Source organism: Amphritea sp. HPY, assembly GCF_050870985.1.
GTDB lineage: Bacteria > Pseudomonadota > Gammaproteobacteria > Pseudomonadales > Balneatricaceae > Amphritea.
In genome coordinates, this window is sequence record NZ_CP194015.1 from 863,727 (window position 1) to 918,609 (window position 54,883).

61 protein-coding genes (2 of these 61 only partly in view) are annotated in these 54,883 nt (G+C 50.5%); 32 read left to right on the forward strand and 29 right to left on the reverse strand.

The genetic code is table 11. The features are described from left to right. On the reverse strand, positions 1 to 278 hold the start of the coding sequence (locus ACQUQM_RS03525; protein WP_432473101.1) for a hypothetical protein. Its footprint begins 436 nt before the window's first position; the window shows 278 of its 714 coding nt (coding positions 1-278); its start codon is at positions 276 to 278; its stop codon lies off the left edge, out of view. Positions 279 to 493: 215 nt separating this feature from the next. Here ACQUQM_RS03525 and ACQUQM_RS03530 point away from each other — a divergent pair, with 215 nt between their 5' ends. Further along, positions 494 to 1,015: a MerR family transcriptional regulator gene (locus ACQUQM_RS03530; protein ID WP_432473102.1), complete on the forward strand. Its 522-nt coding sequence runs from the start codon at positions 494 to 496 to the stop codon at positions 1,013 to 1,015. A 68-nt stretch (positions 1,016 to 1,083) separates the two neighbouring features. Here the strand turns inward: ACQUQM_RS03530 and ACQUQM_RS03535 are convergent, their stop codons facing one another. Together ACQUQM_RS03535 and ACQUQM_RS03540 are read right to left on the reverse strand one after the other, a co-directional pair. Continuing rightward, positions 1,084 to 2,826 carry a DEAD/DEAH box helicase gene (locus tag ACQUQM_RS03535; protein WP_432473103.1) on the reverse strand — a complete coding sequence of 581 codons (1,743 nt, stop codon included), beginning with the start codon at positions 2,824 to 2,826 and terminating at the stop codon, positions 1,084 to 1,086. A 108-nt stretch (positions 2,827 to 2,934) separates the two neighbouring features. Next, positions 2,935 to 3,570 carry a DUF3047 domain-containing protein gene (locus ACQUQM_RS03540; protein WP_432473104.1) on the reverse strand — a complete coding sequence of 212 codons (636 nt, stop codon included), beginning with the start codon at positions 3,568 to 3,570 and terminating at the stop codon, positions 2,935 to 2,937. A 396-nt stretch (positions 3,571 to 3,966) separates the two neighbouring features. On the opposite strand from ACQUQM_RS03540, the gene ACQUQM_RS03545 reads away from it, so the two are divergent. Next, positions 3,967 to 4,275, forward strand: a complete 309-nt coding sequence (locus tag ACQUQM_RS03545; RefSeq protein WP_432473105.1) for an MGMT family protein — start codon at positions 3,967 to 3,969, stop codon at positions 4,273 to 4,275. Between the two features lie 37 nt (positions 4,276 to 4,312). Next, entirely contained in the window at positions 4,313 to 4,768 is a 456-nt protein-coding gene (locus tag ACQUQM_RS03550; RefSeq protein WP_432473106.1) for a CopD family protein, read from the forward strand. On the opposite strand, the gene ACQUQM_RS03555 is transcribed toward ACQUQM_RS03550, so the two are convergent. From ACQUQM_RS03555 to purM, 6 genes are all read right to left on the reverse strand, one after another. Further along, positions 4,765 to 5,217 carry a potassium channel family protein gene (locus ACQUQM_RS03555; RefSeq protein WP_432473107.1) on the reverse strand — a complete coding sequence of 151 codons (453 nt, stop codon included), beginning with the start codon at positions 5,215 to 5,217 and terminating at the stop codon, positions 4,765 to 4,767. The two genes, ACQUQM_RS03550 and ACQUQM_RS03555, sit on opposite strands and share 4 nt — an antisense overlap. A 58-nt stretch (positions 5,218 to 5,275) precedes the next feature. Continuing rightward, complete coding sequence (locus tag ACQUQM_RS03560) at positions 5,276 to 5,695, reverse strand: immunity 22 family protein (protein ID WP_432473108.1); 420 nt, start codon at positions 5,693 to 5,695, stop codon at positions 5,276 to 5,278. Between the two features lie 68 nt (positions 5,696 to 5,763). Continuing rightward, positions 5,764 to 6,042, reverse strand: coding sequence for a YfcL family protein (locus ACQUQM_RS03565; protein WP_432473109.1), 279 nt, complete (start codon positions 6,040 to 6,042; stop codon positions 5,764 to 5,766). Then, on the reverse strand, positions 6,042 to 6,734 hold the full coding sequence (locus ACQUQM_RS03570; RefSeq protein ID WP_432473110.1) for a DUF3108 domain-containing protein: 693 nt from the start codon (positions 6,732 to 6,734) through the stop codon (positions 6,042 to 6,044). The genes ACQUQM_RS03565 and ACQUQM_RS03570 overlap by 1 nt, the downstream gene beginning before the upstream one ends. Positions 6,735 to 6,737: 3 nt before the next feature. Next, positions 6,738 to 7,388 (reverse strand): phosphoribosylglycinamide formyltransferase, encoded by a 651-nt coding sequence (gene purN, locus ACQUQM_RS03575; protein WP_432473111.1) that lies wholly within the window; start codon positions 7,386 to 7,388, stop codon positions 6,738 to 6,740. A gap of 3 nt (positions 7,389 to 7,391) precedes the next feature. Further along, a complete protein-coding gene (gene purM / locus ACQUQM_RS03580) occupies positions 7,392 to 8,450 on the reverse strand; it encodes a phosphoribosylformylglycinamidine cyclo-ligase (RefSeq protein WP_432473112.1) in 1,059 nt (352 codons plus the stop codon). Positions 8,451 to 8,613: 163 nt separating this feature from the next. Here purM and ACQUQM_RS03585 point away from each other — a divergent pair, with 163 nt between their 5' ends. From ACQUQM_RS03585 to ACQUQM_RS03620, 8 genes are all read left to right on the forward strand, one after another. Continuing rightward, on the forward strand, positions 8,614 to 9,681 hold the full coding sequence (locus tag ACQUQM_RS03585; protein ID WP_432473113.1) for a DUF2066 domain-containing protein: 1,068 nt from the start codon (positions 8,614 to 8,616) through the stop codon (positions 9,679 to 9,681). A gap of 46 nt (positions 9,682 to 9,727) precedes the next feature. After that, complete coding sequence (locus tag ACQUQM_RS03590) at positions 9,728 to 10,807, forward strand: AI-2E family transporter (RefSeq protein ID WP_432473114.1); 1,080 nt, start codon at positions 9,728 to 9,730, stop codon at positions 10,805 to 10,807. Between the two features lie 134 nt (positions 10,808 to 10,941). Beyond that, entirely contained in the window at positions 10,942 to 11,643 is a 702-nt protein-coding gene (gene hda / locus ACQUQM_RS03595) for a DnaA regulatory inactivator Hda (protein WP_432473115.1), read from the forward strand. 48 nt (positions 11,644 to 11,691) lie between these two features. Then, positions 11,692 to 11,937 (forward strand): hypothetical protein, encoded by a 246-nt coding sequence (locus tag ACQUQM_RS03600; protein WP_432473116.1) that lies wholly within the window; start codon positions 11,692 to 11,694, stop codon positions 11,935 to 11,937. 12 nt (positions 11,938 to 11,949) lie between these two features. Continuing rightward, complete coding sequence (locus ACQUQM_RS03605; protein WP_432473117.1) at positions 11,950 to 12,645, forward strand: TIGR01621 family pseudouridine synthase; 696 nt, start codon at positions 11,950 to 11,952, stop codon at positions 12,643 to 12,645. Positions 12,646 to 12,711: 66 nt separating this feature from the next. Beyond that, positions 12,712 to 12,927: a hypothetical protein gene (locus tag ACQUQM_RS03610; protein ID WP_432473118.1), complete on the forward strand. Its 216-nt coding sequence runs from the start codon at positions 12,712 to 12,714 to the stop codon at positions 12,925 to 12,927. A gap of 71 nt (positions 12,928 to 12,998) precedes the next feature. Further along, positions 12,999 to 13,802, forward strand: a complete 804-nt coding sequence (gene tcdA, locus ACQUQM_RS03615) for a tRNA cyclic N6-threonylcarbamoyladenosine(37) synthase TcdA (protein ID WP_432473119.1) — start codon at positions 12,999 to 13,001, stop codon at positions 13,800 to 13,802. 134 nt (positions 13,803 to 13,936) lie between these two features. Next, a complete protein-coding gene (locus ACQUQM_RS03620; protein ID WP_432473120.1) occupies positions 13,937 to 15,247 on the forward strand; it encodes a sensor domain-containing diguanylate cyclase in 1,311 nt (436 codons plus the stop codon). Positions 15,248 to 15,535: 288 nt separating this feature from the next. Here the strand turns inward: ACQUQM_RS03620 and ACQUQM_RS03625 are convergent, their stop codons facing one another. The 4 genes from ACQUQM_RS03625 to arsC are packed head-to-tail and all read right to left on the reverse strand — an operon-like array spanning position 15,536 to position 18,592. Next, positions 15,536 to 17,224, reverse strand: a complete 1,689-nt coding sequence (locus tag ACQUQM_RS03625; protein ID WP_432473121.1) for a SufS family cysteine desulfurase — start codon at positions 17,222 to 17,224, stop codon at positions 15,536 to 15,538. A 20-nt stretch (positions 17,225 to 17,244) separates the two neighbouring features. Then, entirely contained in the window at positions 17,245 to 17,634 is a 390-nt protein-coding gene (locus ACQUQM_RS03630) for a DUF2069 domain-containing protein (RefSeq protein ID WP_432473122.1), read from the reverse strand. 10 nt (positions 17,635 to 17,644) lie between these two features. Continuing rightward, positions 17,645 to 18,244 (reverse strand): NAD(P)H:quinone oxidoreductase, encoded by a 600-nt coding sequence (gene wrbA / locus ACQUQM_RS03635; protein ID WP_432473123.1) that lies wholly within the window; start codon positions 18,242 to 18,244, stop codon positions 17,645 to 17,647. Further along, positions 18,245 to 18,592, reverse strand: a complete 348-nt coding sequence (gene arsC / locus ACQUQM_RS03640) for an arsenate reductase (glutaredoxin) (RefSeq protein ID WP_432473124.1) — start codon at positions 18,590 to 18,592, stop codon at positions 18,245 to 18,247. It lies immediately after the preceding gene. Positions 18,593 to 18,739: 147 nt separating this feature from the next. On the opposite strand from arsC, the gene ACQUQM_RS03645 reads away from it, so the two are divergent. The 3 genes from ACQUQM_RS03645 to ACQUQM_RS03655 all read left to right on the forward strand — a co-directional run bounded on the left by ACQUQM_RS03645 (position 18,740) and on the right by ACQUQM_RS03655 (position 21,114). Continuing rightward, complete coding sequence (locus ACQUQM_RS03645; protein ID WP_432473125.1) at positions 18,740 to 20,017, forward strand: virulence factor BrkB family protein; 1,278 nt, start codon at positions 18,740 to 18,742, stop codon at positions 20,015 to 20,017. 58 nt (positions 20,018 to 20,075) lie between these two features. Further along, a complete protein-coding gene (locus ACQUQM_RS03650) occupies positions 20,076 to 20,345 on the forward strand; it encodes an acylphosphatase (RefSeq protein WP_432473126.1) in 270 nt (89 codons plus the stop codon). 301 nt (positions 20,346 to 20,646) lie between these two features. After that, positions 20,647 to 21,114: a hypothetical protein gene (locus ACQUQM_RS03655; RefSeq protein ID WP_432473127.1), complete on the forward strand. Its 468-nt coding sequence runs from the start codon at positions 20,647 to 20,649 to the stop codon at positions 21,112 to 21,114. 5 nt (positions 21,115 to 21,119) lie between these two features. On the opposite strand, the gene ACQUQM_RS03660 is transcribed toward ACQUQM_RS03655, so the two are convergent. The 4 genes from ACQUQM_RS03660 to ACQUQM_RS03675 form a co-directional block, all read right to left on the reverse strand. After that, a complete protein-coding gene (locus ACQUQM_RS03660; protein ID WP_432473128.1) occupies positions 21,120 to 21,674 on the reverse strand; it encodes a lytic transglycosylase domain-containing protein in 555 nt (184 codons plus the stop codon). Between the two features lie 303 nt (positions 21,675 to 21,977). Next, the gene (locus tag ACQUQM_RS03665; protein ID WP_432473129.1) at positions 21,978 to 22,673 is read right to left on the reverse strand and encodes a hypothetical protein; all 696 of its coding nucleotides are present in this window, start codon (positions 22,671 to 22,673) and stop codon (positions 21,978 to 21,980) included. A 214-nt stretch (positions 22,674 to 22,887) separates the two neighbouring features. Continuing rightward, positions 22,888 to 24,618, reverse strand: coding sequence for a proline--tRNA ligase (locus ACQUQM_RS03670; RefSeq protein ID WP_432473130.1), 1,731 nt, complete (start codon positions 24,616 to 24,618; stop codon positions 22,888 to 22,890). Between the two features lie 111 nt (positions 24,619 to 24,729). Next, positions 24,730 to 26,250 (reverse strand): hypothetical protein, encoded by a 1,521-nt coding sequence (locus ACQUQM_RS03675; protein WP_432473131.1) that lies wholly within the window; start codon positions 26,248 to 26,250, stop codon positions 24,730 to 24,732. Between the two features lie 130 nt (positions 26,251 to 26,380). Between ACQUQM_RS03675 and ACQUQM_RS03680 the strand changes: the two genes are divergently transcribed. Then, complete coding sequence (locus ACQUQM_RS03680; protein WP_432473132.1) at positions 26,381 to 26,887, forward strand: DUF3087 family protein; 507 nt, start codon at positions 26,381 to 26,383, stop codon at positions 26,885 to 26,887. A gap of 78 nt (positions 26,888 to 26,965) precedes the next feature. Here the strand turns inward: ACQUQM_RS03680 and ACQUQM_RS03685 are convergent, their stop codons facing one another. Genes ACQUQM_RS03685 through ACQUQM_RS03695 form a run of 3 tightly spaced genes read right to left on the reverse strand, consistent with a single transcriptional unit; the run spans position 26,966 to position 28,842 of the window. After that, positions 26,966 to 27,385: a GFA family protein gene (locus tag ACQUQM_RS03685; RefSeq protein WP_432473133.1), complete on the reverse strand. Its 420-nt coding sequence runs from the start codon at positions 27,383 to 27,385 to the stop codon at positions 26,966 to 26,968. Between the two features lie 25 nt (positions 27,386 to 27,410). Further along, on the reverse strand, positions 27,411 to 28,277 hold the full coding sequence (locus ACQUQM_RS03690; protein WP_432473134.1) for a mechanosensitive ion channel family protein: 867 nt from the start codon (positions 28,275 to 28,277) through the stop codon (positions 27,411 to 27,413). Positions 28,278 to 28,329: 52 nt separating this feature from the next. Then, positions 28,330 to 28,842, reverse strand: a complete 513-nt coding sequence (locus tag ACQUQM_RS03695) for a DUF523 domain-containing protein (RefSeq protein ID WP_432473135.1) — start codon at positions 28,840 to 28,842, stop codon at positions 28,330 to 28,332. 267 nt (positions 28,843 to 29,109) lie between these two features. Here ACQUQM_RS03695 and ACQUQM_RS03700 point away from each other — a divergent pair, with 267 nt between their 5' ends. From ACQUQM_RS03700 to ACQUQM_RS03730, 7 genes are all read left to right on the forward strand, one after another. Next, the gene (locus ACQUQM_RS03700) at positions 29,110 to 30,267 is read left to right on the forward strand and encodes an acyl-CoA dehydrogenase family protein (protein ID WP_432473136.1); all 1,158 of its coding nucleotides are present in this window, start codon (positions 29,110 to 29,112) and stop codon (positions 30,265 to 30,267) included. Positions 30,268 to 30,271: 4 nt separating this feature from the next. Next, entirely contained in the window at positions 30,272 to 31,411 is a 1,140-nt protein-coding gene (locus ACQUQM_RS03705; protein WP_432473137.1) for a CaiB/BaiF CoA transferase family protein, read from the forward strand. Between the two features lie 95 nt (positions 31,412 to 31,506). Further along, on the forward strand, positions 31,507 to 33,162 hold the full coding sequence (locus ACQUQM_RS03710) for an AMP-binding protein (RefSeq protein ID WP_432474793.1): 1,656 nt from the start codon (positions 31,507 to 31,509) through the stop codon (positions 33,160 to 33,162). After that, entirely contained in the window at positions 33,162 to 33,632 is a 471-nt protein-coding gene (locus tag ACQUQM_RS03715) for a PaaI family thioesterase (protein ID WP_432473138.1), read from the forward strand. Before ACQUQM_RS03710 ends, ACQUQM_RS03715 begins: the two co-directional genes overlap by 1 nt. Before the next feature lie 36 nt (positions 33,633 to 33,668). After that, entirely contained in the window at positions 33,669 to 34,088 is a 420-nt protein-coding gene (locus ACQUQM_RS03720) for a PaaI family thioesterase (protein WP_432473139.1), read from the forward strand. Between the two features lie 162 nt (positions 34,089 to 34,250). Further along, positions 34,251 to 34,430, forward strand: a complete 180-nt coding sequence (locus ACQUQM_RS03725; protein ID WP_432473140.1) for a hypothetical protein — start codon at positions 34,251 to 34,253, stop codon at positions 34,428 to 34,430. Then, positions 34,418 to 34,543, forward strand: coding sequence for a hypothetical protein (locus ACQUQM_RS03730; protein ID WP_432473141.1), 126 nt, complete (start codon positions 34,418 to 34,420; stop codon positions 34,541 to 34,543). The genes ACQUQM_RS03725 and ACQUQM_RS03730 overlap by 13 nt, the downstream gene beginning before the upstream one ends. A 385-nt stretch (positions 34,544 to 34,928) precedes the next feature. Here ACQUQM_RS03730 and ACQUQM_RS03735 read toward each other — a convergent pair whose 3' ends face one another. Together ACQUQM_RS03735 and ACQUQM_RS03740 are read right to left on the reverse strand one after the other, a co-directional pair. After that, complete coding sequence (locus ACQUQM_RS03735) at positions 34,929 to 35,540, reverse strand: response regulator transcription factor (RefSeq protein ID WP_432473142.1); 612 nt, start codon at positions 35,538 to 35,540, stop codon at positions 34,929 to 34,931. A gap of 3 nt (positions 35,541 to 35,543) precedes the next feature. Beyond that, entirely contained in the window at positions 35,544 to 37,058 is a 1,515-nt protein-coding gene (locus tag ACQUQM_RS03740) for a PAS domain-containing sensor histidine kinase (RefSeq protein ID WP_432473143.1), read from the reverse strand. Positions 37,059 to 37,299: 241 nt separating this feature from the next. Between ACQUQM_RS03740 and ACQUQM_RS03745 the strand changes: the two genes are divergently transcribed. Then, positions 37,300 to 38,928 carry an acyl-CoA synthetase gene (locus ACQUQM_RS03745; protein WP_432473144.1) on the forward strand — a complete coding sequence of 543 codons (1,629 nt, stop codon included), beginning with the start codon at positions 37,300 to 37,302 and terminating at the stop codon, positions 38,926 to 38,928. Between the two features lie 182 nt (positions 38,929 to 39,110). Then, complete coding sequence (locus tag ACQUQM_RS03750) at positions 39,111 to 39,443, forward strand: PBPRA1643 family SWIM/SEC-C metal-binding motif protein (RefSeq protein ID WP_432473145.1); 333 nt, start codon at positions 39,111 to 39,113, stop codon at positions 39,441 to 39,443. A 224-nt stretch (positions 39,444 to 39,667) separates the two neighbouring features. On the opposite strand, the gene ACQUQM_RS03755 is transcribed toward ACQUQM_RS03750, so the two are convergent. After that, positions 39,668 to 41,116: a M48 family metalloprotease gene (locus tag ACQUQM_RS03755; protein WP_432473146.1), complete on the reverse strand. Its 1,449-nt coding sequence runs from the start codon at positions 41,114 to 41,116 to the stop codon at positions 39,668 to 39,670. Between the two features lie 127 nt (positions 41,117 to 41,243). On the opposite strand from ACQUQM_RS03755, the gene ACQUQM_RS03760 reads away from it, so the two are divergent. Beyond that, the gene (locus ACQUQM_RS03760; RefSeq protein WP_432473147.1) at positions 41,244 to 41,486 is read left to right on the forward strand and encodes a sulfurtransferase TusA family protein; all 243 of its coding nucleotides are present in this window, start codon (positions 41,244 to 41,246) and stop codon (positions 41,484 to 41,486) included. A gap of 12 nt (positions 41,487 to 41,498) precedes the next feature. Continuing rightward, positions 41,499 to 42,569: an AI-2E family transporter gene (locus ACQUQM_RS03765; RefSeq protein WP_432473148.1), complete on the forward strand. Its 1,071-nt coding sequence runs from the start codon at positions 41,499 to 41,501 to the stop codon at positions 42,567 to 42,569. A gap of 61 nt (positions 42,570 to 42,630) precedes the next feature. Here ACQUQM_RS03765 and ACQUQM_RS03770 read toward each other — a convergent pair whose 3' ends face one another. Further along, positions 42,631 to 43,098: a peroxiredoxin gene (locus tag ACQUQM_RS03770; protein WP_432473149.1), complete on the reverse strand. Its 468-nt coding sequence runs from the start codon at positions 43,096 to 43,098 to the stop codon at positions 42,631 to 42,633. A 234-nt stretch (positions 43,099 to 43,332) separates the two neighbouring features. On the opposite strand from ACQUQM_RS03770, the gene dapA reads away from it, so the two are divergent. The 3 genes from dapA to ACQUQM_RS03785 all read left to right on the forward strand — a co-directional run bounded on the left by dapA (position 43,333) and on the right by ACQUQM_RS03785 (position 46,712). Beyond that, positions 43,333 to 44,208: a 4-hydroxy-tetrahydrodipicolinate synthase gene (gene dapA, locus ACQUQM_RS03775; RefSeq protein ID WP_432473150.1), complete on the forward strand. Its 876-nt coding sequence runs from the start codon at positions 43,333 to 43,335 to the stop codon at positions 44,206 to 44,208. A 22-nt stretch (positions 44,209 to 44,230) separates the two neighbouring features. Continuing rightward, entirely contained in the window at positions 44,231 to 45,691 is a 1,461-nt protein-coding gene (bamC, locus tag ACQUQM_RS03780) for an outer membrane protein assembly factor BamC (RefSeq protein ID WP_432473151.1), read from the forward strand. Positions 45,692 to 45,758: 67 nt separating this feature from the next. Next, entirely contained in the window at positions 45,759 to 46,712 is a 954-nt protein-coding gene (locus ACQUQM_RS03785) for a 2-hydroxyacid dehydrogenase (protein ID WP_432473152.1), read from the forward strand. A gap of 162 nt (positions 46,713 to 46,874) precedes the next feature. On the opposite strand, the gene rlmD is transcribed toward ACQUQM_RS03785, so the two are convergent. Together rlmD and ACQUQM_RS03795 are read right to left on the reverse strand one after the other, a co-directional pair. Beyond that, positions 46,875 to 48,269, reverse strand: a complete 1,395-nt coding sequence (gene rlmD, locus ACQUQM_RS03790) for a 23S rRNA (uracil(1939)-C(5))-methyltransferase RlmD (RefSeq protein ID WP_432473153.1) — start codon at positions 48,267 to 48,269, stop codon at positions 46,875 to 46,877. 127 nt (positions 48,270 to 48,396) lie between these two features. Continuing rightward, complete coding sequence (locus ACQUQM_RS03795) at positions 48,397 to 49,158, reverse strand: adenosylcobinamide-GDP ribazoletransferase (RefSeq protein ID WP_432473154.1); 762 nt, start codon at positions 49,156 to 49,158, stop codon at positions 48,397 to 48,399. Between the two features lie 75 nt (positions 49,159 to 49,233). Here ACQUQM_RS03795 and ACQUQM_RS03800 point away from each other — a divergent pair, with 75 nt between their 5' ends. Both ACQUQM_RS03800 and ACQUQM_RS03805 read left to right on the forward strand, forming a co-directional pair. Then, a complete protein-coding gene (locus tag ACQUQM_RS03800) occupies positions 49,234 to 50,217 on the forward strand; it encodes a glycosyl transferase family protein (protein WP_432473155.1) in 984 nt (327 codons plus the stop codon). Between the two features lie 332 nt (positions 50,218 to 50,549). Beyond that, positions 50,550 to 51,380, forward strand: a complete 831-nt coding sequence (locus tag ACQUQM_RS03805; protein ID WP_432473156.1) for a hypothetical protein — start codon at positions 50,550 to 50,552, stop codon at positions 51,378 to 51,380. 64 nt (positions 51,381 to 51,444) lie between these two features. On the opposite strand, the gene ACQUQM_RS03810 is transcribed toward ACQUQM_RS03805, so the two are convergent. Beyond that, entirely contained in the window at positions 51,445 to 52,020 is a 576-nt protein-coding gene (locus ACQUQM_RS03810; RefSeq protein ID WP_432473157.1) for a hypothetical protein, read from the reverse strand. A 95-nt stretch (positions 52,021 to 52,115) separates the two neighbouring features. Further along, the gene (locus ACQUQM_RS03815) at positions 52,116 to 53,072 is read right to left on the reverse strand and encodes a LysR family transcriptional regulator (protein WP_432473158.1); all 957 of its coding nucleotides are present in this window, start codon (positions 53,070 to 53,072) and stop codon (positions 52,116 to 52,118) included. A gap of 134 nt (positions 53,073 to 53,206) precedes the next feature. Here ACQUQM_RS03815 and speB point away from each other — a divergent pair, with 134 nt between their 5' ends. Next, positions 53,207 to 54,148, forward strand: a complete 942-nt coding sequence (gene speB / locus ACQUQM_RS03820) for an agmatinase (protein ID WP_432473159.1) — start codon at positions 53,207 to 53,209, stop codon at positions 54,146 to 54,148. 125 nt (positions 54,149 to 54,273) lie between these two features. Here speB and ACQUQM_RS03825 read toward each other — a convergent pair whose 3' ends face one another. Beyond that, positions 54,274 to 54,883 carry the final stretch of a PLP-dependent aminotransferase family protein gene (locus ACQUQM_RS03825; RefSeq protein ID WP_432473160.1) on the reverse strand. Its footprint extends 860 nt past the window's final position, so 610 of the gene's 1,470 nt are visible here — the last part of the coding sequence; its start codon lies beyond the right edge, outside the window; it ends in the stop codon at positions 54,274 to 54,276.

The window sequence follows — 54,883 nt, forward strand, 5'->3', positions numbered from 1 at the left end:
GCAAAAATGGTAAAGCTGAATTTTACAAAAATCCCGAACACTCCCCAGGCAATTGCTTTGGGGAGGATGCCAAAGTTTTTCAGATTGTAGTTGCCAGAGGAGATCCGCTGTCCGATTATCTCACCCAAGGTTGCCAGTAAGGCGAATTTGATGAAGCTGGACAGTAGGGGGTGCGCAATATTGGCTTGTTTTAATAAGGCCGCAGAGTCGCCGTACAGTCCTGATAATGCCAGTGGTATCAGTAACAGCAAAATATACAGATCATCACGTTTCAGCATTCAGTTTCTTCTTACAGTTATTCATATAGTTCAATGTGAGCCAGTTCTATTAAAACCTTTAGTTGGCTTGTATAACAGTCCTGCCTGGAACAACTGTTTCCCGTAAAAGGATCTAATTGCTGTTATAGAGTTTATTGATTGTTGTTGTTGCTCCGCTTGACCTGTCTACTGGTATAGGCCTGATACTAGCCGTGAATCTTAAGTGAGGTGATGTTGTGTTTACCGTATCTAATCTTGCTGAGCGGGCGGGCTTGTCTCGTACCAGTGTTCTTTACTATGAAAGGGAGGGGTTGTTGCTTCCGGCAGCGAGAGCCGCTAATGGTTATCGTTTGTATAGTGATAAAGAGCTGGATCGATTGCAGTTGATCGTAAATTACCGCGCTCTGGGCTTGCCTGTTGCTGAGATCCGGGTGCTGCTCGACCGAGACGCAGGGGTACAGCAGAAAATCCTTCAGCGACAGTTGGTGCATCTGCAGGGGGAGATTGAGCGTCTGCAACAACAGCAGCGAACAATTGTTAGTTTTTTGGAACAGCCGGAATCTGAGGAAAAAATTATGGTAAGTAAGGAGCGTTGGACTGCGATAATGCGGGCCTCAGGAATGACTGATGAGGATATGCGTAACTGGCATGTCCAGTTTGAAAAACTAGAGCCGCAAGGGCATCAGGAGTTTCTTGAATCGTTAAAAATTGATGCCGAGGAGATTAAAACTATTCGTCAGTGGTCGAAGGAGGGGTAAGTTATAGTGCTTTCCTTTTAGCAACAAAAAACGCGCCCGGGGCGCGTTTTTTATTTGATCAGCAATGCTTAGTCGCGATTTTCGCGGCGTGGCTTGCGCGGTGCGTTACGGTCGCTGCTGCTGCGGCCACGACCTTTATTGTCCGGACGAGGCTTGCGGCGAGCTGGGCGTGCAACTTCACCTTCCATCAGGGTGATGTTGGTTTTCTTGCGGCAGATCTGCACGTCTTTCAGGTGTTTCAGCATATCCTCTGGCATGCCTTTTGGTAGCTGTACGGTGCTGTACTCGTCGTGCAGGCGGATATCACCAATATGACGGCTGTTGATGTCTGCTTCGTTGGCAATAGCGCCAACAATGTTCTTCACCTGAACGCCATCGTTACGGCCAACATCAAGACGGTAGACGTCGAGATCTGCATAGTTAATACGTTCGCGCTTGCCGCCGCCTTCGCCGTCACGATCATCTCGCTCGCGGCGTGGGCGTGGTTCTGGCTCAGGTGGCAGAATCAGAGGTTTCTCTTTCTGTGCCATGAACAGCAGGGCAGATGCCAGATCCAGGGTTTCAAGCTCGGTATCGACAGCCAGCTGGTCAACCAGTTCGCGGTATGCGCTCATATCTTCATCGTTGAAAATAGAGGAGATCTGTTCGCGGAAAGATTCCAGGCGGCGGTTCTGAACCATATCGCGGGATGGCAGGTCCATCTGTTTGATTGGCTGGCGGGTTGCGCGTTCGATCTGCTTCAGCAGGCGACGCTCGCGTGGTGCAACAAACAGGATCGCTTTGCCGTCACGGCCGGCGCGGCCAGTACGGCCGATGCGGTGTACGTATGCTTCGGTATCGTAAGGGATGTCGTAGTTTACCACCAGGCCAACACGTTCAACGTCCAAGCCTCGGGCGGCAACGTCGGTTGCTACCAGAATATCCAGCTGGGCATTTTTCAGGCGTTGAACGGTACGCTCACGCAGTTGCTGGTTCATGTCGCCGTTGAGTGCTGCGGCAGCGTAACCACGGGCTTCCAGTTTTTCGGCCAGTTCTGTGGTTGCTGTCTTGGTGCGGGCGAAAATGATAATGCCGCCGAAATCTTCAGTTTCAAGAATGCGCACCAGAGCATCGAGCTTATTGGTGCCGGATACGATCCAGCATTTTTGCTCAATGTTTTCCATGGTGGTTGTCTTGGAAGCGATTTTTACTTCCTGAGGGTCGCGCATGTAGCGTTTGGTGATGCGACGAATCTGTTCCGGCATGGTGGCTGAGAACAGGGCTGTCTGACGTTCGGACGGCGTTTTGGCCATGATGGTTTCAACGTCATCGATAAAGCCCATGCGCAGCATTTCATCGGCTTCGTCCAGTACCATCGCTTTCAGTTCGTCCAGTACCAGTGTTCCGCGGTTCAGGTGGTCCATAATCCGGCCTGGTGTGCCAACTACCACGTGTGGTCCGCGGCGCAGCTGTTTCAGCTGCAGGCTGTAGCTCTGGCCGCCGTAGATTGGCAGTACGTGAAAACCAGGAATGTGGCGGGCATAGGCCTGGAAGGCTTCTGCAACCTGAACCGCAAGTTCGCGGGTCGGTGCCAGTACAAGAACCTGAGGTTTGTTTTGCTTCAGATCAATACGGCTTACCAGTGGTAGGGCAAAAGCAGCGGTTTTACCGGTACCAGTCTGGGCCATTCCCAGTACGTCCTTTCCGTCTTGTAACAGAGGGATACACGCAGCCTGAATTGGCGATGGCGTTTCGTAACCAAGCTCTGTGATGGATTTAAGAACGGAAGAAGGAAGATCTAGATCGCTGAATGCGACTGGGGTATCTGACATGTTTGATGGCACCGGAAGGATTTTCGAAACGCAGGATTATACGCCTGTTTCTGTCTAAAAGCCCGTGTTTTATACTGTTGATTGTAGATGATTCGCTCTTTTTGGGGCTTATTTGAGGCAAATATTGCCATACCAGGCGGTTGATCGGTTTTTGCTATTATCGCTGTCGCTCATGATTGCGATCGCTTCAATCTGTTGATAGGTTTTACCAAAAGCGGTTTTCAAATCCTGTTGCAGATTGCGGCTGTGAGAAATCCAGCGGTTTAGTTGTTTATCGCCGCTGTCAACGGCCCACATAACTGCATTGCTGGTATAGGCATTCGGCCAGCGGCTTTCGGTTGGTTGGCTGCTTGCCCAGACGTACACCAGGGTGTGTGTTTGCCAGAAAAAAGGGCCGTCGGAAACGATCACGTAGATGCGCGCCGGGTAATCGTCACCGGCCTTACTTGTTTCGTCGATCGAGGGAAAGGTGTTGGCGACTTTCCAGCTCCACTCCAGGGTTGTTGTCGGGCTGATGGGCAGTTGCTGTTCATAATACAGGCCTGATGCTGAATCGTCCGATACGGCCTGTAGTACTGGCTGATTATTGTCTTTGGTTATCTGATAGTGGGTAGTGCCTGAAAATGTTTTTTCGTGCCACTGTTTGATGCCGTTTTCATCGAATAATGGAATAGTCATTGCGCCGGCGTGACTGCTGGGCAGGGCTATAATCAGTGAGGTTATTATACTTTTCCAGCTAGGCATTCTGGTTTCCCGGGATGTTGAATTCGCAGCAGATTGTTGGCTCACTGTAACACTTTTTATGATTTGCGTTTTTTTGGCTTGTTTGCTGGCAAAATTAACTATACTAAAAGGTACGTTTAAGGCTGGTGTACCAGAGCTGTTCAGCCTATCGCCTTATGGCTGGGTTCTGGATTTTCCTGTATCGGCCAATTGCTGCTGATTATATGGGCAGTTATGGCTATACCGCTGGCTTTTAACTGGTGGGCGAAAAGGGTCTGGCAGACTTTCCCCTTGCCTGGCAGGCCTGTTATCTTATCATCCTTCGTCCACCAAGGGGCTTGGGTTTCCCAAGCCCCTTTCTGTTTGCTACCTGATTAGCTATATTGCCCTGAATGATCGGTCTAAGGGCATTGAATTGTGCAAAATCCAGATTATGAACGTATTTGGCAGGTTGTTGGATTGGTACCTGCTGGCTTTGTTGTTACTTACGGTCAGGTTGCTGAGCTGGCGGGGTTGTCGGGGCGGTCGAGAATGGTTGGGCGGTGTTTAAGTCAATTGCCGGGGGATACCCGGTTGCCCTGGTTTCGGGTTGTTAATGCCAGCGGTAGAATCTCTCTGCCGAATGGTAGTGAGGGGTATCTGAAGCAGGTGGCTCTGTTGCAGGAGGATGGGGTTGCTGTAATTAATGGCAAAATTAAGTTGTCACAGTTTCGTTGGCAGGGTTAGTTTTGTATGCGGCAACAATTTTTGATAGGGGGATGTAATGGGTATACTTTTAGGGCTGCACCTGCTTGCTGCAATAGTCTGGGTGGGAGGAATGTTTTTTGCTTATATCTGTTTGCGACCAGTTGCTGCTGATGTCCTTGAGCCGCCGCAGCGGTTAGTGCTTTGGGAGGGGGTCTTCAGTCGGTTTTTTGTCTGTGTGTGGGGGGCTGTGTGTCTGTTATTAGTAAGTGGTCATGGCATGATCGCGGTGCTCGGTGGCATGGCTGCAGTGCCTGTCCATGTTCCTCTGATGATGCTGTGGGGTTACCCAATGGTGTTGTTGTTTGGTTATCTGTATTTTTGGCCTTACCTGTCGTTTAAAAGTCTGGTTGCGGAGCAGCGCTGGCCGGATGCAGCTAAGCAGCTTAATCGCATCCGACAGATTGTTGTAATTAATCTGTGTTTGGGCTTGATAGTAGTGTTACTTGGTTCGAGTGGTCGTTTTCTGTTTTAGCTTCGTTCTTCGAGCTTTTCGATCAGGATATCCAGCTTCTTTTCCAGTTCGATGTTATGCTGCAAAATAGCTTCATTCTGCTTGCGCAGTTCCCGGTTGCGTACGTTGGTATCGGCAAAGCCGATCAGTTTGCCGGCGATCTGCGCGCCGATGAAACCAACAATGCCAACGCCGATATAGAACATTGCTGCCACGACAGCTCTGCCCCCCTGGGTTACCGGGTAGAAATCACCAAAACCGATGGTGCTGGCGCTCATCTGTAGCGCCCAGAATGCATCGGCATAGTTCAGAATATTGGCATTCGGGTGGGCTTGTTCAAACCATAGCAGTGGCAGGGATAACAGGGCGATGCAGCTATACAGTAGTGTCAGGGCAATAGTGCCGAGAAACAGGGTGCTGTAGTTGCGTACATCATATTCGTCTGTCGAATAGATAAAGTGTTTTGGCATGAGGGCGATCCTTGTGCTGTCCCCGGTTTAAGATGTAACTTCTAGCCTTAATTCTGTCTTAAATCTCAACTATGCTGCCAGCATCCATCTGGTAGGGGAACGCGCCGACAAATTTTACGTATTCATCTTCAAATACTTTACTTTTTTTAGGGCGGTATTCGTAGTCGAACAAGAGAATAAGCCAGCTAATCTCGGTGTCGCCCAGCTTTTCGATTTTCTTTTTCACTGCTTCTGCGTAAGAGTGCGAATAGGAGCAGGGGGCGATTACGTCAATTATTGGAAGGGTGCCTGATTCGGAACCGTTGGTCTCCATATTTTCGGCATCATAATGGGCGATAAGGAAGTTACGTGCCCATTGATCAATGCCGTTGGCGTCCTCTTCGAAATAGCTGTCAGGAATATCTGAAAAGTTGGTGGTGGAGTACCAGGCGGAGACGACGCTCTCTTTTTCAAACTCAAAACCGGTCTGTGTTGTCATAGTTTTCTCAAAATAAAAGAGTGCTTATATAGCACTCTTATTTATTGTTTTGGGGGAGGATAATTTTACTATTGAGACCGAAGCTGCTGCCAGAGTTCTGTTATGTCCAGTTTGTCCTGTTCGGAAAGCTGGTCGATCTCCAGGGCGGTGTCCAGGCTCAGCTGCAGTAACTGGTCAAATTGCGCGGTGCTGTCTCCGTTTTCGGCGCTGATCAGGCTGATGTGTCCAAGCAGATAGCTGCACAGGAATAGCTGTTCCTGATCGGCGCTTGATTCCAGTTGGATTAAGCTGTCATAAAGTGCGTCGGCGCGGCGTTGAAAGTCGTTGCTTGTAATTGTCGTGGTCATCACTGCTCCAGCTTTTCTAGCAGTAAAGTGTACTCTTTGCCGTCTGTTTCAGTCTGATGCAGTTTGACGATCAGGTAGTCCAGCTCAGGGGCTAGCCAGATGTATGTCTGGCGCTTGCTGCCCGGGCCGCGGTCGCGCTGAATTTTGACGGCCCTGAATTCACCGAGCCGTGTCTTAACGGTTTCTTCGCCCAGCTTTCTGAAGTTATATGTTTTAAGGCGGCCGCCATCGGCGACCTGGTATTCCAGGCTTGGTTTATTCGCCAGCAGGTCAAGTCTTAGCTGCAGCTGGTAGCCGAGTTTATCCATAGTGCCCGCTGGGATGTCCATACTCCACGGTTTTTTGGCTATGTCATTTAGTACGCTGCCTTTGTTCCAGTTGAACTGAAGGATCGCATCGCGTTTCTTGCCGAGCACTTTGCGGTGGTACTCGTATCGACTCGGTTGAATGTTGTCGCCGTTATAGCTGAAGCTTGAACTTTCTTTGATGCTGGCAATCATGGCGCTGGCGCTGATCGAAAGCTGCCAGTTATCGCCCTGTTGTTTAAGCTCGCGTACGGCATCGCCACTGAATGAGATGCCGAGATCCCACTGCGAAGCATAAACGGCTCGATAAGGCTTAAGAGGAGTGGCTGCGTGTCCGGGCAGGGCAAGCAGCATCAGTAATGCAGATAATATTACGGCGATACGCATCGGTTACTCCTGAGTGAACTGATATCCTTCAGGAGGCAGAGTATTGTTATCCAGCTGAACCTGTCCTGAAGTGTGTGCCAAGCGGCCATTGCAGAACAACTCAACTGCCAATGGGTAGATTTTGTGCTCGCACTGATGGACCCGTTGTTGCAGGCTGTCGGCAGTGTCATTTGGCAAGACTGGAATGGGTGCCTGGACTGCAAGTGGGCCTCCATCAAGCTCTTCGGTTACAAAGTGTACCGTGCAGCCATGCTGGCTATCGCCGGCTTCCAGTGCGCGCTGATGGGTGTTCAGGCCTTTGTACTTTGGTAGCAGGGATGGGTGGATGTTAAACATCCGGCCCTGATAGTGGCGCACAAAACCTGGCGTCAGGATTCGCATAAACCCAGCTAATACAATCAGATCGGGCTGATGTTGATCAATTGCCTCGATCATCGCGCCATCAAAGGCTTCACGGTCGGCGAAGTCCTTATGGCTGATTACGATCTGGGGAATTCCTGCTTTAGCGGCGCGTTCAAGGCCGAAAGCATCGGCCTTGTTGCTCAGTACAGCAGAGATGCGGCCATTGATCTGGCCGCTTTCGATAGCATCGATAATCGCCTGTAGGTTTGAGCCGCTACCGGAAATCAGTACAACAATGCTTTTTTCAGCCATTAATCAGGACTCCAGGCCACTCAGATCAACCTGTTCTTCGCCTGCATCAGCTGCGGCGATCTGTCCGATAACCCAAGGCTCTTCGCCGGCAGTTTTCAGGATAGAAAGTGCTTCTTCGGCTTTATCTTGCGGTACGCAGATAACCATACCAACACCGCAGTTCAGGGTGCGGTACATTTCACGGTCTTCGACGTTACCCAGGCGCTGGATCCAGCGGAATACTTCCGGCATGTTCCAGGAGTTAATATCGATAACTGCTTTAGCATTATCTGGCAGTACCCGTGGGATGTTTTCCAGCAGGCCGCCGCCGGTGATGTGAGACAGGGCATTAACCTGGCTTTTTTTGATCAGTTCAAGCAGTGGCTTAACGTAGATGCGGGTTGGTTCCATCAGTGCGTCAGTTACTGGCTTGCCGTCGATCTGTTCGCTCAGGTCTGCACCGCGGACTTCAATAATCTTGCGAATCAGAGAGTAACCATTTGAGTGCGGGCCGGAAGATGGCAGGCCGATAATGGTGTCGCCAACAGCAACCTGAGAGCCATCAATGATGTCTGCTTTTTCTACGATGCCGACGCAGAAACCTGCCAGGTCGTAGTCTCCGCCATCGTACATGCCCGGCATTTCAGCGGTTTCACCGCCGACCAGTGCCGCGCCAGCCAGTTCACAGCCCGCGCCAATACCGGTTACAACATCGGCCGCAACGTCAATGTCCAGTTTTCCTGTGGCATAGTAATCCAGGAAGCAAAGTGGTTCTGCTCCGGCAACAACCAGATCATTTACACACATGGCTACCAGGTCGATACCGATAGTGTCATGCTTGTTCAGATCCATCGCCAGGCGCAATTTAGTACCAACACCATCGGTGCCGGTAACCAGTACCGGTTGCTTGTAGCCAGCAGGGATTTCACACAGGGCGCCAAAGCCGCCCAGGCCACCCATTACTTCAGGACGAGCGGTGCGTTTAGCAACGCCTTTGATGCGATCAACCAGTGCGTTACCCGCGTCGATATCAACGCCGGCGTCTTTGTAGCTGATAGAAGTGTTGTTGTCAGTTGCAGACATAATATGTGTGAACCCGTTTCAAGGTAATTACTGAGGAAAATTTTGTCGCGTATTCTATCAGGTTGCTGGTGAGGCGGCTATTGTGTGTTAAGGTTTATGGCCTATTTTTGGGATGATTTTTAGTAAACAGGATTACGGGTTCAGTAACAGCATGAAAATAGCCATGAAAAATTTATTTGCAGGCCTTATTTGTCTGTTTTTTGCCGGGGTGTTGCAGGCTGCTACGGTACGGAATCTATACAGTGTTGAGTTGCTTGTGCCGCAGCAGCAACCACGGCCGGCTCAAGCCCAGTTAAGTCAGGGCTTGAAGGAAGTGCTGATAAAAGTATCCGGGCGTAGCAATGTGGCAGTGATTCCCGGGCTGAGGGCTGCGCTAAGTAATCCCGCAGTCTTGTTGCAGCAGTTTAGCTACCAGGCAACCCAGACTCCGGTTTCTGCCGGGGATGGTCGGGAGGTTCTGGGGCAACGGTTAAAACTGGATTTCGATTCGGTTTTGGTCGATCAGCTGCTGCATGATAATAATCTGCAGGCAATTGGTCATGCCCGACCTGCACTGATGGTCTGGCTGGTTTCGCAAGTTGCTAATGGTGAGCGTGATTATGTGGCGCCGGAGGGGCGTGTGTATAGTCAGTTAGCTACCTTGGCTAGTCAGCGAGCACTGCCCATTGACGTGCCTCTGCTTGATCTTACGGACCAGCAAATGTTGGCTGTCAGTGATTTGTGGGGTTTTTTTCGGGCGCCAATAGAGCAGGCATCTGCGCGTTATCAGCCCGATGCCGTGCTGGTCGGACGTCTTTATCAGCATAATAATGGTGGCTGGGAAACCCGCTGGTTACTGCTTAATGGTGATAAGGCTGTTAGTTTTGAACCAGACGGAGCGTTGTCCGATCAGCTTGAACAAGTGATCAATCAAAGCGCTGACTCTGTGCTGGGTCGACTGGGGTCGGTGAGTCTGAGTTATATCGAAGAAGGCATGAAACTGGAAATTAGTAATATCGATGGTGTAGATGATTATCTGAAATTGCTTGATTATGTGCGTCAGTTGCCGCCGGTTGAAAATGCGGTTGTACATCGCATCGATACCGATCGGGTTACTTTGCGGGTTAAAGTACAGGGCGGAGAAAGTGCTCTGGCTCAGGCGGTACGTCTGAATCCACTGATGATTGCCACGCCAAGGGTTGCTGCGGCTGAAGATACCGGATCAATTCTGGTTTATCGTTGGCAGGAGTGAAGCGGATGATGTCCATATTCGGTGGCCAGATGATCGGGGAGTGTTTATGACTGATTCGCAACGTTGGTTTTTTCTTATTTGTGCAGTGATAGTCGGTGCTCTGATCTATCTTTTGCAGCCGATTCTTACGCCATTTCTGGCGGCTGCGTTGCTGGCCTATCTTGCCGACCCTGTTACTGATCGTCTCGAACGTTACGGGTTGTCGAGAACAATGTCAGTAGTCGTCGTGTTTCTGGTTATGTCTACTCTGGTCTTAATGGTATTGCTGTTCCTGCTGCCTAAGCTGGGGCATCAGATTCAGGTCATGATCAAGTTAGTACCAGCTGTCATAGGTATGATTGAAACCCGGCTGATACCTTGGTTGCAGTCAACCTTTGGTGTCAGTCTTGCCGATCTGGATTGGCAGAGTGTCAGATTGCTGTTGACCGGGCATTGGCAGCAGACAGGCAATCTGGTGAAAGATCTGTTCAGTGGTATTGGTCAGTCAGGGCTTGCGTTGGCAGGCTGGTTGGCTAATCTGGTGCTGATCCCTGTAGTGATGTTTTATCTGCTGCGGGACTGGGATCTGATGATGGTCCGGATCGGGCATCTGTTGCCGCGTAATGTTGAGCCGAGAGTAAAGCTTTGGGCGCTGGAGTGTGATGAGGTGTTAGGGGCCTTTATTAAAGGTCAGTTGCTGGTCATGTTCGCACTGGGGATAATCTATGCTGTCGGGCTCTGGTTTATTGGACTTGAACTTGCTTTGTTGGTTGGTATCCTTGCCGGCCTTGCCAGTATTGTTCCTTATATGGGCTTTATTATAGGTATTATTGCTGCTGCCGTTGCCGCCATGTTGCAGTTTAATGATATTACTGTTCTGGCCTGGGTTGGCTTGGTTTTCGCTATAGGTCAGGCGCTCGAAGGTATGGTTCTGACCCCGTTACTGGTGGGTGATAAGATCGGTTTGCATCCGGTTGCAGTTATTTTTGCCATTATGGCGGGTGGTCAACTATTTGGTTTTGTAGGAATTTTGATTGCACTTCCGGTAGCTGCCGTTATTATGGTGCTGCTTCGACACCTGCATGAAGGGTATAAAGGCAGTAAACTCTATGCAATGGAGAGTGTCGAGCAGGACGGGCCATCATGAATGTGCCTGTACTTAGTTTGAAGAGCTTAGTTTGAAGAGCTTAGTTTGAAGAGCTTAGTTTGAAGAGCTTAGTTTGAAGTGTTGCGAGCCTGAAGGCTTGTTATATCGCGTATTGCGGACTGTATTTGAAGTTGATGAGTAATCCAGAACCATTTCAGATCCCTCTGGGTATAACCCTGCGGGATGACGCACGTTTTGAGAATTTCCTCAGTCAGGGGAATGAACTGCTGTGCAACACCCTGACTTACACCGCTATCGGTGAGGGCGAGCTGTTTCTCTATCTTTGGGGTAGCGATACCGGCTGCTCACACTTGCTGCAGGCGGTGTGCCATGCCTCCGAACCGGTAGGCAGAACTGCTGTTTATCTGCCGCTGGACGAGTTGAACGGACTGGGACCGGGTGTGCTGGAAGGGATGGAACATCTTGATCTGGTCTGTCTGGATAATCTGCAGTGCGTTGCCGGAGATCCGCACTGGGAAGAAGCGCTATTTCATTTCTTTAATCGTATCAGGGCTGAAGAAAATCAGCTGCTGGTCGCGGCCAGCTGTGCTCCCAGGCAGTTGGGTATCAAACTACCTGATCTGGCATCCCGCCTGAGTTGGGGTGTTGTTTTTCAGGTGCATGGGCTTGATGATGAAGGCAAAGTCCTGGCGCTGCAGATTCGGGCTAAAGGTCGTGGTTTTGAGATCAGTGAAGAGGTTGCCCGCTTTCTGATTCATCGTGCCAGTCGTGGTCTTGCCGATCTTTTTTCTCTACTTGATCGACTGGATTCAGCCTCGTTGAGTGCGCAGCGCAAAGTGACTATCCCCTTCGTAAAACAGGTGCTAGGTTTATAGTATTGGTGCTAAATAGTATCGTTACTTAACGCTCAGTTCGGGTGGGCTATGAAAATCTATCTGGCAGGCCTGCCGCCAGCTACGTCTAAACAGGCGCTCTACGGATTATTAAGCCGCTATATGCAATTGGAAGAGTTGCAGATGGTGGACAGCGATCATCCCCGTGGAGCGAGTGCTACTATCACTATTCAGGCAAGTAACGCCGAGGCTAACTGGATTACCCGCAGACTTACCGGGATGTATTGGCAAGGCCGCATTTTGCGTGACCATGTGTCTCTTTTTTCTGATAAATGAAGTGATATTTTGATGTTTCAGGTAATTGACCAGACTTCAGATTTTCTGGTGATTGACAAGTCACCAGGCATCAGTATGCATAAGGACCAGCAGGAGCAAGGCTTGGTGATGTTGGTGCAGCAGGCGCTAGGTATTGAGCAGTTATATCCGGTGCACAGACTGGATAAGATGACCTCCGGATTGTTAGTGCTGGCTAAGCACGCTGCAGCTGCGTCAGAGTTATCGAAGCTGTTTCAGCAGCGTGAAGTGTCTAAGTTTTATCTGGCCATTTCCGATAAGAAACCGGGCAAAAAGCAAGGTCTGGTGCGTGGCGATATGGTTAAGGCGAGACGCGGTAGCTGGAAATTGAGCAAGGCTTGCGAGAATCCGGCGCTGACCCAGTTTTTCAGCCATTCTTTGGGGGGCGGCTTGCGTTTGTTTCTACTTAAGCCGCATACCGGAAAAACCCATCAGATCCGGGTTGCCATGAAAAGTGTCGGTGCTGCGATTGTCGGTGATGAGCGTTACCATGAGGTGACTGAAGAGGTTGTTGATCGGGGCTACCTGCACGCCTACAGTCTGAGTTTCAATCTTCAGGGGCGGGACTACTGTTTCCGTTGCCCGCCACGCATCGGTGAGTTGTTTCAGCTTGCAGCTGCAGTCGAGCAGATAAGCCACTGGCAGCAACCTGAGTTGTTGGCCTGGCCGGTTATTCCCGGGCAGCCATAATCGGGCTGTTCACCCGCCGGTCACAATCCGGTACTATGCCGTTTTTAATTTTCCGGAGATCTGAACGTGACACAAGAGCGCATTGAGCGGGATTTTACTGCCCGCAGTGAAGAGGAGCAGCAGGCTTTTCTGGAGCAGACCTGGTGTGATCAGTGTCAGGAAGTAAATCTGGGTATGAGTCAGCCTCAGGAATATGAATTTAAGGCTGTAGTCTATATCGAAGGTCGATGTAACCGCTGTGGTTCGGTGATTGTTACCGAGCTGACCGATGATGACTTCTAGTGAATAAGCGGTAGAGGCTATTAGTAACTACTAGCAACTACCAGGAATGACTAAGAAATACGAGAAATTACGTGACAGACTCTTTTCAACAGCGCTTTGGTGGTACCCAGCGCCTCTACGGTACGGCAGCAGTCGAACTGTTTCAAAAAGCCAATATATGTGTAATCGGTATTGGAGGGGTGGGTTCCTGGGCAGCAGAAGCCCTGGCCCGGTCTGCAATCGGTACTATTACGCTGATTGACCTTGATGATATTTGTATTACCAATACTAATCGGCAGATACATGCAATGGATGGCAGTATCGGCCGCTCGAAAGTTGAGGTGATGGCTGAGAGGATTAAGCTGATCAATCCTCAATGTCAGGTTGCTGAGATAGAAGATTTTATTACCCGGGATAACATTCCTGAGCTAATCGGTCCGCAGTTTGATTATGTGATCGATTGCATTGACAGCGTGAATGAAAAAACAGCGCTGATCGGTTTTTGTAAGCGTTTTAAAATTCCGATCATCACCGTCGGTGGAGCTGGTGGGCAGACTGATCCGACCCGGATTGAAATTATCGACCTGAGTAAAACCAGTCATGACCCGCTGGCTGCAAGTGTGCGCTCGCAGCTACGCCGTATTCATGGCTTCAGCAAGAGCGGTCGCCGTTTTCAGGTAGATTGTGTCTATTCAACCGAGCAGCTGGTATATCCTCAGCCAGACGGATCAGTGTGTCAGCAGAAGCAGGTTGAAGATGGTAATACACGCCTAGACTGTAGTGGTGGCTTCGGCGCTTCGACCTGTGTTACAGCAACTTTTGGCTTTGTTGCTGTATCCAGGGTGTTACAGAAGATGCTGGAGCGGGCGGCGCGGCAGGCTTCCACCTCCTCCTAAGTTATTTCAAAAATTTCTCTTGTATTACGAACTACCTAAATTGGTTAGTCCGTTGGAAATAAGTACTTGTCTGTACGCTTTATTCCCTATCTACTTTGTGGTTGTTGCTTAATCAATACGGATGTTATACCGCAATGCCACCGAATCAGCAGGACTCCCTGTATAAAGCGGTCTTTGATGGTTGTAGTGATGCTATCTATGTGATCGAACCGAGTACGTCTCAGGTCTTGGACGGGAATCCCCGTGCCTGGATAGATCTGGGAATGAGTCGTGATGAATTACTTAGTCATAGTGTTATCTCGTTACAGAACGACGTTGAAAGCGAAGAGCACTGGCGACTGATAGTCAATAAGGTATATCTGTCGGGCAGTTTGACCTTTATCGGCCGTCATCGCCGTAATAATGGTTCAGGTTTTCCGGTAGAAGTTTATACCAGTATTATCAGGCATCAGGATCGTGATCTGTTTGTTTCTATTGCTCGAAATCTGGCGTTGACCTCGCAACAGCGGGAAGAGTTTCGGGATCACGATGCCAAATTAACCTATGCGCTGAATGAAGCGGTTGACGGTATGTGGGACTGGCATATCGAAACCGGCGAAGTGTTTTTTTCACCGCAATTAAAGCGCATGCTGGGTTACCTTCCTCATGAGATGGAAGCTGAGGTGAGCAGTTGGATCGATTCAATTTATCCCGATGATCGGGAGCGGGTGCTGGCGTTGATGGATGAGCACCTGAATGGTCGTATACCGCAGTATGAGGCGGAGTATCGGATATATAATCGAGATAAACAGCTACTCTGGGTACGCGATCGCGGGCGTGTGTGTCAGCACGACGAACAGGGAGCGGCGGTGCGTATTGTCGGTATGGTGCATGATATTACCGCAGCCAAAGCGCTGGAGGATAAGTTACGGCAGCAGGCAAGCTATGACTACCTTACCGGCTTGCTAAACCGACGTGCAGGTTATATTCATTTCAAAAAACAACTGAGTTACGCCCAGCGTTACCAGCAGAGTTTTACGCTTTGCCTGCTCGATCTGGATCATTTTAAAGGTATCAACGATGAGTTTGGGCATCTGGCCGGTGACCGTGTATTGAAACACTTTGTTGAGCTTATGAGTTTGTCGATCAGGCAGTCGGATACCCTGATGCGCTGGGGCGGTGAAGAGTTTCTGTTGTTGTTACCGAAAACTGATACGGTGAATGCGAGGCATCTTATTGAGCAGTTGCAGGAAAAAACCACGCAATCGCCCATTCTGCTGGATGGTTGCGAAGTGCGGGTGGCTTTTAGTGCCGGGCTTGCGACATATCCTGAACATGCCCGGGATATGGACGGTTTGATAAGCAGTGCTGATGAGGCCCTGTATAGCGCTAAAAATTCAGGCCGTAATCAGGTTGTAGTGAGTCAGAATAGTACAGTGCTTAAGCAGCAGGAGTTGTTTCTCTGACTATCCACTGGGCGGTGATTATCCGCTCTGCTGCGTCGCTATTTCCCGGATTCGATCAACAAGAAATCAGGGCGTAACCAGGTCGCAGTGAGTCAAAATAGTACTCTTCTGAAGCAGCAGGGGTTGTTTCTCTGGCTATCCGTAGGGCGGTGATTATCCGCTCTGCTGCGTCGCTATTTCCCGGATTCGATCAACAAGAAATCAGGGCGTAACCAGGTCGCAGTGAGTCAAAATAGTACTCTTCTGAAGCAGCAGGGGTTGCTTCTCTGGCTATCCGTAGGGCGGTGATTATCCGCTCTGCTGCGTCGCTATTTTTCGGATTTGATCAACAATGGCGCGTAAGCCATTGCCCCTTGACGGGCTCAGGTGTCTTAGCAGTTGCAACTCCGAAAAATATTGTTCGATATCGAAGGCTAAAATCTGTTGTGGATTTTTTCCATTTAATGCTGCCAGTGTGAGTCCGATCAGGCCTCGGATGATACGCGCGTCTGAATCTACAGCGAACCAGAGCTTGTCATCATTGTCTTTTTTCCACGCCAGCCAGGCGTGGCTTTCACAGCCGGTAATCAGGTTTTCGGGCAGTTTCATGGCACTGGTCATTGCGGGTAACTGCTTGCTGAGTTGCATGATTTCACGATAGCGGTCATTCCAGCCCTTTATCGGTGACAGCTGCATTACTATTTGCTCGCTGGTTATCTCGTTGCCAAACGGGTTTTTGTTGAATATCTCATCACTGGTGACCGTAGCGCTGCTGGTAAAGCTACCGCCCTTGCTTATCTGTTCAAGGGCCTGGGCAAAGCGTTCAACTTCGTCTGTCGTGTTGTAGCAGCTGAACGATGCCCTGATCGTTCCTGGCAGGCCGAGTCTTTCCATTAACGGCATGCAGCAATGATGACCGGTGCGCACAGCGATGCCTTGTTGGTCCAGCATCAGTCCGACATCCTGTTGGTGGTGACTGCTGAGCTGAAATGACAGGATTGAGGTGTGGGCGGTCGGATTGCCAATCCGCTGAAAGCCTTTTATATCCTGACATAGTTTAAGTGCGTGGCTGGTCAGGTGGCGTTCATGGCTTGCCAGTTGCTTACGGTCTAGCTGGTTGAGGAAATCTAGTGCGGCGCCAAGGCCGATAGCGCCAGCAATATTGGGGGTGCCGGCTTCAAACTTAAAAGGCAGTTCGTTATAGCTTGTGCCGCTGAACGAAACTTTTTTGATCATCTCGCCACCGCCTTGCCAGGGCGGCATCTGCTCCAGCAACTCCTGTTTACCGTACAATGCGCCGATACCCGTAGGGCCAAATAGTTTGTGGCCCGAGAACAGATAGAAATCACAGCCCAGGCGCTGGACATCGATTTCGAGATGAGAAACTGCCTGAGCACCGTCGATAATAACCGTCGCGCCTGCCTGTTTTGCCTGGCGAATAATGCCTGCGATCGGGTTAATGCTACCCAGGGTGTTAGATATATGGGTAATACTGAGGATTCTGGTCTTGCTGTTCAGCAGGTTGTTCAGACTGGCCAGATCCAGATCGCCGTTATCGAGAATAGGAATAACGCGGATAATCGCGCCGGTTTGTTGCGCGACAATCTGCCAGGGCACTATATTGGCGTGGTGCTCCATCTCGCTGAGCAGGATCTCATCGCCTGGCTGGAGGCGGGGGCGAGCGAAGCTTTGGGCGATCAGATTGACGCCTTCAGTAGTGCCCCGGGTCCAGATAATTTCTCGGCTATGTTGTGCGTTGAGAAACCGGGCTACTTTGTTGCGTGCGCCTTCGAATGTGGTTGTGGCCCGTTCACTGAGGCTGTGAGCTGCGCGATGAACATTAGCGTTGTAGCCGCTGTAATACGCTTCTATGGCTGCGATCACACTATCCGGTTTTTGTGTGGTCGCGGCATTGTCCAGATAGATCAGTGGTTGCCCGTTAATCTTCTGTTGCAGAATTGGGAAACGTTGGCGCAGTGTGTTCAGGTCCAGAGTCACAGTATCAGGTCCGCAGGTTGTTATTTCTGATTCGCTTGTTGCAGCTTATTCAGTTTGCTACGCCAGCGGGTAAACATCATTGCGCCGGTAAATAGCAGGGCGACCAGCAATGTCTCGATCAGTGCCAGCCAGTTGCTGGTATGGTCGGACATTGCGATGACAACCGCGTGCATAAAGTAGACTGACAGGAAAAAACAGAGCCAGATATGGCCGCGCAGATCCTGTTTCAGAATAACCGGCAGGAACAGTGACAGCGGTAGCACTTGTACTGCCCAGATGACGTAGGGGTTTGCAGTTGGTGGTGGTGCGATGATCAGATACCAGGCGCTAAGGAACAGAATCAGACCGAAGTAGCTGAATAAGGTTGTTGCGCGACTGATATTGACCAGACGGGTTAGTTTTTCCTGCATGGGGTGGTTCTCAGTTATGTTGCAGTTGGTTTGCCAGCTTGGCCAGGCGTTTACCCTGAGCGAGGCAGAGTGCTAGTTCAGTACTGTCTACAGGCTGATCGTTGTCTTTACCGGCAACGTGGGTGGCGCCGTAAGGGGTGCCGCCGCTGTTGGTCTGGATCAGTTCCGGCTCGGAGTAAGGCAGGCCTGAAATGACCATGCCGTGATGCAGCAGCGGTAGCATCATACTTAGTAGAGTGCTCTCCTGACCGCCGTGCAGGCTGGAGCTGGCGCTGAAGACGCTGGCCGGTTTATCGATCAGTGCGCCACTGAGCCAGAGGCTGCTTGTGGAATCGATAAAGTACTTAAGTGACGCGGCCATATTGCCAAATCGGGTCGGGCTGCCCAGGGCGAGGCCGGAGCATTCAGCCAGATCCTGTTCAGTGCAATACAGCGCACCTTGTTCAGGAATTTCAGGTTCGGTTGATTCACAGTTGGCTGAAATCGCTGGCACCGTACGTAGGCGGGCTTCAAAGCCTGCCTGTTCGATGCCGCGGGCAATCTGTCGGGCCATAGTCCGGGTTGCGCCGTGGCGGCTGTAATATAGAACAAGAACGTAAGGTTCGGACACTTACAATATCTCCAGTACCGACTCAGGTGGGCGGCCAATTCGTGCCTGACCATTGCTGATGACGATCGGTCGTTCAATTAATCGTGGAAATTGGACCATCAGGTCGATGATTTGTTCTTCAGTCAGGCTGGCGTCGGCCAGATTGTTCGCTTTGTACTCATCTTCGCCTTTGCGCAGCAGTTGGCGGGCAGGCATGTTCAGCTGTGCCAGTACGGCTTTCAACTGATCAGCTGTTGGAGGGGTCTCGAGATAAAGGCGCACGTCAGGCGTTACACTGTTTTCTTCCAGCAGGGCCAGAGTTGTGCGGGATTTTGAACAGCGAGGGTTATGGTAGATTTCAACAGTCATAGAACTTGATCCTGAATACTGGCTGATATTAAAAACGGCTTACCAGCTGGTTGATTGTACTGAACTAATTATAATAAAAGCGTTATTGTATTTAACGGGAAGCGAAAAGGCTATCCGGTAATTAACTCAGCATAGAGTGGTAGAACGATGAGTGGCCATAGTCAGTACAGTGTTCAGGGCGTTTGGCAGTTTTTGTGTTATCTGGGGCGTCAGTTTATAAATAATAAAGGTGTGCTGAATGCTTCGGCTCTGACCTATACGACGTTGTTTGCTGTCGTGCCCCTGATGACAGTTTCATATGCGATGCTGGCTGCTATACCATCCTTTCAGGGAGCTGGAGGGCAGTTGCAGGGTTGGATCTTTGAGAATTTTGTGCCGGCAACCGGTGCTGTGGTGCAGGATTATCTGAGCGATTTTGCTGCCCAGGCGCGAAAGCTCACCGCCGTTGGTCTGGTGTTTCTGTTTGTCACCTCAATAATGATGATGAAAAATATTGAAGGGGCGTTCAATCGGGTGTGGCGAGTCAGTGAACCGCGCAAAGGGCTGTCGAGTTTTTTACTTTATTGGGCAATTCTCAGTCTGGGCCCTATTCTTATCGGTATTGGTCTGTTGGTAACTTCATATATTGCATCGCTTTCGCTGGTTACCAGTGCCACAGAGCTGGTCGGAAAAGGGCGGATGTTGTCAGTTCTACCGATGCTGATGTCGGCAGCTGCTTTCACTTTGCTGTATGCCGCAGTACCCAATTGTCGGGTACCTTTTAAAAGTGCTTTAATCGGTGGCCTGGTTGTGGCGATTTTATTTGAAACCGCTAAGCGGGGTTTTGCTCTGTTTGTCACGCAATTTCCATCTTATGAGCTTATCTATGGTGCGTTTGCCGCAGTGCCACTGTTTCTGGCCTGGATCTTTATCTCATGGACTATCATCCTGCTGGGCGCGGAGTTGACCCGGGCACTGACCGTATACCGCGAGAGGCAAACAGGCCGTACTAACTCACATATGCATACGCTGGTGGCGATTCTGTACCGTTTGTGGCAAGCCCAGCAACAGGGTGAAACGTTGGATGATAAGCGCTTACTACGTGAAGTTGAAGGTTTAGATCAGAGCGGCTGGGACCAGTATGTACAACTGCTGATGCAGCCGTCGATTGTTCGACGCACCGATCAGGGCGAATACCTGCTGGCCAGGGATCTTGGCGCTTTTACTCTGGAGCAGCTGAATGCAGAGTTGCCCTGGCCATTGCCCGAGGCCGGCGGAGTTGATTCGATTACACCCTGGCAGAGAGAGTTGAACAGCCGTTTGCAGCAGGTATCGGTAAGTCGTCGATCGGCGCTTGAAATGACGCTGGAAAATTTGTTTCAGGGTGATTCCGGTATTTCTAAAACACTGTTGTCTGACGATCAGCAGTCTGATCACAGCATGTAATTATGCTAAAAATGCGTTTGCAGCCATATAAACTAATCAAGACTGTAGGAGTTTAAGGGTGAATTGTTTACATGCTTTCGTATCGGGGCGGGTTCAGGGAGTATGGTTCCGCCAGTCGACAAAAGAAGCAGCCGAGGGGTGCGGTGTTACTGGTTGGGTCAGGAATCTTAGTGACGGCCGGGTCGAAGTGATGGCGTGTGGTGAAGAGCCGGGGTTGCTGCAGTTGGAAGCCTGGTTGAGTATAGGTCCCGAGCTGGCGACAGTCGCTGAAGTGGTCAGTGAGCAGGTTGAGTGTGGCGATCGTTTTAGTGGGTTTGAGATACGATAGTTAAGCTGCGGCTGGTAGTTTGAAAAAGGAAAAAACCGTTGCTCGTGGCTCGAACGCAGCAAAGAACGCTGCTTGTTCGTAGCTCGAAATAGCTTTCTTTTCTTAAACTGCATTGGACACCTCTAACTATGAAAATTAGTGTCCACTAAACCGGGGGCAGTCCACAACGAGCAACGAGCAACGAGCGTTTTTGTTCCCCAGTGTAATGCTTATGTAACATTACAGCCTTTGTTGTTATGATCTTGTCGGTTAATTTTTTCAGTACGGTCCTGATTCAGGGCGGTCGAGCCGGGGAGCTTGAATGGCGCGCACTACAAATTACACTCTGGATCCGTCTGAGCTGGCGTTTGCCAAAGATTTCATTTCAAAGAGGGTTAGCAAGGGGGTTGGTCTGCTGGGAGATCACTCGCTGGTCAGGGCGTTTGATGCCATGGATCAGGTGGTGCAGCGGATACTTTCAGGCAGGCAGGATCCGGTTCGGGCGGTGGATGAGTTTGCTGGCTGTTTGCGGGCATTTAACGAGCACGATGCCTATCGCGGTATTGTCGCTAAATTACGGAATGCGATACGGGTCAGGCGTTATCGGATGACCCATGGTTCGCGTAAGGCGTCTGACAAAACCATTACTATAAGTCATGAGTCCTGGGCGTTGTTAAAAACGGTGATCAGGCATGGTGGCGCCCGAACTTTATCTGAAGCTATCTTGAATTTACAGATTCCGGATGCTGTTTTACAGCAGATGCGAGAGGGGCAACGTCGTCAGCGCTGATTGGTTTATTCCTTATAGCGGTGCTGATTGCGATACACTTTTTCTGCATACCAGGTTTTGCCGTAGCTGCCATTATAGCGTGCCAGTGCTTCTGTAAGATTGCCTTTAGAGCGGGTCAGGTAATGTTTCAGAATGGTTGAACCGTAGCGCAGATTGGTTTTAATGTTGGTGAGATTATCATTCTCCCGCCCGATCTCTTTCTTCCAGAATGGCATTACCTGCATCAGTCCCTGAGCGCCGACCACCGAAACCGCAAAGCGGTTGAACAGGCTTTCGGTGTGTATAACGCCTAATAGCAGAGATACCGGCAGCTCAACCCTTTGTGCTTCAGCGTGTACTGTGCGTAAAATTTCAATGCGTTCCAGGTCGTCGTTAACGTAACGCAGAGTGCGGCCGGACATATCGGTCAGCCATACTTCTGCGGCAAAGCGATCGGTAAAACTGTCACTGTTGGCAAAGGCGTGCTTCAGTGCGTTACGCAGCTCAGGATCGATCTGTTGTTCGGTGGCGAACGATAGCTGAGAGCCGAATAACAGGGTCAGAAAAAACAGTACACGCATAATCAGTTACTTATACAAGGTCGGCATAGCCTTCCGGTTGTGGCGGTATAGAACAGAGGTTTGAAGGTCTGTCCCAATGTTCTCTGTATCATAGCTAATACTTTGATTATCTGGAACTACAGAGATCAATCAACAACGGGAGAGCTATCAACGACTGAATAGTGCCGGTCAGCGAATTTCTGATCAGATGAGACGAAAATCGACAGCTGGCATGCGTAACTTTGCGGCCGTGCAAGTTATGTTAGTGGTGGCTGGCTTGTCTTCCTGTCTGTCTGCCTGGGTTTAGCATAGTGGTCATTGTATTTAGCTCGAAGGGATCGACTTCGGTCCAGGTCCTGGTTTTATGTTTCTCCAGTATATCTCTGCCAGCTTCGTCCAGATGCATCGCCAGCAATGTATCCCGGATCTCATTATAAAAACGCAGTGCAGGGGGTTGAGCATCAGCTGTGGGAGCGCTTTCCTGAGGTTGGTGCTGGCAATCAGCTGTACCCCGCCGCGTTCGCTCCGGCGAGTGTGTCGCAGGTAGTTTTTGCTGATAAATGCATAATGAATTTCGTTCTTTACCAGCGAGCTGAGCAGGTCGGGCCAGCTTTCTTTTTTGGCAATAGAGGTGGGCGTTATGCTTTTTTTCCTCAGCAGGGTCATACCTAGTCGGTTTGGAAAACTACAGGCAACACCTCCGATAACACTACCTTGAAGGCCTTTCAGCCCGCTGACGGGAACTTCCTGGTTTGATATTACGGCCAGCTCTTCGTAGCAGTCCTGAATCGTGCAAAGGGGCTTAAAGTTGCGGCCGAAGGCTTGAGTGGCGGCATCTTGCGGAGGCACGTAGGCAATATCGGCCTGGGCCAGACGCATTCGAAAATCCTGCATGTCGATAGCGGTTTCCAGGCTGAGCTGAATGTGCAGACACCGACTTAGATAGATCGCCAGGTCGTACCAGTGCTGGGTGTTGTGCGCGACCTCATTAGGTGAGACCAGTAGTGTCATTTTGTCCATTGATAATTCCCTTTATCAATCTTGAATGCTGGATCGTGAACATATCCTTGTTCACAACGGTTGTTAAGTGCGCTTGCCATTAATCGCTGATAGCGATTAAGCACAAGCAATTGTGACAACGATATCAGGCTTTATTATCCCTTCAGATTAGCTTTCTTAAGACAATAAAAAAGGCCCTTCATTATGACAAGGCCTTTTTTTTAATAAAATAGGATTATTTCCTATCTTGATCCATCTTATCAGTGATGAACTGAGTCAGCTGATCGAGCGCAACTTCCTGCTTCTCGGCATCTCGACGGCCTTTATATTCAACAGCGCCGGCTTTAATACCGCGGTCTGAAATAACGATACGGTGCGGAATACCCATCAGTTCCATATCGGCCATTTTGACACCCGGGCTGACTTTTGGTCGATCATCCAGCATTACTTCATAACCGGCTTCGGTCAGTTGCTGATAAAGATTATCAGCCAGTTCCTGAACCTCGGCAGATTTTTCGTATTTCAGGGCAACAATGGACACCGTAAAAGGCGCGATTGCTTCTGGCCAGATAATTCCCCGGTCATCGTAGTTTTGCTCAATGGCAGCGGCAACAACACGGCTGACGCCGATGCCATAGCAGCCCATATCCATAGTGACTGCTTTACCATTCTCGTCCAGGACCTTGGCGTTCAGTGCTTCAGCGTACTTTTGCCCAAGCTGGAAAATATGGCCGACTTCGATGCCGCGTTTAATGCTCAGGCTACCCTGACCACAAGGGCTTGGATCACCTTCTACGACATTACGGATATCGGCGATTTCCGGAGTGGGCAGGTCACGCTCCCAGTTGATACCGAAGTAGTGTTTGCCTTCGATATTGGCACCAGCACCAAAATCGGACATTTGCGCAACTGTGCGATCGATAATGCATGGGATCGGCAGGTTAACCGGGCCTAGTGAGCCTGGGCCTGCGCCGATCAGAGCTTTGATCGATTCTTCATCAGCCATTTCAAGCGGTGCAGCTATTAATGGCAGTTTTTCCGCTTTGATTTCGTTGAGATCGTGATCGCCCCGTACCAGCAGAGCGATGAACTCGGCTTCGCACTCTTCAGTTGCTTTTACAAACAGCGTCTTAATAGTTTTTTCGATCGCCAGGTTATGCTGTTCAACCAGCTGAGCAATGGTCTTGGCATTCGGAGTCTCAACCAGGGTCATCTCTTCTCCTGGCGCTGCACGCTCAGTCGCAGGAGCCAGCGCCTCTGCCATTTCAACGTTAGCGGCATAATCGCTGCTATCGGAGAATGCGATGTCGTCTTCGCCGGAAGAGGCCAGTACGTGGAATTCGTGGGATGAGTTACCGCCGATAGAGCCGGTGTCAGCCAGTACAGGGCGATAATCAAGACCGATCCGGTTGAATATATTGCAATAGGTCTGGTGCATCAGATCGTATGTCTGCTGCAGCGACTCTTTATTACTATGGAAAGAGTATGCGTCTTTCATAATGAATTCGCGGGAACGCATGATTCCGAAGCGTGGCCGAACCTCGTCCCGGAATTTCGTCTGCACCTGGTAGAAATTGGCTGGTAACTGCTTATAGCTCTGAATTTCGTTACGTACCAGGTCGGTAATAACCTCTTCATGGGTCGGGCCAACACAAAACTCGCGGTTGTGTCGGTCCTTGACCCGTAGCAGTTCCGGGCCGTACTGTTCCCAGCGTCCGGATTCCTGCCACAGTTCAGCGGGCTGAATTGCTGGCATCAGAACTTCCTGAGCGCCGGACTTATCCATCTCTTCACGGACAATGCGCTCAACTTTACGCAGGGTACGTAAACCCGCAGGGAGCCAGTTATACAGCCCTGAAGCAACCTTACGGACCATGCCGGAACGCAGCATCAGCTGGTGGCTGATAACCTCAGCATCGGATGGGGTTTCTTTCAATGTAGCAATCAGAAATTGGCTGGCACGCATAGGATCAAAAACCTGATGTCAGATGGATAATAATAAAGGCCAACATTGTAGGGGGGCAGGGGCCACGGAACAAGAGTATCAACCAATGAAAAGCTAGAAAGTTGAGGCTGTTCAGGGCATGTTTGTACCAACGCCGAGTTTTTCCAGTATCAGAGGGTCATCGAAGTGTAGTTTACCGATGAAGTTTATAGCGTGATCGCCAGGCCGCCGTAATGTGCCTGCGCTTTTGACTCCCATCGGCCAGTACAGCCAGCGTTCGTACCTTTGAGAGCCATCAACATACCCCTGTTTATCGAACACCGCCCTGGTACGGGTTAAGTTTTCAGTTGTGGTCGGGGGCAGGGGCAGGGGCAGGGGCAGGGGCAGGGGCAGGTTCAGTAGCTGTTGAAAGGGTAGTAAGTCATAGCCCATAACTCGGGCCGGGTTGGAATTTTCAGCGGGTGAGGCGGTGATCAGAAAATGGGTGTCCGGCTGCAGATACACTGCCATCGCATGGCTTAACTGGCTCCGGTAGACCAGAGTGGGTTCGTCAAACCAGCCAGTGCGTGGCGTGTAGGGTTGATCAGGTTCAAGAATCAGGGTGTACCAGCAGCCACAAAGATGAATACTGTCGAAGGCGATGATCTGGTTTTTCAGGGTCAGGTGTACCCGGAATATAACAGCATCATGCTGACCAGCCAGTATATCGATCAAGCCATCAGCAGGGCGTTCGGAAAACCATGCCAGATAATTTAATTGCAAGACCGGCAGATTGTTAAACAAACCCAGTGAAAGGTAACTGTAGCTGGCAGGATGCGTACCTGTAACCTTTAGATGCTGATCTTGCCAGTGTGGCTGACCAGGAATGTTTGCGGTGGTTGCTGATGCGATCATCCAGGTTGGAGCATATCGCTTAAGCAAGGTTTGTTGTTGCTCTGTGGAGAGTATCGGCAGGCCAAGACTATCGACATGATAGTTAACGGTATTCAGTGGCGGCACTTCAGCAATTGGGGAGTAAGCGTTCCAGCCACTGTTTGATTCTATTGCCCACAGACTTCTTATCTGCTCCTGCTCTTTTAAAATCCCATAACGAAATGGTATCGACGTCAGGGGATACAGGCCGACGATGCGGGCCAGGTCGGAATAGTCATCGTCCTTCCTGAGTTGTCGCAGCCAGCGTAACGTCTGGGGTGGGTTATTAAGCAGCGCCAGACTTAGTTGCTCATTGCAATGGCGAATGAACATCTGCTGGTCGGTAATGCCGTAAGTAGCCTGCCAGCCAGACAGTTCTGCTAGCGGCAAATTAACGCTTTCGCCGATCAGTGCCCGGCTTGCCAGCTCAGACATACGGTTTAATAACGTATCTAAGTTCGACTCATTGACTGACTGATGATGAATGAAGTATTGAATTAAGCGGTCACTGCGCAGCCAGGGCGTGCCGTTAATTCGCTCTCCAATCAGTGTGCCGGTATGCTGTGCTGTCAGTGTGTCGAGGCTGTCGATCGCTTGCTGGCAGCGGGCGATATCGGGGTTTTGCTGTAGTTGAGGTGCTAGCTGGGGTAAGAGTTGAACAGGCAGCTGGGGCTTTAATTGCTGCGAGCAACCAAATAAAAAGAGTATCGATAGAATAAAAAATAGTCGCTGTAGCATCATATCGTCCGGAGAGAATGGTTGAATCTGAACCTGCTGAAGATTGTCCGGTGATATTTAGCTTAACACTCTTTCCGGACAAGCTTTATAATCGCCTTTCCATTTAACCGGCATCACTATTCAGGAAATCAGCATGCAACTGCAAGAGATCGATAAAGAACGTTACAGCAAGCACTTTAAGCAGACCTTTATCGGTGTGGTGCTGGTTCTATTGCTGATCGCGGTGCCGGTTTCTACCTTGCTGATCCAGTTGTTTGGTGATTCTGACGGCAGTAATACCTTGCTTAATCTGGCGGGTGTTGTGGTTGCCGCTTTTGTCGTGGGCGCTCTGTTCCGTAAGTATCGTACGCATCAGTTCCTGCATGAAGTGATGTATGTGTGGGATCTGAAACAGGTACTGAATAAGATCTACCGTAAACAGAAGCAGATAAAGCAGGCGATGACAGAAGGTGACCGGGTTGCGATGCTGATTATGAATTACAGCTATCAGGGATCAAAGCAGTTATACAACCTGGATAACAATACTATTACGATGGATGAGCTGAATCGGGATATGGTAGCGCTGGATAAACTGCTTGATGAGTACGGTTATCAGGTAACGCTGGAAGAGTTCGATGTTGAGTTGCTGCAAGGCTACTAAATTTGTGCCTTTCGCATTAATTTGAAAGCTAAGCCGGGTCTGTTTACCATTTCCGGCTCGCTTCTATTTTTGGTGTGGTTATTTTCGAACCGGCCCTTCGCTGAAGCATTCCAGTTCGCTGCTTTGTTCAAACCAGCAGGCTTTTGAACCCCAGAATATGTTTCGTCCAGGGCGTATTCCGGGATCATGATCCAGGGTACCTGCAGGTATCGCGACGTTACCGCCTCCCTGGATTTCCCACGGCAGCGATGAGCCGCATTGACTGCAAAAGCAGGACGCATAGAACTGAGCGCCTGGCAGTTCAAAGCGAGTCACCTTAGCGGCCCCTTTAGTCCACTCAAACTGGTCAGGCTTAACAAACATGATCGCGCCATGAGCGCTGCCGCTGACTTTCTGGCACCGGCTGCAATGGCAATACTGAAAGCCCCGTGCCCGCCCTGTAAACTGATACCTTACTTCGCCGCAGAGGCAGCTACCGGCAATCTTCTGATCTGACATAATGAACTCCTTTCTGTGGGCGATATTAATTAGGGGTCTGGACAAGTGTAGCTTCAGGCTGCTTAGCGGGAGCCTCTTTAATAATAACTTCCCGCTGCGGGAATGGAATTTCGATCTGCTGTTGCCTGAACTGGCTGTAGATAGCGGCGTTCACCTGAAACTGAATGTCAAAGAGCTGCTTAGTGGGCACCCAGTAACGGTAGGCTATGTCGACCGATGAATCACCAAAACAGGCGATGCCGATTTGTGGCGCGGGTTCTTTAATGACGCAGTCAAATTGCTGTAGCTGATCCCTGATGATGTTAATGGCCCGATCCGGGTCAGCGCTGTAGCTGATGCCGATGCTTGCTTCTACAATAGAGTTTTCGAATGAGTTGATCAGGACTTCCCCGACAATATGCTTGTTTGGGATTGTGATGATCTCACCGTCTTCAGTGGATAGCTGGGTATATGCCAGGCGGATCTCTTCGACAACACCACAAACATCATTGCAGCGGATGGTATTACCCACCACAAATGGTCGCGTCAGAATGATGGTAAAGCCGGCGCCGTAATTTGAAAATACGCTTTGCAGGGCCAGGCCGATACTGAGAGAGACCGCGCCAATAGCGGCAATGAATGGGGCTACGCTGATACCGAACTTGCCCAGACATATCACCATCACCATTGTGATAATCAGCAACCTGACGGTGCTTCCGATAAATCCACTGAGCGTGACATCAACATTATGGCGCTGGCAGATTTTAAGCGTCAGGTTGCCAACCCAGCGGGCGATGATCAGGCCAATTATGAGAATAATAATTGCGCCTATTACCTGAAAGCTGTAATTGACGAAAAAATCGATGACAAGGGTAGAGAAGTGGTTCAGGGTTTCCAGTTCCTGCTCAATCATTGGTTATCCATATATTCAGATAGGTGATTGGCAGGAACCGAATCCGGTAACGTTATATCGCTTCCTGCTGGAAGTCTGAAGAGTCGTAGCTGTCAAGCTGATCGATAAATTCGATTAGCTGGTCCAACTGACGTTCACTGTAGACCGGAATTCCATTTCGCATCAATTCATCCGCGGTGGCGCCGGATCCTGCCTTGATAGTGCCGTTAAAGTTACCATCATAGACCTCCAGATTGCCACAGGAAGGGCTGCGGGATTTTAACAGCGCACAACAGCAATCATATTGCCGGGCCAGCTCCAGTGTTTTTTCTGCGCCAGCCAGAAATTCAGGGGTTACGTCTTCGCCGGTAAAGCTGGTAATACGTAACGGAAATTTTGACTGGATCTCGGCCGGGCTGCGAGGAGTGGGCAGGCCGCCTTCAAGTTCGGGGCAAACCGGTACCAGGCGACCCTGCTCTTGCCAGCGTGTCAGGTGTGAACTGTCTATCAGGTTATCTTTCGCGTCGTAACGGACTTTATTACCCAGCAGACAAGCACTGACCAGTATTTTATTTTTTTTATTCATAGCTCAGCTGTATGTATTTTAGACCGCGCGATTCTAACAGCATTTACGTAGGGGGCAATTAAACTTAAGAAATAATTACAGGTTGTCTGGTTAATAAATGATCAGCGTCATGATCTGAGGCGGTGGCCAAAACTATTCTTCAGATAGGTTAGTGATAAAACTTAGATCGGTTAATGAAAAAAAAGTAGCATCAGCTATTTACGAGCAGGGCTTATCAGGGTATATACTTAAGGGAATACCCTAATAATAAAGATCAGGATGTAGATAATGGATCTGAACCTGAACGAAGAGCAGCACATGATTCAGGATGCAGCCCGCCGCTTTGCAGAAAGTGAGCTGGCGCCGGTTGCTGAAAAAATGGACCAGAGCAAAGATCGAGAGATCTTGCTGGGACATTGCCGGCAATTAGCTGAACTAGGTTTTATGGGGCTCAATATTGATGCTCAATACGGTGGTACTGAAGCGGGTGTTGTGGCATTCAGTCTGGCTATTACCGAAGTCGCTAAAGCTTGCGCCTCCACCGCGGTGACTATGTCGGTTACCAATATGGTAGCCGAGGTCATTCAGGTGGTAGGAAGTGACGAGCAGAAGCAGTTCTACCTGCCGAAATTGTGTAGCGGTGAATACCTGAGTGGCAGCTTCTGTCTGACAGAAGCTGGTGCGGGTTCTGACCCCGCTTCAATGAGGACCCGGGCGGTTAAGACCGATACCGGATGGTCAATCTCCGGAACAAAGCAATGGATCACCAGTGCCGAATTCGCCGGGGTCTATGTAGTATGGGCAGTAACTGATACAGATGCCCGCAAGGGTAAAGGTATTACCTGTTTCCTGGTGCCTGCAGATGCTGATGGTATCAGTGTTGGTCCTGCCGAGAAAAAGATGGGCCAGCACGGCTCAGCTACTAACGAAGTTCATTTTGAAAACTGCGCAGTGCCTGATTCAGCTATTCTTGGCAAATTAAACGATGGTTTCCGTATAGCGGTTGCTGAGCTGGCGGGTGGGCGTATCGGTATTGGCTCGCTGGCGCTGGGTATTGGCCTTGCGGCGATGGATTACGCCGTTGCCTATACCAAAGAGCGTAAGCAGTTTGGTAAGCCTATTGCTGACTTTCAGGGGCTGCAGTGGATGATTGCAGACCGGATGACCGAGCTGGAAGCAGCACGTCTGTTACTGATGAGTGCTGCAGACCGCAAAGAGAAAGGTCAGAGCTTCGCCAAAGAAGCTTCAATGGCCAAACTGTTTGCCAGCGAGAAGGCTAATCAGGCCTGTTATACCGCGCTGCAGTTGTTGGGTGGCTATGGTTATATGCAGGAGTATCCGCTGGAACGGATGACCCGGGATGCGCGAATTACTTCAATCTATGAAGGAACCAGTGAAGTGCAGCGCCTGATCATCGCCCGCGAAGTATTGCAGGCTGCGGGTTGAAGCATTGAATACGCCATTGAAAGGTCTCAAAGTTCTCGATCTGTCGACCTTGTTGCCAGGGCCTTATGCGACGATGCTGCTGGCGGATCTGGGGGCTGATGTGTTGCGGGTCGAATCGGCATCAAGGCCGGATCTGGTGCGTAACATGGCGCCTCAGATCGACGGCCAGTCGGCAGCGTTCAGTTATCTCAATCGCGGTAAGAAATCGTTAGCACTAAATCTTAAACATCCTCAGGCCAGTGCCCTGGTCGGAGAGCTGATTAAAGAGTACGACATTCTGGTTGAGCAGTTCCGGCCGGGTGTAATGGCTCGGTTGGGGCTTGATTACGACAGGCTGAAACAGATAAATCCCGGATTGATCTACTGTTCTGTTACCGGTTATGGCCAAAATGGCCCGTACCGCGATAAAGCGGGGCATGACCTGAACTATCTGGCAGTTTCCGGTGCGGCCAGTCACATGGGGCGTAAAAACTCCGGTCCTGCCCCGATGGGATTGCAGGTTGCCGATGTCGCTGCCGGATCGCACCCTGCGGTCATCTCAATTCTTGCAGCAGTAATCGGCCGTCAACAGAGTGGTGAGGGTTGCTATCTGGATATCTCAATGGCGGATAACACCCTGGCGATGCAGGCATTAATGGCGCCGGGAGCGTTGAATGGTGGCGCAGATCCACTTGCTGAGAGTAACTTTCTGAATGGTGGTGGCTTTTACGACTATTACAAAACAGCAGACAACCGGTACATGGCCGTCGGCAGCCTGGAGCCTCAGTTTCGCCAACGGCTGGCCCGGGCGATGAATATTCAAGATAACCCTCCGCTGGAAACGATGCAGTTCAAAACTCTGCTGCAGCAAAAGTTTCGCCGTCAGGATCTGCAGGCGTGGCGTGATCAGTTACAGGATCTGGATGCTTGTGTTGAACCGGTATTGACGGTCTCTGAAGCGGCGCAGCATCCGCAGTTTATTGCCAGGGGGGTGGTGGTGGAAAAGACTAATGGCGAGCGTCAGGTCGCTTCTACGCTGGGCTTTGACAAGCAAAGTATTGGTGCAGCGCCCAGCTGCGGCGAGCAGGGCGAAGAGGTACTACAAGCGCTAGGTTATACCCCCATTGAGATTGAACAATTAAGGGCTTCTGGTCTGTTTGATTAGAAGCTCGGTAGAAAACAGCAAGTAGCGGTTTATAAATAAACAGGGATATGCCTCCGCAGAGGGGCGGCTTAATAAAGATAACAACGAGGCAAATGATGACCATAGAAAACTATCAGGCGTTTTACGATGCTTTTCAACCGGCGGATATAGAGAACAATCTGGTTGGCAATCTGAAAGACGGCTTTAACGTCTGTGAAGAGATTTGCGACCGTTGGGCTGAAGGCGACAAGGTTGGCTTGTACTATGAAGGGGTCAGCCGGCCAGCTTCCAGTCATACTTTTGCGGAGCTGAAGCAACGCTCTGCACAGTTTGCTAATCTGCTTAAATCCAGGGGTATAGGTAAAGGTGACCGGGTCGCTTGTCTACTTCCGCGTACGCCTGAACTGATGGTTGTCGTGCTTGGTGTGTTGCGTGCCGGCGCAGTTTATCAGCCGTTGTTTACCGCGTTTGGTGGGGGAGCCATTGAATATCGTGTTACCCAGGCACAGACCAAACTACTGATCACCGATCCTGACAATGTGTCAAAGCTGGATGAAGTAAATAACTGTCCACCGGTGCTGCTGTTGAACCGTGATCAGGCTGACGCGAAATACGCAGATAAACTGGACTTTGAAACTGAAATTGCCAGTCAAAGTGATGAGTTTACGCCAGTTAAGATCGGCGCCGATGATCCGTTCCTGCAGATGTTTACCTCTGGTACTGTTGGTAAGGCCAAAGGTGTTGCCGTACCAGCCCGTGCGCTGCTCTCATTTTATGTGTATATGCGTTATGCGATCGGGTTGCGTCCACAAGATACCTACTGGAATGTTGCCGATCCGGGTTGGGCATATGGCCTTTACTACGCCGTAGTCGGTCCGCTATTGCTGGGTAATGCAACGCACTTTAATGAGCATGCATTCACCACTGAGACTACGTACGACATGCTGCGTAAGTACAAGATTACTAATCTGGCGGCGGCGCCGACAGCTTATCGGTTATTGATGGCCAACGACGATATTCTGGGGCCTGATGATAAGTTTGACCTGCGGGTAGCAAGCAGTGCCGGTGAGCCGTTGAATCCGGAAGTGATTAACTGGGTCGACCGCCGCCTTGGTTGTCCGGTCATGGATCACTACGGTCAGACTGAAACCGGTATGACCGCCTGTAATCACCATGATCTGGAGCAGCGGATAGTCAGGGTTGGTTCGATGGGCTTCTCTATGCCAGGGCACCGAGTCGTGGCACTGGATAATGATCTGAACGAAGTCGGCGAGGGTGAAATTGGTGAGTTGGCGGTGGATATGGAGAAGTCGCCACTGTTCTTCTTCCCGGGTTACACCTGGGGGGAAAAGAATCCGTTCCGTGGTAAGTATTACCTCACCGGCGACGTGGTGATCTGTCATGGTGATGGTGGTTTCTCGTTCAATGGTCGTGACGATGACATTATCACTACCGCAGGTTACCGGGTTGGGCCTTCAGACGTAGAAAGCACTTTGCTGGAACATGATGCTGTGACCGAGAGTGGTGTGATCGGTAAGCCGGATCTGGAGCGTGGCGCGATAATTAAAGCCTATGTAGTAATCAAGCCGCAGTACGATCCGAGTGATGAGCTGGCTGCTGAACTGAAAACTCACGTCAGAAGTCGCTTGTCGACCCATGCCTTCCCACGGGAGATTGAGTTCGTGGAGGAGCTGCCAAAAACCCCGAGTGGCAAGATTCAGCGTTTTATTCTGCGCAATAAGGCTAAGGAAGAAGCGGATACCATCTCCTGATGGTCTCTGTTCCGCAATTGCCGGTGCCGGTATTCAGGGTGAGAAACCCTGAATACGCCGCCGAAGTCAGGAGAGTGTTTGACAAAGCGCCTTTTGTCCGTGAACTGGGGATAGCTTTGCTGGATTTTGAGCCCGGCCATTGTAATACCCAACTACCGTTAGAGGATAGGCATCTGCAACAGGATGGTTATGTCCATGCCGGCGTACAGGCCACGCTGGCTGACCATACGGCCGGAACGGCGGCGGCAACGTTGTTGAATGCTGAGCAACTTATCTTAACAGCTGAATTCAAAATCAATCTGCTACGTGCTGCTAAAGGAGATAGTCTGTTCTGTCGGGCCGGGGTGCTTAAACCCGGTGCTCAACTGATTGTTGCTGAGTCTGAGGTGTTTTGCGTAGCAGACGGGCAGACTGATCTAGTGGCCAAAGCCACAGTAACGCTGGCTGTTGTCGATAAATCCCGTATATAAAAATAACAAACCGAAACTGATATTCGGAGTATAACTATGCCTGTAATGACGATAGGGGAGATGAATGGCTTTCTGGCTGAGCATTTCCCCCAGGGTGAAAAGTACGGAGTTCTGACCGGCCTGGGAGATGCGTGGGCTGAGATGAAGCTTCCGGTTGATGATGACCATCTGCGACCGGGTGGCACCGTTTCTGGTCCTGTAATGATGGCGCTGGCTGATGTCTGTATGTATGCTGCGCTGCTTGGCCAGATTGGCCCGGTTGCACTGGCGGTGACCACTAACCTGAACATCAATTTTATGAATAAACCGCGTCCGGATCGTGACCTGCTGGCCCGCTGCAGTCTGATGAAGGTTGGCAAACGGTTAGCGGTCGGCGAAGTCTGGATCAGTTCCGAGGGCTCTGAAGAGGTGGTTGCCCATACCACTCTGACCTACTCAATTCCTGCAGACAGATAAGAAAGTTGTTCTAGATGGCAGAAATTGAATTGCAGGAGCGTTTGCTGACGTTTCCTGATGGTACATAGATATTCGCATTGCATGGCCAACATCCGAACAAACTTCAAGGCAGCCGGGAGAGCGCTAAGCCAACGTTGGTACTGTGCATGAAGCGCTGTTGATATGTGGAAGGGCTTTCCACAACAACTGGCTGAAGCGACAGCGCAGGATCTGTTGGTGTATGAACGCCATGGCTATGGTCGCTCTTCACCTATTACCTTGCCCCGGCCGGATGACTATCTGGAGCATGAGGGGCGCGACTGGTTGCTACCGTGCTGGATGCTGAAGGTTTGGATAAAGTAATACTCGTCGGCCATAGTGATGGTGGATCTATCGCTTTAGTCGGGGCGGCGTGCCTGCCTGAGCGGGTAATCGCTATTGTAACTGAAGCGGCCATTTCCGGATTGATAAGCTAACGACAACCGGTATTATCGAAGCGACCAAGGCCTATAGCAGTACCAACCTTCCGAAGCGGAGGGCGCGTTACCACGGTGATCAAACTGATTTGATTTTCCGGGCCTGGAGTGAAACCTGGCTAAGGGAGCGTTTTCAACCCTTGAATCTGACCTGCTGGTTGTCCGATATTCGATGTTCGGCGCTGATTATTCAGGGGGCTGATGATCAGTATGGCACAGGGCTCAGGTTGAAAATATCTGCAGCGGTACTGGTGAACGGGCCAAAGCGCTGTTTATAGAGGGCTGCGGCCATGTGCCACACCTTGAAGCGCAGCAGCAAACAATAGCGGCTATTGACGGGTTTATTGCACCGCTTCAGGGGAGTTGAAGTACGTAAAAGTGGCGCTCAGCCTTCCAGCTGAGCCGCCTGATTAACCAGCTCGGGCAGGCTTTCTGCCCGCATCTTACTCATCACCCGGGAACGGTGTACTTCAACGGTCTTCGGGCTGATACCCAGGTCTTCGGCGATCTCCCGGTTGGCCTTGCCGGTAACGACCAGTGCCATAACCTCTTTTTCCCGGCGACTCAGGCCTTCGTAGAGTTTACGAATCTGTTCCAACTGCTGCAGATCTTTAAACTGCTCATCGCCTTTGCGCAATGCGGATTGTACCAGTGGGATCAGTACTTCATCGTCGAATGGCTTTTCCAGGAAATCAATGGCGCCGTTTTTCATTGCGGTAACCGCCATCGGGATATCGCCGTGTCCGCTGAGTACTACGATCGGCAGGCGAATGCCTCTCTCGAGCATTATTTGCTGCAGTGCCAGGCCGTTAATTTCCGGCATTCGCACGTCGAGCAACATGCAGCCCCGTTCCCCTTTGTAATTGCTGAGGAAGTCCCGCGCCGAAGAAAAGCTTCTTACCGGCAGGTCGTCACTTTCCAGTAACCATTGCATGGAATCTCGAAAATCATCGTCATCATCGACAATAAAAACTGTACCGGTATGTCTGGTCTGCATAAATTAGCCCTTAGCAGGAATCTTAATATAGAACTGGGTGCCTGTTTGTCCGTCGCTCTCTGCCCATAGCTGGCCGCCGTGGGCCTCGATAATCGTACGTGAGATCGAGAGTCCCATGCCGAGTCCGGTGGACTTGGAGGTAAAGAACGGTTCAAACAGTTTTTCTAAGACTTCTTTGGTTATCCCGTTAGCGTTATCGGCAACCGAAATATATATATAGTCATTGGCTTTGCGGGTGCTGATAATAACGGGTCGGTGAGTTTTTTCACAGTCGTTATAGGCTTCAATTGCATTTCGGATCAGATTCAGCAGCACCTGCTCGATCTGGATCTTGTCGGCAACCAGTGGTAACTCGCCGGATTCAAGTTCATATTCAAAGGTAGTGTTGTGATCCAGCGCTTCCTGTTTCAGGAATTCCGCGATCTCCTGGCAACTTTCGTTGAGGGAGAATTCCATCCGCTGGTATTCGGTTTTTTTAACGAAGCTACGCATTCGTTTGACTATTTCAGCTGCGCGTTTAGCTTGCTTTGTGATCAGCTCCATCGATTTACTGACTTCCTCGATGGTGCTGATACGGCCCTCGTCGATACGACGTATCGAGCCCCGGCAGTAGTTGAGAATAGCCGCCAGTGGTTGGTTTATCTCATGGGCCAGACCCGATGCCATCTCACCCACCGACAGGAGGCGGGCGATATGCGCCATTTCGAGCTGGTTACGTTTCATCTCCTCTTCGGCCTTGCGGCGCAGGGTGATATCGCGGCCGATGATGGAGTAGTACTCAACCGCCATATCTTCGTTCAGGTTACGGTGTGCTATAACCTCGCGAATTTCAGCCGTGCGGTCGCGACCAGATGGCAGTTGCAGTGGGATACTGCCGTACCAGGTGCCGTGAGTTGCCGCATGGCTCAATGCGTCCTGCACCAGGGAGGCGAAGACCTTTGGGTCGAAAAGCTGTTCCAGATAAAACACCACTGGGTTCTCTTTTTCGGTACCCATAGTGATGTAGGTAGCTTCGTTCATATAGGTCAGCTGCATGGTTTTATGATTGCAGAACATGATCATATCGGAAGAGGCTTCTACTACCCGTGCCAGACGGCGAGTGGCTTGCTGAGCCAGAGTCTGTTCGGTTACATCACGGGAGACACAGATCACCTCGATCGGCTTGCCTTCATCATCGCGCAAAGTACGGCTGGTGGTTTCGAGCCATATATAGTGGCCATTCTTGTGCTTATAGCGATAGACGTTGGTGTACATCCCTTTACGATAACGCACAGAATCTGAGCGCTTGATCAGATTGTCGGCATCTTCGGGGTGAAACAGATCGTAACCCGCCGTGCCGATCATCTCGTTGACGGTGTAGCCCAGCATCCGCTCCACCGCCGGGCTTACATCGAGGAAGGTCCATTCCTGAGTCGGGGTATGCCGGGAGATCATATCGGTGGATTGTTCGACCAGAAAACGGAAACGTTCCGCTTCATCCAGGTCGCTGATCGCTTTAAGGTCTTGTTCTGCGCTCATTGTTTCTCACTAGTTTTTTCTTACTATTTGCATTCTCAATGCGCCAGTAACCCTTAAGGGGGTCAGGCTTAGTATGCCTGCTTTGACTATAGAATAACTTGTCTAATTAGGGTAATTACGTATTATTGTTGTTGCAATCAGGGTATACCCTGATTTGAGAAAGGCAGATTAAGAATTAAAACAATAACTTCACCGCGGTTGCTGGCTGAGCAAGTGGGCGGTGTTACCAGGGCTTTTGACTATGTCGACACACTCTAATCCGTACCAGTTCGGACTGGATAAAAATGCAGCAAATTTTTCTGCGCTGAGTCCGCTGACTTTCATTGAACGCGCGGCAACTGTGTTTCCCAACCATACTGCAGTTATTCATCAGCAGACCCGACGTAACTGGTCGCAAACCTATATCCGATGCTGTCAGCTGGCTAGTGCGCTGACTAAGAACGGAATCGGTGAAGGTGATACGGTCGCGGTGATGTCACCTAACCTGCCGGAAGTATTTGAATCGCATTTCGGTGTGCCGATGTGTGGTGCAGTATTGAATGCGCTGAATATTCGTCTCGATGCTGAAGCGCTTGCTTTTATTCTGCAGCATGCTGAGGCCAAGGTGCTGATCGTCGACCGAGAGTTTTCTGAAGTGATCGGTAAGGCGCTAAAGATGATCCCGCACCGACCGCTGGTGATCGATATCGATGATCCCTATTACGAGGGCGGCGAGTTGATCGGCTCGACCGACTATGAAGCCTTTATAGCGCAAGGCGATGCTGATTATAACTGGCAGATGCCGGCTGATGAGTGGGATGCGATCACCCTTAATTACACCTCAGGCACTACCGGTAATCCGAAAGGGGTGGTGTATCACCATCGCGGCGCGTACCTGAATGCGATGAGTAATATTGTTTCCTGGAATATGGGGCAGCATCCGGTTTATTTGTGGACTCTGCCTATGTTCCACTGCAATGGCTGGTGTTTCCCATGGAGTATTGCCGCGGCCGCCGGGGTTAGTGTTTGTCTGCGCCATGTTCGGGCCGATGATATATATGGCGCTATTAAACAGGAAAAAGTTAATCATTTCTGCGGTGCGCCGATCGTGCTGAATATGCTTAATAATGCTCCGGATGAAATGAAAGCCGGCATCAATCACTCGGTTAAGGTGATGACCGCAGGTGCTGCGCCACCGGCTGCTGTGATTCAGGGTATGGAGACAATGGGATTCTCGGTTACCCATGTCTATGGTCTGACCGAAACTTATGGGCCTTCAGTGGTTTGTGAGTGGCATCAGGAGTGGAATGATCGCACTGATGAAGAGATCGCCCGTCTGAAATCCCGGCAGGGAGTGCGTGCGCCGATGTTGGATGGCCTGATGGTGGCACATCCGGATACTCTTGAGCCGGTACCGCAAGACGGTCGAACTATGGGTGAAGTGTTTATGCGCGGCAACCTGGTTATGAAAGGTTATCTGAAGAACCCATCAACCACTGAAGCCAGCTTCGCCGGCGGCTGGTTCCACTCGGGTGATCTGGCGGTATGGCATCCGGACGGCTATATCGAGATTAAAGATCGCTCCAAAGATATCATTATCTCCGGTGGTGAGAATATCTCCTCAATCGAAGTGGAAGATGTGTTGTACCGAAACAGCAGCGTGATGGAAGCGGCGGTGGTCGCTAAAGATGATGAAAAATGGGGCGAAGTGCCTTGTGCCTTCGTCACTCTGAAAGAGGGGGCTGAAGTATCGGAGCAGGATATTATCGACTTCTGTCGCGATAATATGGCTAAATTTAAAACCCCGAAGAAGGTTGTATTTGGTCCGTTACCTAAGACCTCGACCGGCAAAATTCAGAAGTTTGTGCTACGGGATAAGGCTAATACCTGAAGTTGCCGGCAAGCCTTCCTGCCAGTAGCTAGAAAAACTTAAAAACACCTGGCTGCGAAGTCAGGTGCTTTTGTATGCTGCGGTCTTTTAATATTGCAGTGGTCTTTAGCTAAAGAGCGGATAAGCTGTTAGTATTGCGCGCCAAATTTAAACCGCTCGTTTTACGCTATCAGGATCAGAATATGTCAAAGTTTTTTTTCAAAGGTACGCCTGATGTGATGGGTAAGTACGGTAAAAGTGGTTATAACCCTAAGCCTAATGTTAAGCCCGGCAGTGAAAGCGATCCTTTATCCATCCTGGTTGGCTCTGAAGCGCGAAAAGTTGAGATTGAAAACATTTTGCTGGAACATGACCTGTTCGCTGAGATAGAGGTAGACTCTTCTGCAGAAGAGAATATTAGCGAACTGGATGCTGTATTAAATACACCGAAAACCCAGCGCTTTGAGAAAACCCCTGAACGTAACGAACCATGCTCATGCGGCAGTGGCAAGAAATACAAGAAATGCTGCGGCTAAAGTAATATGCCAGGTTAAAGAGAAATGCACCGTTTCTACAACCGGTGCGTTTTTTATATTGAGAGATTACATCTCTGATCCAGCGAGTATTGAACCTGAAATATCCAGTAAACATTCTGCTCAATGTCGATTACTACCGAATTGTTTTTTCTAGCCACTAGCAAGTCGCGTAGCGACGTCTAGCGAGCCACGAAGTGGCGTTCTAGCAACTGCCCCTCACTGCTTTAAAAGGCATTCTTTATCTGTTCACGAATCTGTTCGGCTTCGGTCTTGCGCTGTTTCAGGCGTGCAACATCAATTTCGCTGAGACCTTTCTCGCGCAGCGCGTAATCGATCTGTTGCAGCGCTTTATCGATCGCGCCGATATGCAGAAAGTATTCGGTACGTGCTTCGTGCACGCCAAGTGTGTTGCCAGCCAGACCGTAGGTTTCGGCCAGTTCGTACCAGATAAAGCTGTTGTTAGGCTGGCTTTTACTCAGCTTTTCATAAAGTGTAACTGCCGCTTTGGCGTCGTTGTCGGCACGCAATGCCTGGGCATAGAGTAGTGTCGCCGGATAGCTGTCCGGATACAGTTGATAGAGTTGTTGCGACAGGGTTCTGGCGGCATCGTATTGCTCCGCTTTTAATAACAGTTCAGCGCGGGTCAGCTTTATATACAGATGGCTCTGTAGTTCGTTTGGCAGCTGGTCAAGGGTCGTTGTTGCCCTGGCAAATTTCTTATCGCGAATCAGGGCCAGGGCCAGCCCGTAGCGACTGGTCGGATCATCCGCTGCGTTTTCTTCGTAACCATCGATTAACTGGTCAAGTTGCTCGGCGAAGTTGACCTGAATTCGTTTCTGAATCAGCAGGAAATCATAGCGGCGGTCTTTGAATGATGGTTTTGGTAGTTGTCGGGCGCGGCTTTCGGCATCGGCGATACGGGATTCAGTGACCGGGTGAGTAAGCAGAAACTCCGGTGGTTTCTGGCCCAGGAAGCGGCCCGAGCGTTGAATGCGGGAGAACATTCTTGGCATCGCGTAGGGGTCAAAACCCGACTCCACCAGATTTTGCATACCGATACGATCGGCTTCCTGCTCGTTACGGCGACTGAAAGCAAGACCGGCTTGTTGGCCTGCCGCCATGGTGGATGACAGTCCGGCAAGACCTGCCTGGCTATCGGCAGAGGCAATCAGGATGCTGGCCAGTATACCTGCCAACATCAGCGGAGTGTTGTTACGGGCTTCTTCAAGCTGCTGGGCATAGTGGCGCTGGGACAGGTGTGCAAGCTCGTGGGCGAGAACCGATGCCAGCTCTTCTTCATCCTGTGCGCCTAGCAGCAGGCCTGCATTAACACCGACCACTCCACCAGGCACTGCAAATGCATTAAGTGCTTGATTATTGAGGACCACCAGTTGCAGGCGATGGTCCTGTAGCTGGCTTGTTTCGGCTAGCTGCCATAACAGGTTTTTGAGATAATTGACGACCAGGGGGTCGCCATACTCCGGTGCGCTGCCACGCAGCATGCGAGCCCATACCCGGCCCAGCTGATATTCCTCTTCAAGGGATATTACCGATGAATTGTTGGCGATCACCGGCAGCTCACTGCTGACTGCGGGGGCTATACTGGAGCAGGTCAGCAGTGCGGCAATACCGTAGTGGCTAAAATTACGTAAGTATCGATGACATCTGAGCACGCGGCTTAATCCTTATTGTTGAATACAGTCGTGGAAGTTAAGGCGTTATGCATTGGTTCCATTATATTAACTCAGTTTTTGTTATATATTGCTGATCTTAAAATAAAATTGCAGGACTAGCAGATAAATGAGTGATTACCAGATCGATCAGTTTCTTGACGCCCGGGGGCTGAACTGCCCGTTGCCTTTGCTAAAGGCGAAACAGGCGTTACATAAGCTTGCTGCTGGCCAGATTCTCAAAATAGCGGCGACCGATGCCGGTTCTGTCCGCGACTTCAGAGTATATACCGATCAGTCAGACCACCAGATGCTGCAATCGTTCAGCGAAGGCGACGACTATATCTATATCATTCGCCGTGGTCAGGCTTAGGAGAGTCCGTCTGTGAGAAAGATTTTCAGTAAGTGGATTGAAAGCTACTTTTCCAATGAAGAGGTTCTGCTGCTGTTTGTGCTGCTGGCGACATCTCTGGGTGTTATTCTGTATCTGGGTCAGCCATTGGCGCCGGTGTTTACCAGTGTCATTCTGGCCTTTCTGATGCAAGGGGTAATTGAGTGGCTGAAACAACGTAACGTGCCGCATTTGGCCTCTGTAATTCTGGTGTTTCTCGGATTTGTCGGGATTCTGCTGTCGTTGATTCTGTTTGTCTTTCCTCTGGCCTGGAAGCAATCGGTTAACCTGTTTAATGAACTCCCAAGAATGGTAACTGAGGCCAAGGCTGTGCTGCTGCTTTTACCTCAGCAATACCCGGATATTTTCTCTGAGAAGCAGATCAGCCAGATCATCGACCTGGCAACCGCCGAGCTGAGTCAGGTAGGACAGTGGGTAGTGACATATTCTCTGAACTCTATTGCCGGTCTGGTGGCGTTGCTGATCTATCTGGTGCTGGTGCCTATCCTGGTATTTTTCTTCCTCAAGGACGGCTCTTCACTGACCCGCTGGTGGCTCTCTTTTCTGCCGGATAAGAAGGAGATGCTGAGTAAAGTATGGGCTGAAATGGATGACCAGATCTCTAACTATGTACGTGGCAAGGCGATTGAAATTGTCATCGTAGGCTCGGTAACCTATGTCGCGTTTGCGCTACTCGGTATTAACTATGCCGCGTTGTTGGCTATTATTGTTGGCTTGTCGGTGCTGGTTCCCTATATCGGAGCCGCGCTGGTGACCTTGCCGGTGGCGCTGATCGGTTTCGTGCAGTGGGGCTGGACCAATGAGTTCTGGTATCTGATGCTGGCCTACGGCATCATCCAGGCGCTGGACGGCAATGTGCTGGTACCCTTGCTGTTTTCTGAGGCGGTTAATCTGCATCCGGTGTCGATTATCATCGCGGTGCTGGTGTTCGGTAGTATCTGGGGGGTGTGGGGCGTTTTCTTTGCGATCCCTCTGGCGACCCTGATCAAGGCGATTCTTAATGCCTGGCCGAAGAGTGAAGTGCTTGAAATGACTGAGACCTGAGTTTTTTCGGGGGCAAAAAAAGAACCGGCTGCTGCCGGTTCTTTTTTAAGTTGCGTAATAATTACAGCGCTTTTACTGCTTCCAGTACTTCGTCGACATGGCCTTTAACTCTGACTTTTCGCCATTCGCTGCGCAGTACGCCTTCACTGTCGATCAGGAATGTGCTGCGTTCAATGCCCATGTATTCCCGGCCGTAGTTTTTCTTCAACTTGATCACGTCAAAGTGTTTGCATAATGCCTCTTCGGGATCGCTGATCAGTTCGAATGGGAATTCCTGTTTCGCCTTAAAATTTTCGTGGGAGCGCAGGCTTTCGCGGGAAACCCCGAAGATCTGTGTATTGTTGCCCCTGAATTCCTGGATAAGATCTCTGAAGTTCTGACCTTCTGTAGTGCAGCCAGGCGTGCTGTCCTTTGGGTAAAAGTAGATTACAACATTGGAACCTTTAAGTTCCGACAGGGTCACTGTTAATTCACTGGTGGCCTCGGCTGTGAAGTCACTGACTGCTTGATTAAGGGCGGGCTGACTCATAATAATTCCTTTACAAAAAAAACATTACTCAATACTACGCTTATCTGACGCATTTCAGTTAGAATGTCAGGCTTTATACGATAACAGATTTATGTCATAGAGAAGCTGGTATCCGGCATTTCAGATACCAAAAATGGTACTGGTCGGATTAGCTAACTTATTGAGGCGTAAGAGGTTGAGCGCTGATAGGTTGGCAAGTACCATAGGCTTTTGTTAATACATACGGAGACGAAGATGATTACTGGCAGCATTGTTGCTCTTGTTACCCCGATGATGTCTAACGGCGATGTTGATTGGGACGCGCTGGATAAGGTTGTAGACTTCCATCTGGAGAAGGGTACTGATTCTATCGTGGCGGTTGGCACTACCGGAGAATCTGCCACACTGAACTGCGATGAACATTGTCAGGTCATCAAACGGGTGGTAGAGCGGGTTGCCGGTGCGATCCCTGTGATTGCCGGTACCGGGGCTAATTCTACCCAGGAAGCGATTGAGCTTACCCGCAGTGCTAAAGATGCGGGTGCCGATGCATGTTTGCTGGTGACTCCGTACTACAATAAGCCGACTCAGGAAGGTTTGTATCAGCATTATAAGACCATTGCTGAAGCGGTTGATATCCCACAGATTTTGTACAATGTGCCAGGACGTACTGCTTGCGATATGCTGCCTGAGACCGTACTGCGTCTGGTTGAAATTGAAAATATTGTAGGCATTAAAGAAGCTACCGGCGATCTTGATCGTGCTAAAGTCCTGATCGAGGCTGCACCAAAAGATTTCGCTATCTACTCCGGAGACGATGGAACTGCGGTTGAGCTGATGCTACTCGGTGGTGACGGTAATATTTCGGTAACGGCTAACGTCGCTCCGGCTGAAATGGGCGAGCTGTGCCGCCTTGCAATAGCTGGAGACGCTGATGGTGCTCGTGCAATTCAGGAAAAGCTAAACCCGGTTCATAACGCGATGTTCGTCGAGGCTAATCCGATTCCTGTGAAGTGGGCGATGACTGAGATGGGCTTGATGGGGCTGGGTATCCGACTGCCGCTGACCGTACTGGATCAGCAGTATCATTCTCAGGTGCGTGAAGCCCTGAAGACTTGCGAAATTATCTAATCTATCTATACGGACGAGCAGAATGAGAATAATCACCTTGCTGCCTTTGGCAGCAGCTGTGTTAAGTGTTGCAGGTTGTGGCTCCATTTCTAATCCGATCTATGGTGAGGACGGTATTATTAATGACCGGAGTCAGAATTATGAGAAGTCTGAGTCCACTAACCGACTGGAACTGCCGCCAAGCCTGCAAGCTCGTTCTAAACAGATGGAAGATCGGCTGAGTGTGCCGTCTGCCGGCCAGACCGCTTCGGTTCGTACTTCTGATTTTGAAGTACCTCGTCCTGAGTTTTTCTATGCCGATGCCGGTAGTGAAAAGGTTAACCTGAAGCGTGAAAATGGCGATAAGATCCTTATCGTCGATGAGCCGGTGGGTGATGTCTGGGTTCAACTTCAGGACTTCTTACGTTTTAATAATGTTGAACTGGCTAAATCAGCTCCTCGCGAAGGGGTGATGGAGACCGCCTGGATCGACTCTGACGGCAAAGATTACAGTTTTATTGATAGCCTGATAAAAAAGATGACTTTTCAGGATATTGACGGTGCAGTCAGCGACAAGCTGCAGATATCCGTCCGTCCGGTAAAGGATGATTACAACCGTACTTCAATTGCAATGAAGCATGTCCGGGTTGCCCAGGCTGAGAAATCATCTACTGTGGACTGGAGTGGTTCAGCGCAGGATGTTGGTTATAAGTCGGATATGATGTTTGAGGTGCTGCGTTACCTGAGTAAGTCATCTAGTGATGTGACGACTCAGAGTGCCCTGGTTAAAAAGCAGAGCCAACGGGCCCGCCCTCAGTTAGGCCGTGATTCTAAAGGCTTCCCGGCACTTAAAGTAACGGCACCAGTCGATCAGGCATGGGCTCAGATTGATTCCGCATTGACCCGGTCAGGCCTCGATGTGGGAACCCGGGATCAGGGGGCTGGTATTTTCTATATGACCTATACAACATCAACGCCGTTTGATGAAGTAGAAAAGATGGGCTTCTTTGAGTGGCTTCATTCTGACCGTAAAGAGATCAAGCTGAGCACCGGAGGGGTGGCAAGTGCGCTTGGTTTTAATGAAGACGCTGAACAGATAAGTTATAGTGCTAAGCCCGTAAGCCGCCCGGTTGTTAAGGAAAGTCCGCTTAAGGTTCCGCTTCAGTCTGATGGGGAAGAAGCTATTGTCACAGTCGCTTCATCAGTGCCAAAAGATGCTGTTGATACTGAACAAGAGAGTTACAATCTCAACGATCCAAATGATCCGGCTAATCAGAAGGGTTTCAAAATCTGGTTTAATGGTAAGGTGCTCTATAATTTCGGTGCTGAAGAGGGGGGCGTCTTCAACTCTGATACCGGTACTTACGAGCATGTTGGTCAGTATCAGCTGAAAATGAACCGCACAGCGAATGGTGTTTACCTTACTGTGAAAACGCCGGAAGGTTATTCAGCGCCGGCCGTAATTGCTGATGAGATTCTGTGGGAAATTAAAGATAGTATCTGATTTACCACAGGTTATATCTGAAAAGGGGCGTGAGCCCCTTTTTTGTTGCCTTAAAATGGGGAAAATTATGAAAGCAGTTTTTCTGGATCTGAAAAGCCTTGATTGTGACGACCTGCAACTGACTGATCTGCAGTCTCAGTTCGATAGTTTTGAAGGTTTTGCGGAAACCGCGCCGGAGCAGGTAGCAGGTCGGATTGTCGATGCTGATGTGGTTATCGTCAATAAGGTAGTACTCGATGCAGCATTACTGCAGCAGGCCAAGCAATTAAAACTGATCTGTATTGCTGCGACCGGCACCAACAATGTGGATCTGGTAAAGGCCGCAGAGCTAAATATTAAAGTGGCTAATTGCCAGGCCTACGGTACCGCTTCGGTAGCTCAGCACGTACTGACTTTGATGCTGGCACTGCATACCAATCTCATAGCCTACAATACTGCGGCCCGTAATGGTCAGTGGGCGCAGGCAAAGCAGTTCTGTCTGCTGGATTATCCGATTCAGGAGCTGGAAGGTAAAACACTGGGATTGGTTGGTTACGGCAACCTGGGGGCCGGGGTAGCCCGATTAGCTGAAGCCTTTGGTATGAAAGTCCTGATCGCCCAGCGTGGTGACAAGGTAGTTGAAGGGCGCTTACCGCTGGCTCAGTTACTGCCCCAGGTTGATGTACTGACATTGCACTGCCCGCTGACTGATGACACCCGGAACCTGATCGATAGTGCTGCGCTGGCGCTGATGAAGCCAGGATCGTTCCTGGTCAATGCTGCCCGTGGCGGTATCGTTAATGAGACGGACTTAGCACAGGCATTAAAGTCGGGTCATCTGGCAGGTGCCGCCACAGATGTGCTGACCGTTGAGCCACCGGTACAAGGTAATCCGCTACTGGCTGATGATATTCCTAACTTGATTGTTACGCCACACAGTGCCTGGGGCAGTGTTCAGGCGCGGCAGAGAATTGTTGCGCAGATGACCGAGAGCATAGCAGGCTTTAAGCGAAACGAAATGATTAGAATGGTGGTGAGCTGAAATACTGCCGGTAAGCGGGGCGGGGGCAACTGAAAATCAGTTGCTCGCCTGCTTCAGGGGAGGATAACCCCCTTCATTCGGTATGTAATAGCAGCCTGTCCGCCATCGCTTTCTGCAGCGACCTGTTGTCCCGGTCACAGCACAGGGGCTGTTAGATTGATATCAGCCCCGGTGGCCCTTGCCGGCGAACAACTTTTGCTTTTTGGCCGGTTTTTTACCCTTAACAAACAACGCCATCGATTCGATGTGATGGGTCTGAGGGAACATATCCATAACCAGGAACTGCTCCAGGCTGTAGCCTTGCTCTTGCAGCAGCTGGCTATCGCGGGCCAGGGCTCCCGGGTTACAGGAGATGTAGAGAATTTTTTCCGGTTTCAGTGCGGTTAGTTGCGGAATAATGGTCGCGGCACCTGCCCGGGGTGGGTCAAGCAGGATCTTGTTGTAACCCTTTCGGTACCAGTGTACGCCGGCCAGGCTTTCTGCCAGGTTAGCGCAATGGAACTCACAGTTGTTTAGTTGGTTCTGCTCGGCATTGAAAGCGGCCTGATGAACCATCGAAATGTTACCTTCGATACCGGTAATCTGCGCACCACTGCGTGCCAGTGGCAGTGAGAAGTTGCCGAGTCCGCAGAACAGATCAAGAATCTGGTCATCATTCTGTGGTGCCAGCAGGCTGATCGCCTGATCAATCATCTGCTGATTGATTCCTGCATTGACCTGAATGAAGTCACCGCTGCGGAACCAGAGTTTCTCGTCAGATAACTGGTAGCAAACCTGTGCAGATGGTTGCTCACTCTGGCTTGCATCATTGCCGGCAAAGTTAAGCGTTAGCTGATACTGGTCGGCAACCTTCTGCAGTTTCTGGCGCAGTTCGGCATTGATATTTTTCACGTGCCGGATAGTCAGAAAGCCACCGCTATCACCCAGATCTATTTCAAGATGGGTGATCATCTTGATATCACCCGCATCCTGCAGAGTGTCCCGAACTACGCTGAAAATGTTTTCCAGGCGCTGATCCAGCACTTCGCAATTATCGATCTGGCACAGCAGATTGCTCTGTTTGCGGCGGAAGCCAACGATCGGCTCGCCATCGGCCAGCTGATTGACACCGATGCGGGCACTACGACGGTAATGAGTGCTCGCTGAGCGTAGCGGTGCCAGAACCTTAGTCGGTGTTGTCTGGCCGATGCGTTGCAGCTGATCAAGTACCTGGATCTGTTTCAGTTCCAGCTGACGCTCAGCTGATAAGTGCTGCAGATCACAGCCGCCACACTCAGCGTAATGGGGGCAGCTGGGTTCAATTCGATCCGGGCTGGGGCTAAGAATTTCGATTGCATGAGCTGCATTGAATTTACTCTTTGCTTCAGAAAAGCGGGCCAGTACTCTTTCACCAGGCAGGGCATTGCTGACAAAGGTCACTTTGCCTTCAAAACGACCAACACCTAAGCCATCATGGCTGAGTGATTCTATCTCAATCTCGACCGGATCTGATGGCAGTGCCGGGGTGGATTTAGCGCTTTGCGGCTGTGGTTTTTTGCGTGACTTGTAGCGTTTCATTCGACCTCTCCTGAAGAATGCGGGATTCTATCAGTTATATAGTGTCGCTTACAGAAATCGTGCCGCTTTAAATGATTATCTTGATTAATTATATGGGCTGCTCAGATAAACAACTGGCAGATAGGATCTAGATAAACCAGGGTAAGCAGAAGAACAGATAAATACTCAGTTCGGTCAGTTGCTGGCAAGTACCGAGGCAGTCACCAGTATAACCGCCGATCCTCTTGTTAAAGTAATAGCTGCAACCCGCTGTGATCAGGCATACCGGAATCAGTACCAGCCAGGCACTTAAACTGGCCATCAGTAGCAGAGCCAGTACCGGTGGGAGGCTGGCGATAAGCAAACCGTTGCGGTCAATCCTGTTTGCCAGTGGCTTAGCTTTAGCGTCCGCATCTTCCCTGACATAGCTATCCCGATATATAAGGCAGACCGCAGCAAAGCGGCTCAGGCTATGGCCCAGAATCAGGATGCTCGCCGGATACATAAGTTCACTGAGGGCATGGTATTTGATGGCCAGTGTCATGATCAGTGCGACAACGCCATAGGTGCCGATACGGGAATCTTTCATGATCCGCAGTATCTGTCCTTTATCCCAGCCACCACCAAAGCCATCAGAGCTATCGGCCAGGCCATCTTCATGGAATGCGCCGGTAAGCAGGATAGTGGTAAGCATTGATAGTAATACAGCAAGGCTTAGCGGCAGGAGTTGAGCGGCGAGGGATAGCACCAACGCGGCGCAGGCGCCAATAAAAAGGCCGATCAGCGGCAGGTAGCGGCTGGCCCGGTTAAGGTTAGCCGCTGAATAATCGACTCCTTGAGGTGCCGGGATACGGGTGAAAAATACCAGGGCGTTAAACAGCAGGTTAATCTCGGGATGAAAGGCTTTCATTCGTAATCGGCTCGGGTATAAAATCGTGTTAGTTTCACAAACAGCCCACTGTAATTCAATCTGTTGAGTAGGTCTATGACGCAAGAACACCCTTTCGCACCCTTTGTGCGTATCCTTGGTAAAGGCAAAAAAGGTTCCCGATCGTTAACCCAGGAGGAAGCGCGGGAAGCGATGCGGATGATTCTGGCCGGGCAGGTTGAACCTGAGCAGTTAGGGGCCTTTCTGATGCTGTTGCGGGTAAAGGAGGAGTCTCCGGAAGAGCTGGCCGGTTTTATCGAAGCGGTACGCAACCATTATCCTGCCCCGGATCACCTTCAGGTTGATCTGGACTGGTCGACTTATGCGGGTAAGAAGCGCCAGTTACCCTGGTTTATACTTACTGCGCTGGTACTGGCCGATAGTGGTGTAAAGATCTTTATGCATGGCGCAAAAGGCCATACGCCGGATCGAATTTATACTGAGGATATGTTGGCGCAGTTTAATATACCGGTGGCCGCTGATTGGTTACAGGCTGAGCAAGGTTTAGTTGAGCGTAACTTTGCATTTATGTCGATCGATAGTCTCAGTGCCGAGATGGGACGGATTATTAACCTGCGACCTATTATGGGCTTACGTTCGCCGGTACACACCTTATGTCGCCTGCTTAACCCATTGCGGGCACGGCATACTGTTGATGGCGTGTTTCATCCCGCTTATGGCCCTATGCATCAGAAAACCGCACAGCTGTTGGGTGTCGAGCAAGGTTTGACCATTAAAGGCGATGGCGGAGAAGCAGAGATTAAACCGGATTCAGAATGCGATCTGCAATGGACCCGCGATGGCAAGTACAGCACCTCAGAATGGCCGCGATACTTTCCAAAGCGGCTCGTAAAAGAGGATTTGGATACCTCAGACTTATTGGCTGTGTGGCGTGGTGAAAAGTATCATGAATATGGTGAAGGCGCGCTAGTTTCTACCCTGGCGGTGGTGCTGAAGCTCCTGAATCAAGGGGAGAATGAAGCAGATTTGATTGCTAGCGCTGAAACGATGTGGCAGCAGCGGGATAAAGGGAAATATTAAAATAAACGTTGCTCGTGGCTCGACTGTCGCTTCGCGACTCATTCGTAGCTCGGAAATGCAAAGAACCGTTGCTCGTGGTTCGACCGTCACTTCGCGACTAGCTCGTAGCTCGAAAGGGCCTTCTTAATTATTTCTGAGGCTGCTCAGAGCAGGGTTACGTTGTAAGGAAATTACTTTAAAAAAAACGTGCTTCGGGCGCGTTTTTTATTGTCTTTGAAAAGGTGCCGGTTTGATAATTCTGTCGAGCAACGGCTAGTGCCTTTCCTGAACCTGCGTTCGGCGAGAAATTGCATATACTATGTACCATTGCTTAATGGTAATCAGGGGATGCTATGTCGGGTAGGTTAAAGGTGGTTGCTTTTTCTTCTGTTTTTCATCTGGCTGTTTTATCGGGGTGTGCGGAACTGTCTTCGTCCGGGTGGATCGCCACGGATGATAATCCTCAACTCGCTCAGGCTGAATACCGTCGGGGAATGGAGTATACCCAGGGGCAGGGTGTAGAGCAGGACTATGCCCGCGGGGTAGCTGAGTTCAAGCGTGCTGCTTATCATGGCTCAGCCAACGGCGCTTATATGACAGGCATGTCCTATCTCACCGGACGCGGTGTCGGGCATAGCTTCAGCAATGCTGCTCAGTGGCTTGATCAGGCAGCGAAGCAGGGGCATAGCCGGGCGCAGTATCAGCTATCAAGGTTATATCTGGGGGGCAATGGCGTCGACAGGGATCCGATATGGGCGATGTTTCTGGCAGGTAAAGCGGCTGCACAGAATCATCCTAAGGCTGCGTTTGAGCTTGCTGTCGGCTATGCCAAAGGTCTGGGGTTGCCAGAAAGTGACGCCGCTGCATGGTACTGGTTTAGTCAGGCAGAAAAATTCCAGATTGAGCATTCAGAACAGTTGCGACGTAAGATGCAAAGGTTAACTACACCTGCTCAGCGTCAGCAAATCAGTCAGCGTATGCTGCGCAGGCAAAAGCCGGATCGAGCGACAGCTCAATATATCCAGCAGCAGCTCAAGCGGATTGGCTACCTGCAAGGCAGTGTTGATGGTATTTGGGGACAACAAAGCCGCGTGGCATTTAATCGCTATACCCGACAAGAACTGTTGTTATCCGATGTCGCTATCGACTGGAATACATTGCAACTACTGAGAGATACCCGCTAATGGTATAGCGGGGACCTGATATCACGTAGTGGCTTCTTAGCGGTTAGCTGGGCTACAGAGCAGTTCAGTTTTCAGCATCAGGTTCCCCATCAGGTTCCTCTGCCGGCTCGATACCCAGAAGGCTATTTACCGCGTTGACTACCTCCTGATCGACATCTTTGTTAGATATGTCAGCCAGCATTCCGACCGCTTTTTCTTCTGCCAGAGATCTTTCTTCAGGGCTTAGCGACTGATCATTCGCATCTGCTATCGCTTGTTCATAGGCGGCTATCTGGCCAACCATAGAGCTTTTGGATGCATTTTGTCGGGCGTTTGGTGACGCATGTGCAGCATTCAGGCTACCCAGCTTGCTGGCGACCGATCCATGATTGTTGCCAAACTCACCATAGCCATTACCCTGATTGCGGCCGTTTTCTTTGCCGTGCCCGGGGCTATGGCTAACGCCAGCGTCCGCTTCCGCGCTATGGCCATTACCATGGCCGCCACCATTACCTCCGCCATTCCCCCCGCCGTTGCCTCCACCTTCGCCGCCTTTGGCATAGGCGCCGGAACCAAACATAAGGCTCATATGTTGCTCGCCCAGTGCCGGGGTCAGAAACAGGGCAAGAATAAGGACTGATCGTAAAAAAATACCAGACATAAGTGTTCCTCCTCTGACTGAGTGTAGATGACCCCAGAAAGTGTTGAGGTGAATTACGTGCTACTAAAAATGGTTTTGAATGAAGTAAATTGATATTAAAGAGCCAGACCCGCCTGGTTCAAAGCGGGAGCCTGGGCAGTAGCAGCACCAAAATGATTAACCTGATCCAGCAGCCACAACAGGCCTGGATCATTACTGAACAGTGGATGGTGGATAGTGGTCATCGCAACTTCCGGAACACCTGCCGGAGGTGAAACAAGCCGCACCGGCAGCATCTCGCTAAACAGTTTTGCCATATGCAGGGGCAGGGTGATGATTCCGTCTGTCGAAGCAACAATCCTTGCTGCCGCCATATAGTTCACTGTACGGGCGCTGTGCTTTCGTTGCAGCTGCTGGTTTGCTAACCATTGATCGATCGCGTTGGAGGTTTCTCCGGCAAGATCAGAAAAAACAACGTGGGTAAGCTTCGTATACTGTTGCAGATTGATACTGTCGCCAACTTTGTTATTAGCGGTACCTGCTACGCATATCTGTGTCTCTGTGATCCAGTGCTGCTGTACGAGGTGATCCGGAACCGGCAGGTTGCGGTCTATCCCTACAATCAGGTCAATCTCACGACTTTCCAGCTGTTGTCGTGTGCTGGCTTCGGTGATCATCTCAACTTCAATGCTGATAGCCGGAGCAGTATGTTGCAGGTGGGACACCAGGGCAGGCAGGACGATCGCTTCGAAGTAATCGGTACAGGCGATCTTAAAGCAGCGCTTGCTGTTTTCGGGGATGAAGCTTTCCGGAGGAGACAAGGTGCGTTCGACCAACTGCAGGGCGCGACGGATTTCCGGCAACATCGCCGCAGCCCGAGGTGTCGGTTGCAGCCCGTTGCCGGTGCGTACCAGTAGAGGGTCATCCAATTGCTGGCGCAGGCGATTCAGGGCATGGCTCATCGCAGACTGGCTGAGAAATACTTTATCGGCGGCCCGGCTGACATGGCACTCACTGAGCAGAGCTTCAAGAATGATCAGCAGGTTGAGGTCAAACTGGCGTAACGGCTTCATTGAAGATCCTGACGAATAGTATTATTTATTAATTTCATGCATATATGTATTTAAAGTATGCGTTTCAATAATTATAGGCGTCCGGTTAATCTGGTTTCAACTAAGTAGAAATATAAATTTATTTGAGGTGAGAGATGTCTGATATGCCAAAAGCCAGCGTGGCTGATGCTGACCTGCCGATCTATGGTTCGCTCGGTATGACTTTTATGGAGTTTCCGGTTGTCAGCAAGCCTGCTGACTCTGATGCAGAAGTGGTTGTCAGCGGTGTGCCGTTTGATATGGCTACTTCCGGTCGTTCCGGTGCCCGGTTCGGGCCACAGGGGGTACGTCAGGCTTCGGCACAGCTGATCTGGGAGGGCGCGCGCTGGCCATGGCAGTTTGCGCTGGATGATCATCTGAAGGTGGCCGATTCCGGTAATGTGTTGTTTAAGCACGGTGAGCCGCAAACCATGGTGGATAATCTGCAGGCCCATATCGGCCAGATTCTTGAGTCCGGTAAAAGTGCACTGACTTTCGGCGGTGATCACTTTATTACACTGCCGGTACTGCGTGCCTATGCCAAAAAACATGGACCGGTGGCACTGATTCATTTTGATGCTCACACCGATACCTATTCCGGCGGCACTAAGTACGATCACGGTACGCTGTTTCATCATGCGGTTGAGGAAGGCCTGGTAGATACTGAGCATTCAATTCAGATCGGTATTCGTACTGCGTATACTCTGGATGGCCATCCGTTCGAAGTGCTGGATGCCGCCTGGGTTGGAGATCACGGCCCGCAGGGTATTCTGGAGAGAATAAAAGCCCGGGTTGGCGATAAAAAGGCCTATGTCAGCTTTGATATAGATGGTCTGGATCCCGCCTACGCACCGGGTACCGGAACACCCGTGTCTGGCGGTATGACAATGGATTGCGCACTAAAAGTTATTCGTGGTCTGCAGGGGCTTAACCTGATCGGGATGGATGTAGTAGAGGTTGCGCCGGCCTATGATCATGCCGAGATCACTTCGCTGGCAGGTGCGACCCTGGCGTTGGAGTATCTCTACGTTCTGGCTGCGAATAAAGGCGCAGCTTAGTAATCCGACGAAGCCGGTAAAACGTTCACTATCTTCGGCTGCCTCCTGTTACAGGTGCGCAGCCTTTTTTATAACGGCTGCTGTTATTTTTAACGGAGTAACTGTGACGGTTTCCGGATGGCTTGTTATAGCAGCTCAGAAAGTATTTTCAGGCCTTTATCCATCTGGTTTTCGTCATAGCCGGCAAAGCCGATAATCAATCCCGATTGCGCTGCTTCCTGATCATAGTAATAGGACAGTGGACGAATCCCCAGCCCTCTTGCAATAGCCTGTTCAGCAATCTGTTGATCGTCATAGTCAGGTGAGAGAAGAAACACGCCATGCATGCCACCATCACTGGCAAGCCATTGCAGCTTATCGGAAAATTTCTCACTGATCTGTTGTAGCAGGTAATGGCGTCGTGCCTTATACAGTTTGCGCATGCGGCGCAAATGACTTGAAAAATGTCCCTTGGCCATAAAGTCAGCCAGTGCCAGTTGTGGCAGGGCGGATAGGCCGCCGTCGAGAAAACCACGCATCCGGGTAAAAGGATCGACCAACGCTGTCGGCAGCACCAGGTATCCGAGTCGGATCGAAGGGTGCAGGATTCGGCTGAAAGTACCTGAGTATATGACACAGTCGTCGCCACCCAGCCCCTGCATCGCAGTCAGGGGTGGACCATCGAAACGGAACTCACTGTCATAATCATCTTCGATGATGCAACTGCCGTTTTGTCTGGCCCACTGCAGCAGCGCG

What these genes read in the sequence shown, in the direction of transcription:
- ACQUQM_RS03695 (WP_432473135.1), bottom strand. Translation starts at nt 28,842, where the DNA reads ATGAATAAAAAAAATAAAATACTGGTCAGTGCTTGTCTGCTGGGTAAT.
- ACQUQM_RS03620 (WP_432473120.1), top strand. Translation starts at nt 13,937, where the DNA reads ATGCCACCGAATCAGCAGGACTCCCTGTATAAAGCGGTCTTTGATGGT.
- dapA (WP_432473150.1), top strand. Translation starts at nt 43,333, where the DNA reads ATGATTACTGGCAGCATTGTTGCTCTTGTTACCCCGATGATGTCTAAC.
- rlmD (WP_432473153.1), bottom strand. Translation starts at nt 48,269, where the DNA reads ATGAAACGCTACAAGTCACGCAAAAAACCACAGCCGCAAAGCGCTAAA.
- ACQUQM_RS03535 (WP_432473103.1), bottom strand. Translation starts at nt 2,826, where the DNA reads ATGTCAGATACCCCAGTCGCATTCAGCGATCTAGATCTTCCTTCTTCC.
- bamC (WP_432473151.1), top strand. Translation starts at nt 44,231, where the DNA reads ATGAGAATAATCACCTTGCTGCCTTTGGCAGCAGCTGTGTTAAGTGTT.
- ACQUQM_RS03710 (WP_432474793.1), top strand. Translation starts at nt 31,507, where the DNA reads ATGACCATAGAAAACTATCAGGCGTTTTACGATGCTTTTCAACCGGCG.
- arsC (WP_432473124.1), bottom strand. Translation starts at nt 18,592, where the DNA reads ATGACTGTTGAAATCTACCATAACCCTCGCTGTTCAAAATCCCGCACA.
- ACQUQM_RS03675 (WP_432473131.1), bottom strand. Translation starts at nt 26,250, where the DNA reads ATGATGCTACAGCGACTATTTTTTATTCTATCGATACTCTTTTTATTT.
- ACQUQM_RS03715 (WP_432473138.1), top strand. Translation starts at nt 33,162, where the DNA reads ATGGTCTCTGTTCCGCAATTGCCGGTGCCGGTATTCAGGGTGAGAAAC.
- ACQUQM_RS03680 (WP_432473132.1), top strand. Translation starts at nt 26,381, where the DNA reads ATGCAACTGCAAGAGATCGATAAAGAACGTTACAGCAAGCACTTTAAG.
- ACQUQM_RS03760 (WP_432473147.1), top strand. Translation starts at nt 41,244, where the DNA reads ATGAGTGATTACCAGATCGATCAGTTTCTTGACGCCCGGGGGCTGAAC.
- ACQUQM_RS03550 (WP_432473106.1), top strand. Translation starts at nt 4,313, where the DNA reads ATGGGTATACTTTTAGGGCTGCACCTGCTTGCTGCAATAGTCTGGGTG.
- ACQUQM_RS03810 (WP_432473157.1), bottom strand. Translation starts at nt 52,020, where the DNA reads ATGTCTGGTATTTTTTTACGATCAGTCCTTATTCTTGCCCTGTTTCTG.
- ACQUQM_RS03800 (WP_432473155.1), top strand. Translation starts at nt 49,234, where the DNA reads ATGACGCAAGAACACCCTTTCGCACCCTTTGTGCGTATCCTTGGTAAA.
- ACQUQM_RS03670 (WP_432473130.1), bottom strand. Translation starts at nt 24,618, where the DNA reads ATGCGTGCCAGCCAATTTCTGATTGCTACATTGAAAGAAACCCCATCC.
- ACQUQM_RS03685 (WP_432473133.1), bottom strand. Translation starts at nt 27,385, where the DNA reads ATGTCAGATCAGAAGATTGCCGGTAGCTGCCTCTGCGGCGAAGTAAGG.
- ACQUQM_RS03785 (WP_432473152.1), top strand. Translation starts at nt 45,759, where the DNA reads ATGAAAGCAGTTTTTCTGGATCTGAAAAGCCTTGATTGTGACGACCTG.
- ACQUQM_RS03565 (WP_432473109.1), bottom strand. Translation starts at nt 6,042, where the DNA reads ATGACCACGACAATTACAAGCAACGACTTTCAACGCCGCGCCGACGCA.
- ACQUQM_RS03555 (WP_432473107.1), bottom strand. Translation starts at nt 5,217, where the DNA reads ATGCCAAAACACTTTATCTATTCGACAGACGAATATGATGTACGCAAC.
- ACQUQM_RS03660 (WP_432473128.1), bottom strand. Translation starts at nt 21,674, where the DNA reads ATGCGTGTACTGTTTTTTCTGACCCTGTTATTCGGCTCTCAGCTATCG.
- ACQUQM_RS03815 (WP_432473158.1), bottom strand. Translation starts at nt 53,072, where the DNA reads ATGAAGCCGTTACGCCAGTTTGACCTCAACCTGCTGATCATTCTTGAA.
- ACQUQM_RS03665 (WP_432473129.1), bottom strand. Translation starts at nt 22,673, where the DNA reads ATGGACAAAATGACACTACTGGTCTCACCTAATGAGGTCGCGCACAAC.
- ACQUQM_RS03630 (WP_432473122.1), bottom strand. Translation starts at nt 17,634, where the DNA reads ATGCAGGAAAAACTAACCCGTCTGGTCAATATCAGTCGCGCAACAACC.
- speB (WP_432473159.1), top strand. Translation starts at nt 53,207, where the DNA reads ATGTCTGATATGCCAAAAGCCAGCGTGGCTGATGCTGACCTGCCGATC.
- purN (WP_432473111.1), bottom strand. Translation starts at nt 7,388, where the DNA reads ATGGCTGAAAAAAGCATTGTTGTACTGATTTCCGGTAGCGGCTCAAAC.
- ACQUQM_RS03725 (WP_432473140.1), top strand. Translation starts at nt 34,251, where the DNA reads ATGTGGAAGGGCTTTCCACAACAACTGGCTGAAGCGACAGCGCAGGAT.
- ACQUQM_RS03795 (WP_432473154.1), bottom strand. Translation starts at nt 49,158, where the DNA reads ATGAAAGCCTTTCATCCCGAGATTAACCTGCTGTTTAACGCCCTGGTA.
- ACQUQM_RS03590 (WP_432473114.1), top strand. Translation starts at nt 9,728, where the DNA reads ATGACTGATTCGCAACGTTGGTTTTTTCTTATTTGTGCAGTGATAGTC.
- ACQUQM_RS03585 (WP_432473113.1), top strand. Translation starts at nt 8,614, where the DNA reads ATGAAAAATTTATTTGCAGGCCTTATTTGTCTGTTTTTTGCCGGGGTG.
- purM (WP_432473112.1), bottom strand. Translation starts at nt 8,450, where the DNA reads ATGTCTGCAACTGACAACAACACTTCTATCAGCTACAAAGACGCCGGC.
- ACQUQM_RS03540 (WP_432473104.1), bottom strand. Translation starts at nt 3,570, where the DNA reads ATGCCTAGCTGGAAAAGTATAATAACCTCACTGATTATAGCCCTGCCC.
- ACQUQM_RS03570 (WP_432473110.1), bottom strand. Translation starts at nt 6,734, where the DNA reads ATGCGTATCGCCGTAATATTATCTGCATTACTGATGCTGCTTGCCCTG.
- ACQUQM_RS03700 (WP_432473136.1), top strand. Translation starts at nt 29,110, where the DNA reads ATGGATCTGAACCTGAACGAAGAGCAGCACATGATTCAGGATGCAGCC.
- hda (WP_432473115.1), top strand. Translation starts at nt 10,942, where the DNA reads ATGAGTAATCCAGAACCATTTCAGATCCCTCTGGGTATAACCCTGCGG.
- ACQUQM_RS03720 (WP_432473139.1), top strand. Translation starts at nt 33,669, where the DNA reads ATGCCTGTAATGACGATAGGGGAGATGAATGGCTTTCTGGCTGAGCAT.
- ACQUQM_RS03600 (WP_432473116.1), top strand. Translation starts at nt 11,692, where the DNA reads ATGAAAATCTATCTGGCAGGCCTGCCGCCAGCTACGTCTAAACAGGCG.
- ACQUQM_RS03745 (WP_432473144.1), top strand. Translation starts at nt 37,300, where the DNA reads ATGTCGACACACTCTAATCCGTACCAGTTCGGACTGGATAAAAATGCA.
- ACQUQM_RS03605 (WP_432473117.1), top strand. Translation starts at nt 11,950, where the DNA reads ATGTTTCAGGTAATTGACCAGACTTCAGATTTTCTGGTGATTGACAAG.
- ACQUQM_RS03655 (WP_432473127.1), top strand. Translation starts at nt 20,647, where the DNA reads ATGGCGCGCACTACAAATTACACTCTGGATCCGTCTGAGCTGGCGTTT.
- ACQUQM_RS03770 (WP_432473149.1), bottom strand. Translation starts at nt 43,098, where the DNA reads ATGAGTCAGCCCGCCCTTAATCAAGCAGTCAGTGACTTCACAGCCGAG.
- ACQUQM_RS03645 (WP_432473125.1), top strand. Translation starts at nt 18,740, where the DNA reads ATGAGTGGCCATAGTCAGTACAGTGTTCAGGGCGTTTGGCAGTTTTTG.
- ACQUQM_RS03735 (WP_432473142.1), bottom strand. Translation starts at nt 35,540, where the DNA reads ATGCAGACCAGACATACCGGTACAGTTTTTATTGTCGATGATGACGAT.
- ACQUQM_RS03690 (WP_432473134.1), bottom strand. Translation starts at nt 28,277, where the DNA reads ATGATTGAGCAGGAACTGGAAACCCTGAACCACTTCTCTACCCTTGTC.
- ACQUQM_RS03740 (WP_432473143.1), bottom strand. Translation starts at nt 37,058, where the DNA reads ATGAGCGCAGAACAAGACCTTAAAGCGATCAGCGACCTGGATGAAGCG.
- ACQUQM_RS03560 (WP_432473108.1), bottom strand. Translation starts at nt 5,695, where the DNA reads ATGACAACACAGACCGGTTTTGAGTTTGAAAAAGAGAGCGTCGTCTCC.
- ACQUQM_RS03750 (WP_432473145.1), top strand. Translation starts at nt 39,111, where the DNA reads ATGTCAAAGTTTTTTTTCAAAGGTACGCCTGATGTGATGGGTAAGTAC.
- ACQUQM_RS03805 (WP_432473156.1), top strand. Translation starts at nt 50,550, where the DNA reads ATGTCGGGTAGGTTAAAGGTGGTTGCTTTTTCTTCTGTTTTTCATCTG.